The 56,343-nt window shown below is 71.1% G+C and carries 52 protein-coding genes, 1 tRNA gene and 3 rRNA genes (2 of these 56 running past the window's edge); 37 read left to right on the forward strand and 19 right to left on the reverse strand.

The genetic code is table 11. The features are described from left to right. A protein-coding gene (locus tag CP967_RS19125) for a DUF3109 family protein (RefSeq protein WP_150489133.1) crosses the window boundary here: on the reverse strand, positions 1-100 show its start. 731 nt of this gene lie to the left of the window's left edge; the window shows 100 of its 831 coding nt (coding positions 1-100); its start codon is at positions 98-100; its stop codon lies beyond the left edge, outside the window. A 41-nt stretch (positions 101-141) separates the two neighbouring features. Between CP967_RS19125 and CP967_RS19130 the strand changes: the two genes are divergently transcribed. The 5 genes from CP967_RS19130 to ilvD all read left to right on the forward strand — a co-directional run bounded on the left by CP967_RS19130 (position 142) and on the right by ilvD (position 6,217). Continuing rightward, positions 142-1,089, forward strand: coding sequence for a Ppx/GppA family phosphatase (locus CP967_RS19130; RefSeq protein WP_150489134.1), 948 nt, complete (start codon positions 142-144; stop codon positions 1,087-1,089). Between the two features lie 159 nt (positions 1,090-1,248). Continuing rightward, entirely contained in the window at positions 1,249-2,055 is an 807-nt protein-coding gene (locus CP967_RS19135) for a sugar phosphate isomerase/epimerase family protein (RefSeq protein ID WP_150491942.1), read from the forward strand. Next, the gene (locus CP967_RS19140) at positions 2,052-2,666 is read left to right on the forward strand and encodes a TetR/AcrR family transcriptional regulator (protein WP_150489135.1); all 615 of its coding nucleotides are present in this window, start codon (positions 2,052-2,054) and stop codon (positions 2,664-2,666) included. The genes CP967_RS19135 and CP967_RS19140 overlap by 4 nt, the downstream gene beginning before the upstream one ends. A 162-nt stretch (positions 2,667-2,828) precedes the next feature. Next, positions 2,829-4,106 (forward strand): PQQ-binding-like beta-propeller repeat protein, encoded by a 1,278-nt coding sequence (locus CP967_RS19145; RefSeq protein ID WP_150489136.1) that lies wholly within the window; start codon positions 2,829-2,831, stop codon positions 4,104-4,106. A gap of 260 nt (positions 4,107-4,366) precedes the next feature. Further along, on the forward strand, positions 4,367-6,217 hold the full coding sequence (gene ilvD, locus CP967_RS19150; RefSeq protein WP_150489137.1) for a dihydroxy-acid dehydratase: 1,851 nt from the start codon (positions 4,367-4,369) through the stop codon (positions 6,215-6,217). A gap of 33 nt (positions 6,218-6,250) precedes the next feature. Here the strand turns inward: ilvD and CP967_RS19155 are convergent, their stop codons facing one another. After that, the gene (locus CP967_RS19155) at positions 6,251-8,443 is read right to left on the reverse strand and encodes a protein kinase domain-containing protein (protein WP_150489138.1); all 2,193 of its coding nucleotides are present in this window, start codon (positions 8,441-8,443) and stop codon (positions 6,251-6,253) included. Positions 8,444-8,567: 124 nt separating this feature from the next. Here CP967_RS19155 and CP967_RS19160 point away from each other — a divergent pair, with 124 nt between their 5' ends. The 17 genes from CP967_RS19160 to CP967_RS19245 all read left to right on the forward strand — a co-directional run bounded on the left by CP967_RS19160 (position 8,568) and on the right by CP967_RS19245 (position 26,152). Continuing rightward, positions 8,568-8,930, forward strand: a complete 363-nt coding sequence (locus CP967_RS19160; protein WP_150489139.1) for an SH3 domain-containing protein — start codon at positions 8,568-8,570, stop codon at positions 8,928-8,930. Between the two features lie 20 nt (positions 8,931-8,950). Next, positions 8,951-9,484 (forward strand): hypothetical protein, encoded by a 534-nt coding sequence (locus CP967_RS19165; protein WP_150489140.1) that lies wholly within the window; start codon positions 8,951-8,953, stop codon positions 9,482-9,484. Positions 9,485-9,578: 94 nt separating this feature from the next. Beyond that, a complete protein-coding gene (locus CP967_RS19170; RefSeq protein WP_150489141.1) occupies positions 9,579-10,364 on the forward strand; it encodes a class I SAM-dependent methyltransferase in 786 nt (261 codons plus the stop codon). A gap of 109 nt (positions 10,365-10,473) precedes the next feature. Then, entirely contained in the window at positions 10,474-11,274 is an 801-nt protein-coding gene (locus tag CP967_RS19175) for an ABC transporter ATP-binding protein (RefSeq protein WP_150489142.1), read from the forward strand. After that, a complete protein-coding gene (locus CP967_RS19180; protein ID WP_150489143.1) occupies positions 11,271-12,029 on the forward strand; it encodes an ABC transporter permease in 759 nt (252 codons plus the stop codon). Before CP967_RS19175 ends, CP967_RS19180 begins: the two co-directional genes overlap by 4 nt. Positions 12,030-12,088: 59 nt before the next feature. Next, entirely contained in the window at positions 12,089-12,898 is an 810-nt protein-coding gene (proC, locus tag CP967_RS19185) for a pyrroline-5-carboxylate reductase (protein ID WP_150489144.1), read from the forward strand. Between the two features lie 802 nt (positions 12,899-13,700). Next, positions 13,701-15,226 (forward strand): 16S ribosomal RNA (locus tag CP967_RS19195). A gap of 302 nt (positions 15,227-15,528) precedes the next feature. Next, positions 15,529-18,653 (forward strand): 23S ribosomal RNA (locus CP967_RS19200). A 79-nt stretch (positions 18,654-18,732) separates the two neighbouring features. Further along, positions 18,733-18,849, forward strand: a 5S ribosomal RNA gene (gene rrf, locus CP967_RS19205). Together the 16S, 23S and 5S rRNA genes form the textbook arrangement of a ribosomal RNA operon. 228 nt (positions 18,850-19,077) lie before the next feature. Further along, positions 19,078-19,722, forward strand: coding sequence for an HAD family hydrolase (locus CP967_RS19210; RefSeq protein WP_150489145.1), 645 nt, complete (start codon positions 19,078-19,080; stop codon positions 19,720-19,722). A gap of 54 nt (positions 19,723-19,776) precedes the next feature. Continuing rightward, on the forward strand, positions 19,777-21,057 hold the full coding sequence (locus tag CP967_RS19215) for an MFS transporter (RefSeq protein WP_150489146.1): 1,281 nt from the start codon (positions 19,777-19,779) through the stop codon (positions 21,055-21,057). Continuing rightward, positions 21,026-22,198, forward strand: a complete 1,173-nt coding sequence (locus tag CP967_RS19220; protein ID WP_150489147.1) for an acetoin utilization protein AcuC — start codon at positions 21,026-21,028, stop codon at positions 22,196-22,198. The genes CP967_RS19215 and CP967_RS19220 overlap by 32 nt, the downstream gene beginning before the upstream one ends. A gap of 192 nt (positions 22,199-22,390) precedes the next feature. Next, the gene (locus CP967_RS19225) at positions 22,391-23,206 is read left to right on the forward strand and encodes a phosphatase (RefSeq protein WP_150489148.1); all 816 of its coding nucleotides are present in this window, start codon (positions 22,391-22,393) and stop codon (positions 23,204-23,206) included. A gap of 128 nt (positions 23,207-23,334) precedes the next feature. Next, positions 23,335-23,547 carry a helix-turn-helix domain-containing protein gene (locus tag CP967_RS19230; protein WP_014046653.1) on the forward strand — a complete coding sequence of 71 codons (213 nt, stop codon included), beginning with the start codon at positions 23,335-23,337 and terminating at the stop codon, positions 23,545-23,547. Positions 23,548-23,656: 109 nt separating this feature from the next. Further along, positions 23,657-23,755: a 30S ribosomal protein bS22 gene (locus CP967_RS19235; RefSeq protein ID WP_003948845.1), complete on the forward strand. Its 99-nt coding sequence runs from the start codon at positions 23,657-23,659 to the stop codon at positions 23,753-23,755. A gap of 253 nt (positions 23,756-24,008) precedes the next feature. Beyond that, a complete protein-coding gene (locus tag CP967_RS19240; protein WP_150489149.1) occupies positions 24,009-25,091 on the forward strand; it encodes an NAD-dependent epimerase/dehydratase family protein in 1,083 nt (360 codons plus the stop codon). Between the two features lie 14 nt (positions 25,092-25,105). After that, a complete protein-coding gene (locus CP967_RS19245) occupies positions 25,106-26,152 on the forward strand; it encodes a lysophospholipid acyltransferase family protein (RefSeq protein WP_150489150.1) in 1,047 nt (348 codons plus the stop codon). A gap of 171 nt (positions 26,153-26,323) precedes the next feature. Here CP967_RS19245 and CP967_RS19250 read toward each other — a convergent pair whose 3' ends face one another. The 3 genes from CP967_RS19250 to CP967_RS19260 form a co-directional block, all read right to left on the reverse strand. Further along, the gene (locus CP967_RS19250; RefSeq protein ID WP_150489151.1) at positions 26,324-27,526 is read right to left on the reverse strand and encodes a DUF5667 domain-containing protein; all 1,203 of its coding nucleotides are present in this window, start codon (positions 27,524-27,526) and stop codon (positions 26,324-26,326) included. 227 nt (positions 27,527-27,753) lie between these two features. After that, complete coding sequence (locus CP967_RS19255; protein ID WP_150489152.1) at positions 27,754-28,542, reverse strand: ECF subfamily RNA polymerase sigma factor, BldN family; 789 nt, start codon at positions 28,540-28,542, stop codon at positions 27,754-27,756. A 447-nt stretch (positions 28,543-28,989) separates the two neighbouring features. After that, positions 28,990-29,922, reverse strand: coding sequence for an HAD family hydrolase (locus CP967_RS19260; protein WP_150489153.1), 933 nt, complete (start codon positions 29,920-29,922; stop codon positions 28,990-28,992). A 202-nt stretch (positions 29,923-30,124) separates the two neighbouring features. On the opposite strand from CP967_RS19260, the gene CP967_RS19265 reads away from it, so the two are divergent. From CP967_RS19265 to hemB, 7 genes are all read left to right on the forward strand, one after another. After that, positions 30,125-30,400: a glutaredoxin family protein gene (locus CP967_RS19265; protein WP_150489154.1), complete on the forward strand. Its 276-nt coding sequence runs from the start codon at positions 30,125-30,127 to the stop codon at positions 30,398-30,400. A gap of 284 nt (positions 30,401-30,684) precedes the next feature. Beyond that, a complete protein-coding gene (locus CP967_RS19270; RefSeq protein WP_150489155.1) occupies positions 30,685-31,458 on the forward strand; it encodes a redox-sensing transcriptional repressor Rex in 774 nt (257 codons plus the stop codon). Beyond that, complete coding sequence (locus tag CP967_RS19275) at positions 31,455-32,951, forward strand: glutamyl-tRNA reductase (protein ID WP_150489156.1); 1,497 nt, start codon at positions 31,455-31,457, stop codon at positions 32,949-32,951. The genes CP967_RS19270 and CP967_RS19275 overlap by 4 nt, the downstream gene beginning before the upstream one ends. Next, positions 32,948-33,934: a hydroxymethylbilane synthase gene (gene hemC / locus CP967_RS19280; protein WP_150489157.1), complete on the forward strand. Its 987-nt coding sequence runs from the start codon at positions 32,948-32,950 to the stop codon at positions 33,932-33,934. Before CP967_RS19275 ends, hemC begins: the two co-directional genes overlap by 4 nt. Continuing rightward, positions 33,931-35,601: a bifunctional uroporphyrinogen-III C-methyltransferase/uroporphyrinogen-III synthase gene (locus CP967_RS19285; protein ID WP_150489158.1), complete on the forward strand. Its 1,671-nt coding sequence runs from the start codon at positions 33,931-33,933 to the stop codon at positions 35,599-35,601. The genes hemC and CP967_RS19285 overlap by 4 nt, the downstream gene beginning before the upstream one ends. Positions 35,602-35,705: 104 nt before the next feature. Then, positions 35,706-35,779 (forward strand) — tRNA-Ala (locus tag CP967_RS19290). 88 nt (positions 35,780-35,867) lie between these two features. Further along, positions 35,868-36,863: a porphobilinogen synthase gene (gene hemB, locus CP967_RS19295; RefSeq protein ID WP_190175397.1), complete on the forward strand. Its 996-nt coding sequence runs from the start codon at positions 35,868-35,870 to the stop codon at positions 36,861-36,863. A gap of 60 nt (positions 36,864-36,923) precedes the next feature. Here hemB and CP967_RS19300 read toward each other — a convergent pair whose 3' ends face one another. From CP967_RS19300 to CP967_RS19310, 3 genes are read right to left on the reverse strand one after another with little or no spacing between them, the layout of a single operon-like run. After that, positions 36,924-37,583, reverse strand: coding sequence for a response regulator (locus tag CP967_RS19300; RefSeq protein WP_150489159.1), 660 nt, complete (start codon positions 37,581-37,583; stop codon positions 36,924-36,926). Continuing rightward, a complete protein-coding gene (locus CP967_RS19305; protein ID WP_425281764.1) occupies positions 37,580-38,791 on the reverse strand; it encodes a sensor histidine kinase in 1,212 nt (403 codons plus the stop codon). The genes CP967_RS19300 and CP967_RS19305 overlap by 4 nt, the downstream gene beginning before the upstream one ends. A gap of 17 nt (positions 38,792-38,808) precedes the next feature. After that, positions 38,809-39,648: a CPBP family intramembrane glutamic endopeptidase gene (locus CP967_RS19310; protein ID WP_150489160.1), complete on the reverse strand. Its 840-nt coding sequence runs from the start codon at positions 39,646-39,648 to the stop codon at positions 38,809-38,811. A gap of 281 nt (positions 39,649-39,929) precedes the next feature. Here CP967_RS19310 and CP967_RS19315 point away from each other — a divergent pair, with 281 nt between their 5' ends. Beyond that, complete coding sequence (locus tag CP967_RS19315) at positions 39,930-41,246, forward strand: tetratricopeptide repeat protein (RefSeq protein WP_150489161.1); 1,317 nt, start codon at positions 39,930-39,932, stop codon at positions 41,244-41,246. A gap of 359 nt (positions 41,247-41,605) precedes the next feature. Then, positions 41,606-42,709: a winged helix DNA-binding domain-containing protein gene (locus tag CP967_RS19320; protein ID WP_150489162.1), complete on the forward strand. Its 1,104-nt coding sequence runs from the start codon at positions 41,606-41,608 to the stop codon at positions 42,707-42,709. 124 nt (positions 42,710-42,833) lie between these two features. Here the strand turns inward: CP967_RS19320 and CP967_RS19325 are convergent, their stop codons facing one another. Then, complete coding sequence (locus CP967_RS19325; RefSeq protein ID WP_150489163.1) at positions 42,834-43,598, reverse strand: DUF4253 domain-containing protein; 765 nt, start codon at positions 43,596-43,598, stop codon at positions 42,834-42,836. Positions 43,599-43,797: 199 nt separating this feature from the next. Between CP967_RS19325 and CP967_RS19330 the strand changes: the two genes are divergently transcribed. Continuing rightward, positions 43,798-44,664: a DUF1963 domain-containing protein gene (locus tag CP967_RS19330; protein ID WP_150489164.1), complete on the forward strand. Its 867-nt coding sequence runs from the start codon at positions 43,798-43,800 to the stop codon at positions 44,662-44,664. 43 nt (positions 44,665-44,707) lie between these two features. On the opposite strand, the gene CP967_RS19335 is transcribed toward CP967_RS19330, so the two are convergent. Next, on the reverse strand, positions 44,708-45,412 hold the full coding sequence (locus CP967_RS19335) for a B3/B4 domain-containing protein (protein WP_150489165.1): 705 nt from the start codon (positions 45,410-45,412) through the stop codon (positions 44,708-44,710). Between the two features lie 67 nt (positions 45,413-45,479). Continuing rightward, positions 45,480-46,316 carry an EamA family transporter gene (locus CP967_RS19340; protein WP_150489166.1) on the reverse strand — a complete coding sequence of 279 codons (837 nt, stop codon included), beginning with the start codon at positions 46,314-46,316 and terminating at the stop codon, positions 45,480-45,482. 117 nt (positions 46,317-46,433) lie between these two features. Between CP967_RS19340 and CP967_RS19345 the strand changes: the two genes are divergently transcribed. Next, entirely contained in the window at positions 46,434-47,018 is a 585-nt protein-coding gene (locus CP967_RS19345) for a helix-turn-helix domain-containing protein (RefSeq protein WP_150489167.1), read from the forward strand. A 62-nt stretch (positions 47,019-47,080) separates the two neighbouring features. Here the strand turns inward: CP967_RS19345 and CP967_RS19350 are convergent, their stop codons facing one another. Then, complete coding sequence (locus tag CP967_RS19350; protein WP_150489168.1) at positions 47,081-47,437, reverse strand: hypothetical protein; 357 nt, start codon at positions 47,435-47,437, stop codon at positions 47,081-47,083. A 334-nt stretch (positions 47,438-47,771) separates the two neighbouring features. Here CP967_RS19350 and CP967_RS19355 point away from each other — a divergent pair, with 334 nt between their 5' ends. Together CP967_RS19355 and CP967_RS19360 are read left to right on the forward strand one after the other, a co-directional pair. Continuing rightward, positions 47,772-48,524, forward strand: coding sequence for an ALF repeat-containing protein (locus CP967_RS19355; RefSeq protein WP_229888639.1), 753 nt, complete (start codon positions 47,772-47,774; stop codon positions 48,522-48,524). Positions 48,525-48,877: 353 nt separating this feature from the next. Beyond that, entirely contained in the window at positions 48,878-49,348 is a 471-nt protein-coding gene (locus CP967_RS19360) for a hypothetical protein (protein WP_150489169.1), read from the forward strand. A 63-nt stretch (positions 49,349-49,411) separates the two neighbouring features. On the opposite strand, the gene CP967_RS19365 is transcribed toward CP967_RS19360, so the two are convergent. The 3 genes from CP967_RS19365 to CP967_RS19375 form a co-directional block, all read right to left on the reverse strand. Next, a complete protein-coding gene (locus CP967_RS19365; protein WP_150489170.1) occupies positions 49,412-50,686 on the reverse strand; it encodes a choice-of-anchor A family protein in 1,275 nt (424 codons plus the stop codon). 128 nt (positions 50,687-50,814) lie between these two features. Continuing rightward, positions 50,815-51,645, reverse strand: coding sequence for a DUF1963 domain-containing protein (locus CP967_RS19370; protein WP_150489171.1), 831 nt, complete (start codon positions 51,643-51,645; stop codon positions 50,815-50,817). 41 nt (positions 51,646-51,686) lie between these two features. Then, positions 51,687-52,139: a hypothetical protein gene (locus CP967_RS19375; RefSeq protein ID WP_229888638.1), complete on the reverse strand. Its 453-nt coding sequence runs from the start codon at positions 52,137-52,139 to the stop codon at positions 51,687-51,689. A gap of 599 nt (positions 52,140-52,738) precedes the next feature. Between CP967_RS19375 and CP967_RS34720 the strand changes: the two genes are divergently transcribed. Beyond that, the gene (locus tag CP967_RS34720) at positions 52,739-52,861 is read left to right on the forward strand and encodes a PmrA (RefSeq protein ID WP_167535408.1); all 123 of its coding nucleotides are present in this window, start codon (positions 52,739-52,741) and stop codon (positions 52,859-52,861) included. 129 nt (positions 52,862-52,990) lie between these two features. On the opposite strand, the gene CP967_RS19390 is transcribed toward CP967_RS34720, so the two are convergent. The 3 genes from CP967_RS19390 to CP967_RS19400 all read right to left on the reverse strand — a co-directional run bounded on the left by CP967_RS19390 (position 52,991) and on the right by CP967_RS19400 (position 54,951). Next, positions 52,991-53,776 carry a hypothetical protein gene (locus CP967_RS19390; RefSeq protein ID WP_150489172.1) on the reverse strand — a complete coding sequence of 262 codons (786 nt, stop codon included), beginning with the start codon at positions 53,774-53,776 and terminating at the stop codon, positions 52,991-52,993. A 153-nt stretch (positions 53,777-53,929) separates the two neighbouring features. Then, positions 53,930-54,169 (reverse strand): DUF397 domain-containing protein, encoded by a 240-nt coding sequence (locus CP967_RS19395; protein WP_150489173.1) that lies wholly within the window; start codon positions 54,167-54,169, stop codon positions 53,930-53,932. Beyond that, complete coding sequence (locus tag CP967_RS19400) at positions 54,169-54,951, reverse strand: helix-turn-helix domain-containing protein (RefSeq protein WP_229888637.1); 783 nt, start codon at positions 54,949-54,951, stop codon at positions 54,169-54,171. The genes CP967_RS19395 and CP967_RS19400 overlap by 1 nt, the downstream gene beginning before the upstream one ends. Positions 54,952-55,103: 152 nt before the next feature. On the opposite strand from CP967_RS19400, the gene CP967_RS19405 reads away from it, so the two are divergent. Next, positions 55,104-55,502: an ATP-binding protein gene (locus CP967_RS19405; protein WP_150489175.1), complete on the forward strand. Its 399-nt coding sequence runs from the start codon at positions 55,104-55,106 to the stop codon at positions 55,500-55,502. Between the two features lie 123 nt (positions 55,503-55,625). On the opposite strand, the gene CP967_RS19415 is transcribed toward CP967_RS19405, so the two are convergent. Then, positions 55,626-56,343, reverse strand: partial view of a polyprenyl synthetase family protein gene (locus CP967_RS19415; protein ID WP_150491946.1) — the 3' portion only. 332 nt of this gene lie beyond the right edge of the window; 718 of the gene's 1,050 nt are visible here — the last part of the coding sequence; the start codon falls outside the window, past its right edge; it ends in the stop codon at positions 55,626-55,628.

The following is a 56,343-nucleotide window of genomic DNA, read 5'->3' on the forward strand; positions in this document are numbered from 1 at the left end:
CCTTCTCGTCGGGCCCGTCCGCTTCCGGCCGGGGCGCCTCCTGTTTCGTTCTCTGCTTCTTCGTGACTTTGTCCGGCTTCGCCTTTTTCGTCTTTGGCACGGGCCCAGAGTAAGTCCCGTACCGCAGTAGCGTTTCCCGGTATGAGACTCGGAGTCCTCGACGTGGGGTCGAACACGGTTCATCTGCTGGTGGTCGACGCGCACCCCGGCGCCCGCCCGCTGCCCGCGCACTCGCACAAGGCGGAACTGCGGCTGGCCGAACTCCTCGACCCGGAAGGGGCGATCGGTCCGCGGGGCGTCGACCGCCTGGTGACGACGGTCACCGACGCACTGCGGGCGGCCGAGGACCTGGGCTGCGAGGACGTGCTGGCGTTCGCCACCTCCGCGGTGCGCGAGGCGAGCAACGCGGACCGGGTGCTGGCCCGGGTGAAGGAGGAGACCGGTGTCGCCCTCACCGTCCTCAGCGGCGAGGAGGAGGCCCGGCTGACCTTCCTGGCCGCACGGCGCTGGTTCGGCTGGTCGGCGGGGAAACTGCTCGTCCTGGACATAGGCGGCGGCTCGCTGGAGGTGGGGTACGGCCTGGACGAGCAGCCCGACGCGGCGGTGTCGCTGCCGCTGGGCGCGGGACGGCTCACCGCGGCCTGGCTGCGGGGCGACCCGCCGGACCCGTCCGCGATACGGGACCTGCGCCGCCATGTCCGTACGGGCATCGCGCGCACGGTCGGGGAGTTCAACCGGCTCGGCCCGCCCGACCACGTCGTCGGCACCTCCAGGACCTTCAAGCAGCTCGCCCGGATCACCGGCGCCGCCCGCTCGGCCGAGGGGCTGTACGTCCAGCGGGTCCTCACCCGCAAGGCGCTCCAGGAATGGGTGCCGAAGCTGTCGGAGATGACCGTCGAACAGCGCGGGGCGCTGCCCGGTGTCACCGAGGGGCGTGCCGCCCAGCTGCTGGCGGGGGCCCTGGTCGCCGAGGGCGCGATGGACCTGTACGGCGTCGAGGAGCTGGAGGTCTGCCCGTGGGCGCTGCGCGAGGGCGTCATCCTGCGCCGGCTGGACCATCTCCCGGCGCGGCAGGACGCCCTCGCCTGACCGGTTCCGGTACGGGGAGGGCGGGCCCGGCCTCCCGCCCTCCCGGCCGCCCGCGCCCGGTGATGGTCCTTGCCCGGTGATGGTCCTTCTCACTTTCCGCCGGAGGCCCTCGGCGCCGCGCACCACTGCCCTTACCCTGGCCAGGTGGCAGATCCAGTGGTGCGCGTCCCGGATGCGAAGGTCGCCCTGTCGACGGCCTCGGTCTATCCGGAGTCGACGGCGACGGCCTTCGAGATCGCCGCGCGCCTGGGATACGACGGTGTCGAGGTCATGGTCTGGACCGACCCCGTCAGTCAGGACATCGAGGCGCTCCGCCGCCTCTCCGACTACCACCGGGTGCCGATCCTCGCCGTCCACGCGCCGTGCCTGCTGATCACCCAGCGCGTCTGGTCCACCGACCCGTGGGTCAAGCTCCAGCGGGCGCGGGCCGCGGCGGAGAAGCTCGGGGCCTCCACGGTGGTGGTGCACCCGCCGTTCCGCTGGCAGCGCGGTTACGCCCGCGGCTTCGTCGAGGGGATCTGGCGCATGGCCGACGAGACCGACGTCCGCTTCGCCGTCGAGAACATGTACCCGTGGCGCTACCGGGACCGCGAGATGCTCGCGTACGCCCCGAACTGGGACGTCACCCACGACGACTACCGGCACTTCACCGTGGACCTCTCGCACACCTCGACCGCGCGCACCGACGGCCTGGCCATGGTGGACCGGATGGGCGACCGGCTCGCCCATGTCCACCTCGCCGACGGCAAGGGTTCCGGCAAGGACGAGCACCTGGTCCCCGGCCGGGGCGACCAGCCCTGCGCCGCACTGCTGGAACGGCTGGCCGCGGGCGGCTTCGACGGCCATGTCGTCATCGAGGTCAACACCCGGCGTGCCATGTCCTCGGCCGAGCGCGAGGCGGACCTCGCCGAGGCGCTCGCCTTCACCCGGCTGCACCTGGCCTCCTCCCGGACCTCACGCCCGTGACCCAGGACGGTCCGGCGCCCCGCCGGCGGGGGCGCCCCTCCCGCACGGCGGCGGCCGGCCCGGACGCCCGGACGAGGATTCTCCGGGCGGCCCGTGAGGAGTTCGCCGAGCGCGGTTACGACAAGACCTCGGTCCGGGGCATCGCCAGGGCGGCCGGGGTCGACGCGGCACTGGTCCACCACTACTTCGGCACGAAGGAGGAGGTCTTCGCGGCGGCCGTGGAGCTCTCCTTCGAACCGGCCCTGGCGGCGCCCGCGGTCCTCGGCGGCCCGGTGGAGGGCATGGGGGAGCGGCTCGCCCGCTATGTCATCGGCGTGTGGGAGGACCCGGTGTCCCGGGCGCCGCTGCTGGCCGTCCTGCGCTCGGCGCTCACCCACGAGGCGGCGGCGAAGGTGCTGCGCGGGTTCGTGCTCCGCCGGCTGCTGGAGCGGATCGCGGCGGACCTGGACGTGCCCGACCCGGCGCTCCGGGCCGAGCTGGCCGCCTCGCACATGATCGGGATCGCCCTCCTGCGGTACGTGATCCGGGCGGAGCCGCTGGCCTCGGAGGACCCGGAACGGATCATCGCGATGGTGGCGCCCACGCTCCAGCGGTACCTCGCCGACCGCTGAGCGAACACCGGGTTTTGCTTGTGTGACGGGTGTTCCGGTGCCTTCACGGCGATGTTGCGGATCGGTATCAGGCGCTGACCAGGATCGATCCCGGTGCTTTGCTGTGCGGCAGCGGTGATCCGCATGTGTGGATCGCGAACGACAACAGTGGGGGCACGGACCATGACGACTCGGAACGCGCGCATACCGGACCGCCCGGCCCAGGACACCGGGCCGGCCGTCCTGCCCCGGCGGCGGCTGCTGCGGATGGCCGGCGCCGGGCTCGGCCTCGCGCTGGCCGGTGCGCTGACGACGGCGTGCGGTCCGGAGGAGGTGGACGCCTCCGGCGGCATGGACGGCTCCCCGACTCCCGGCGGGAGCGGCGAGGGCGGCGGGGACGCGTTCAGCACACCGCCCGCCGGGACCGCCCCGCACGCGCTGTGGGAGCACGGGGCGGCGGTGGGCACCCTCGGCAACCACGAGGTCCTCGCCGTCGTGGGAGACGTGGTGCTGGTCGCCGGCGACCCGCTGGTGGGCCGGGACGTCGCCACCGGCAAGGAGATCTGGTCGCTGAAGGACGCGGCCACGCCCGGAGCACGGCTGATCATGGGCGGGGGCACCCTCTACCTGGCCAGCGGCCGGTACGACGGCGACGTCGTGGGCCTGGACCCGGCCACCGGCGAGGAGACCTGGCGCAGCCGCCTGGAGGGGCGCTACTCCCAGCCCCGGCCCATCGGCGCCGACGCCGAACGCGTGTACGTGATCGCGGGCATCCTGGAGAAGGACCTCAGCTCCCGGACGAACGTGATCGCCGCCATCGACATCCGTACCGGCAAAGCCGTCTGGAGCGAGCGGCGGGACACCGGGACCGAGGAGTCCGGCCTCACCTCCGCGGTGCTCGGCGGCCACCTCGTCTACACCGACCACCGCAAGAACCTGACCGTCCGCGACACCGCGACCGGGCGGCAGCTGTGGACCAAAAAGATCAGCCGGTCCAACTTCGACCGGATGGCCGTGCACGACGGGGCGGTGACCGTCGCCGACAGCCGGTACCTGCGTTCCTTCTCGCTGGAGGACGGCGGCGAGCGCTGGGTGCTGAAGACCGAGGAGTTCTCCCTCTTCAACGGCCCGACCGTCCTGGACGGGGTCCTCTACGCCTCGGACAGCACCCGTGTGCTGTGGGCCGTCGACCCGGCCACCGGCAAGCAGCGGTGGCGCAGCGCCGGGGAGCCCGGCGTCCCGGTGCCGCTCCAGTTCGCCAAGGTGGGGGACACCCTGTACGGGGCCACGGAGTTCAGTGAGAAGGGCGGCGTCCAGGCCTACGACGCCCGGGACGGGAAGCTCCGCTGGACCTTCAACGACGGCAAGGGCAGCCCGGTGGCGCAGTGGTACGTGGCCCCGGCCGGCGAACGGCTGGCCGCACTGCACGACGACCGCCTGCTGGCCCTGCCCGCAGTGTGACGTACGGGCGGGCGGGGGCGGTGCCGCGGGAGGTCCGCCCCGGCCCGCACCCCGTCGGCGGTCACCGTGGGGGACGCCGTAGGGGACACCGGGCGGTCATCGGCGGAGGGCGGCGGTCACCGTGGGGGACGCCCGGCGGTGCGTGCCCCGCCTGCCCGCCCGCCGAACACCGAATCTCGCATTACGGACACTCTGTCCAGATCTTGGCACCGGAGGCGTACTCTCGTAGGCAGTCTTTTCTGTCGAAGGAGCGAGCCACGATGCCCCAGCTGAGGTCCCGCACTGTCACCCACGGCCGCAACATGGCGGGCGCCCGCGCCCTGATGCGGGCGTCCGGCGTAGCCAGTGAGGACATCGGCAAGCCGATCATCGCGGTGGCCAACTCCTTCACCGAGTTCGTGCCCGGCCACACCCACCTCGCGCCGGTCGGCCGGATCGTCTCCGAGGCGATCCTGGCGGCGGGCGCGGTGCCCCGCGAATTCAACACCATCGCGGTCGACGACGGCATCGCCATGGGCCACGGCGGCATGCTCTACAGCCTGCCCTCCCGCGACCTCATCGCCGACAGCGTCGAGTACATGGTCGAGGCCCACTGCGCCGACGCCCTGATCTGCATCTCCAACTGCGACAAGATCACCCCGGGCATGCTGATGGCCGCGATGCGCCTCAACATCCCGACCGTCTTCGTCTCCGGCGGCCCGATGGAGGCCGGCAAGGCCACCCTCGTCGACGGCACGGTCCGCAAGCTGGACCTGATCAACGCCATCAGCGACGCGGTCGACGAGAGCGTCTCGGACGAGGACATCCTGCGCATCGAGGAGAACGCCTGCCCCACCTGCGGCAGCTGTTCCGGCATGTTCACCGCCAACTCCATGAACTGCCTGACCGAGGCCCTCGGCCTCTCCCTCCCCGGCAACGGCTCCGTCCTCGCCACGCACACCGCCCGCAAGGCGCTGTACGAGGAGGCCGGCCGCACGGTCGTGGAGATCACCCGGCGCTACTACGAGCAGGACGACGAGACCGTCCTGCCGCGCGCCGTCGGCTCCCGCGCGGCCTTCGACAACGCCATGGCGCTCGACATCGCCATGGGCGGCTCCACCAACACGATCCTGCACCTGCTCGCCGCCGCCCAGGAGGCCGAGCTGGACTACGGCCTCGCGGACATCGACGCGGTCTCGCGCCGGGTCCCCTGCCTGGCGAAGGTCGCGCCCAACGTCGCCCCCGGCGGCACGTACTACATGGAGGACGTCCACCGCGCGGGCGGCATCCCCGCCATTCTCGGCGAGCTGCACCGCGGCGGACTGCTCGACGAGGACGTGCACACGGTGCACTCCGCCACCCTCGCCGAGTGGCTGAAGAACTGGGACGTCCGCGGCGGCTCCCCGTCCCCCGAGGCCGTCGAGCTGTGGCACGCCGCCCCGGGCTGCGTCCGCAGCGCCACCGCCTTCTCCCAGTCCGAGCGCTGGGACACCCTCGACACGGACGCCGCCGGCGGATGCATCCGCGACCTGGAGCACGCCTACTCCAAGGACGGCGGACTGGCGGTCCTCAAGGGCAACCTCGCCGTGGACGGCTGCGTCGTGAAGACGGCGGGCGTCGACGAGTCGATCTGGACCTTCGAGGGCCCGGCGGTCGTCTGCGAGTCGCAGGAGGAGGCCGTCGACAAGATCCTCCGCAAGGAGATCAAGGAGGGCGACGTCGTCGTCATCCGCTACGAGGGCCCGCGCGGCGGCCCCGGCATGCAGGAGATGCTCTACCCGACGTCCTTCCTGAAGGGGCGCGGCCTCGGCAAGTCCTGCGCGCTGGTCACCGACGGCCGGTTCTCCGGCGGCACCTCCGGCCTGTCCATCGGGCACGCCTCGCCCGAGGCGGCGTCCGGCGGCACGATCGCGCTGGTCGAGGACGGCGACCGGATCCGGATCGACATCCCGAACCGCTCGATCGAACTGCTCGTCACGGACGAGGACCTCGCCGCCCGCCGCGAGGCCCTGAACGGCGTGTACGCGCCGAAGGACCGTGACCGCAAGGTCTCCGCCGCGCTGCGCGCCTACGCGGCGATGGCCACGAGCGCCGACCGGGGCGCCGTCCGCGACGTCTCCAAGCTGGGCTGACCCGCCCCGCCCCCGCCGGCCCCGCCCCTGGTGTCACCAGGAGGCGGGGTCGTCCGCGTCCACGGCGAAGACCGAGCCGTCCGGCGCGGTGCCGATGACGCTCCGGCCGACGACCACGGGGGCGGGCAGCGACGCGGCACCGGCCGGCTTCCCCTCCCGCAGCCGGGGCCGGGTCTGCCCGAGCAGCGTGCCGTGCTCCGCGTCGACGGCCAGCAGCCGCCCGTCGGCCGCCGAGACGTACAGGCGGCCGCCTTCGCCGGGCACCGGCGCGGAGGTCAGCCCGGAGGCCGTCTCCAGCCGCCACCGCTCGGCCGGCCCCGCGCCGGGCCGGACGCCCACGGCCAGCAGGGTGCCGCCGCGTTCCATCAGCCAGGCGGTGTCCCCGGCCACCACGACCGCCGGTACGACCATCCGGAAGGGCAGCGGCACCCGCGCCACCGTCCGGCGCTCCGGGTCGTAACGGACCAGCTCCGTGGTCTGCGCCCGGTCGTTCACGGAGGTCAGCACCAGTTCCCCGCCGGACACCCCGGCCGGGGCCAGCATCCCGGCCAGGCGCCGCTGCCAGACGGTACGCCCGGTCCTCGCCTCGATCGCGGTGACGAGGGTGGTGGCGCCGTCGGCGGCGTCCTCACGGAGGTAGGCGAGCCGGGAGCCCTCGTCGTACCACGCGTAGCCGGGCATCCGGTGGCCCGGCACGGTGTGCCGCCAGCGCGCCTTCCCGGTCTCCGGGTCGAGGCCCTCCGCCGCGCCGTCCACCCCGGTCAGCAGCAGGGTGTCCCCCGCGGGGAAGGGCGTGTCCACGTAACCGGCGAGGTCCGTCCGCCAGAGTTCGGTGCCCCGGCCGGGGTCGTACGCCGTGAGGGCCTCGCCGGGTACGACGGTCCAGACGGGCCCGTCCGGGACCGCCCCCGGCACAGCGCCCTCCCCCGTGCCGTCCCGGTGCGACCAGAGCACCCGGCCGTCCGCCGGGTCCAGCCGCACCGTGCCCCGGCCGGCCCCGGTACAGGTCAGCAGGGGGCCCGCGGCGGAACAGGAGGGGGTGCCGGCCGTGCTCCCCAGCGCGGTCCGCCAGGGGACGAAGGCGGCCGGCCGCCGCGCCGCCGTCCCGGCCGCGGCCGCTCCCCCCTCCTCGGGCCCGCCCCGGGTGCCGAGGGCCCACACGCCTCCGGCGGCCAGGACCAGGAGGGCGGCCACGGCGGTGAGCGCGCGCCGGGCGGAAAGGACCCGGCGGGCCCGCGGGGTGCTCCCACCGGGCAGCCCGTCCCCGGAACGTATGTGCGTGGCCGCCCCGGAACGTATGCGGGTGGCCGCCCCGTCCGCGGCCGGCGCCCCCTCGGCCGGCCCGTCCGGCCCGGCCGGGGCGGGCCGCCGCTGGGCCGGCACGAAGGCGGACGCCTCGTACGACGGGGGCTGCAGCGCCGCCATGATCTCGTCGGGCGTCGGACGCGCCGCGGGATCCTTCGCCAGGCACCGCCCCACCAGCGGGGCGAGGTCCGGGGGCACCCCGGCCAGATCGGCCTCGTCGTGCACCACCTGGTAGGCGACGAGATACGGACTGTCCGAGTCGAACGGGCCCCGCCCGGTCGCCGCGTGGACCAGCACCGCCCCCAGCGCGAACACATCGGCCGCCGGGCCGACCTCACGCGGACGCTGGAACTGCTCGGGGGCCATGTACGGCGGGGAGCCGATCAGCCTGCCCGTCTCGGTCCGCACCTCGCTGTCGTAGGGGCGGGAGATCCCGAAGTCGATGACCTTGGGCCCGGAGTCGGGCAGCAGGACGTTGCCCGGTTTGAGGTCGCGGTGGACGACCCCGGCCCGGTGGATGTCCCGCAGCGCCTCGGCGAGCCCGGCGGTGAGCCTGCGCAGCCCGGCGGGGCTCATCGGCCCGTTCCGCTTCACCTGGGCGGCGAGCGTCGGCCCGGGGACGTAGAGGGTGGCCATCCAGGGCAGCGCGGCATCCGGATCGGCGTCCACGACCGGCGCGGTGAACGCCCCGCTGACCCGCCTGGCAGCCGCCACCTCCTGCCGGAAGCGCGCCCTGAACTCGGGGTCCGTGGCGTGCTGCGGATGCACGACCTTGACCGCGAGCTGAAGCCCGGAGGGCGAGCGCGCCAGATGGACCACACCCATGCCCCCCGCGCCGAGACATGCCTGAAGCCGGTACCGCCCGGCGTATTCCGGATGCTCCGCTTCCGGGTGCGACCCGGCCCCTCGCAGCGGCGGCATCGCCCACCCCCGTGTGTTCGACCGCAAGCGCGACGCACGGAGCCTAGTCGATGGTGCGTACGGGGCCGGTACGCCTTGTTAGCCTGCGCGTCACGCATTTCGATTCTCAACGGGGGAAATTCGCATGGGCGTTGAAGACAGCACCGTCGGCACGGGTCCGGCCGTCGCCACGGAGGCGGCCGTCGCCACGGACGGCACGGCGGCGGCCGGTGAGGAGATCGCGGTACTCGCCGCGGACGTCATCACCTATCCGATCGCCCCGGGCTACCGCGTGAACGTCCGCCGGGGGCCGGGCACCCAGTACGGCATCATCCGGACGCTGCCGTACGGCATGAGCGTCCCGGTCTTCTGCCAGAAGGCCGGTGAGCGGGTCACCGGGCCGTACGGCACCTCGAACATCTGGGACAACATCGGCCGCAGCGAGTACGTCTCGGACACCTACGTCCGTACGGGCAGTGACGGCTACATCGCCCCGCGCTGCGGCTGACACGCGGGATAATCGGTGCCGTGAGCGAGAACAGCGAGACGACCGAGACCCCCGCCGGCTCCGCCCCCGAGGGCCCCAGGCCCGAGCCACTGCGCTTCTTCGGCACGACCTGGGTCGGCCACGACGGCGGTTACGGGGCGCGGCGGGCGGGGGTCGCGGCCGGTTCGCTGGCCGCGGCGGCCGTCTCCTGTCTCGTGCTGCGCTTCGCCTTCCAGGGCCTGGAGATCGCCGAGGTCGGCAGCTTCGTCGGCATGCTCGTGGTGGTGATGTTCGCGGTGTGCAGCGCCATCGCGTTCCGCCGGACCTGGGACGGCTTCAACCGCCGCCCCGCCGACCCGGCCCGCGAGGACAGCCTGCGCGGGCTGAAGGCGGTCGGCTTCATCGGCTCGCTCCTCGCCTACTTCATCCGCTCGCTCACGGAGGCGCCCGGCGAGAAACTGCGGCGCGCGGAGTACGAGACGGCCCTCGCCCGGTACGAGAAGCGGCGCTCCACCCGCACCGGGAACCCGGCGGCCCGCAGGAGCGCCAAGGGGAAGCGGCCGGGACGCAAGTAGCCCCGGTACGACCCCCGCCGGGGCCGGGTGCGGGGACCGCCCGTACCGGACCCCGGGGGTTCCCTCCCGCCGGCGGCGCGGGCCACGATGGACCATGGTCACCACACCCGAAGCCGTACCCCGCCGCCTCTCCTTCGACCGGTCCGCCGCCCTGTACGCGGCCGCCCGCCCCGGATACCCGCCCGCCCTCTTCGACGCGCTCGCGGAGCTGGCCGGCCGCCCGCTGGAGGGAGCCCGCACCGTCGACGTCGGCGCGGGCACGGGCATCGCGACCCGTCTGCTGCACGAGCGCGGCGCCAGGGTCACGGCCGTCGAACCGGGGCCGGGCATGGTCGCCGAACTGCGCCGCTCACTGCCGTCCGTACCCGTCGTCAGGGGCGACGGCAACCGGCTCCCGCTGGCCGGCGGCTCGGCGGACCTGATCACCTACGCCCAGTCCTGGCACTGGACGGACCCCGTGCTCGCGTTCGCCGAGGCCGCCCGCGTCCTGCGCCCCGGCGGCGCCCTGGCGCTCTGGTGGAACATCGCGGACCACACCGTCGACTGGGTCGTCGAGCAGGACGCGAGGCTGGTCCGCCACTTCGGCGACACGGGCGAGAGCGCGCACGCCATGCCCGCCCTGACCGAGGGGCACCCGGTGCCGGAGGCGCCCGGCGGCGCCTTCGTCCGGCGGTTCCTGCCCTGGACCCGGCCCGTGACGGTCGACGCCCATCTGGCCAACCTCTCCAGCCACTCCGCGTTCCTGATACGGGGCGGGGCCGCCGAACCGCGCAACCGCCGGTTCCTGGAGGAGGAGCGCGGTCATCTCGCCGCCGTCTTCCCGGACGGCACGGTAGAGGAGCGCTACGTGGTCGACCTGGCCGTCGCCGTCCTCGGGTGAGCCGCGCGCTCCCCGCCCGTACGGGAAGCGGCCGGGCCGGCGGGGAGCCGTCCGCCGCAGGTGCCCGGGCACCTTGACGCGACCCCGTGACCGGAGAATTATTCATCACATGATGAATTACCCGGGTGCGGGCCTCACCGGCGCGGAGCACCGGCCCGCCGTCGAGGCCCGCGCCCTCACCGTCGTGCGGGGCGGGCGCACCGTCCTGCACGACCTCGGCTTCTCGGTCCGGGCGGGCCGGATCACCGGCCTGCTCGGACCCTCCGGCTGCGGCAAGACCACGCTGATGCGCGCGATCGCCGGCACCCAGGCCGGGGTGCGGGGCTCCCTCGACGTCCTGGGGCACCCGGCCGGCCACCCGGCCCTGCGCCCGCGCATCGGGTACGTCACCCAGGCCCCTTCCGTCTACACCGACCTGACGGTCCGGCAGAACCTGGAGTACTTCGCCGCGGTGCTCACCCCCGGCAGGGCCCACCGCGACGCCCGGCGGGACGCCGTGGACCGGGCCGTCGGGGACGTCGGTCTCACCGGCCACGCGGACGTACTCGCCGGGAACCTCTCCGGCGGCCAGCTCAGCCGGGTCTCCCTCGCCGTCGCCCTGCTCGGCACCCCGGGCCTCCTGGTGCTGGACGAGCCGACCGTCGGCCTGGACCCCGTGCTCCGGCGCGACCTCTGGGACCTCTTCCACGCGCTGGCCGCGGACCGGGGCACCACGCTCCTGGTCTCCTCGCACGTCATGGACGAGGCCGAGCGCTGCCACCGGCTGCTGCTGATGCGCGAGGGCACGCTCCTCGCCGACGACAGCCCGGACGCCCTCCGCGCGCGCACCGGTTCGGACACCGTCGAGGAGGCATTCCTGCACCTCGTGGACCGGGCCGCGACCGATCCCCGCCAGGAGGAGACCCGATGAGCACCGGCACCTTCCCGCCCGGCCCGGCCCGCACCCTGGCCACCGCGGCCCGCGTCCTGCGCCAGCTGCGCCACGACCCGCGTACGGTCGCCCTGCTGCTGCTCGTCCCGGCACTGATGATCACCCTGCTGCGGTACGTCTTCGACGGCAGCCCCGGGACCTTCGACACCGTCGGGGCCTCGCTGCTCGGCGTCTTCCCGCTGATCACGATGTTCCTGGTGACCTCGATCGCCACCCTCAGGGAGCGCACCTCCGGCACCCTCGAACGCCTGCTGGCCATGCCCCTGGGCAAGGCCGACCTGATCGCGGGATACGCCCTGGCCTTCGGCGCCGTCGCCGTCGTCCAGTCCCTCCTGGCCACCGCGCTCTCCGTATGGGTCCTGGGCCTCGACGTCGTCGGCTCGCCCTGGCTGCTGCTCCTGGTCGCCCTGCTGGACGCCCTGCTCGGCACCGCGCTCGGCCTGTTCGTCTCGGCCTTCGCTGCCTCCGAGTTCCAGGCCGTGCAGTTCATGCCGGCGGTGATCTTCCCGCAGCTGCTGCTGTGCGGCCTGTTCACCCCGCGCGACCGGATGCACCCGGTCCTGGAAGCCGTGTCGAACGTCCTGCCGATGTCGTACGCCGTCGACGGGATGAACCAGGTACTCGGCCACCGGGGAGTCACGGCCGACTTCTGCCGTGACGTCCTGGTCGTCGCCGGCAGCGCGGTGCTCGTCCTCTGCCTCGGGGCGGCAACCCTCCGCCGCCGTACCGCCTGAGCGGGCGGTGCGAGGATGACGGGCGACGACGCGTACCGCCGCCCGGAGGGTGAAACCGTATGACCCAGACAGTCGCAGTCCTCGGTACAGGCAAGATCGGCGAGGCCCTGCTCAGCGGCATGATCCGCGCCGGATGGCGGGCCTCCGGCCTGCTGGTGACCACGCGCCGCACGGAACGCGCCGAGGAACTGCGCACCCGTTACGGCGTCGAGTCCGTCAGCAACCCCGAGGCGGCCAAGAGCGCGGACATCCTGATCCTCGCGGTGAAGCCGCAGGACATGGGCGGGCTCCTCGGCGAACTCGCGCCCCATCTCACCGCGGACCGCCTGGTCATCAGCGCCGCCGCGGGAATCCCGACCTCGTTCATCGAGGAGCGCCTCACCGAGGGGACCCCCGTCGTCCGCGTCATGCCGAACACCCCCGTCCTGGTGGACGAGGGAATGTCCGTCATCTCGGCCGGCAGCCACGCGACGCCGGAACACCTCGCGCTCGCCGAGGCGATCTTCGGGGGCGTCGGCAAGACCCTCCGTGTCCCGGAGTCCCAGCAGGACGCGGCCACCGCGCTGTCCGGTTCGGGCCCGGCGTACTTCTACTTCCTCGTCGAGGCCATGACCGACGCGGGCATCCTGCTCGGTCTGCCCCGGGCCCAGGCGCACGACCTGATCGTGCAGGCCGCCATCGGCGCCGCCGTCATGCTGCGGGACAGCGGGGAGCACCCGGTCAAGCTCCGCGAGGCGGTGACCAGCCCGGCGGGCACCACCATCAGCGCCATCCGGGAGCTGGAGAACCACGGGGTGCGCGCCGCGCTCATCGCGGCCCTGGAGGCCGCCCGTGACCGGAGCCGCGAACTGGCCTCCGGCAACGGCTGAACCGCATACCGCCGGGGTGGGGCCGTCGCCGCGCCGCCGTGCGGCGGCTCCACCGCCCGGGTGCCCGCCACGCCCCGCCGTGGCCCGCGCGACCACCGGCCGGTCCGCCCGTACAGGGGTGGGAGGGCCGGGGTTGACACGGCCGGACGGGGACCGTAGTGTGCTCCGAGTTGTCCGACGTGAGCGCCGACTCCGGTCGGTCCCCGGGCAGCCATTCCGCAGTCACTCATCAAACGAACGACATCTGTCGTGCGTTTTGTATGTGCGTCTGTGCGAAATGAGGAATCAGCGTTCGAAGGACCCCGATTAGCGTCGGGCCCCGGGATTCCGCTAATGTCTCACTCGTCGGAACGGCCGAAGGGCCGGGAAGACAAACCCCGCTGACTGGGAATCAGGCCCGAAAGGATCTGATAGAGTCGGACTCGCCGGAAAGGGAAAGCGCGAAAGCGTGGGACCGGGAAGGCGAGTGCAGGAATCCCGCTTCGGCCGGGAATCGGACACGGAAGAGTCTGATAGAGTCGGAAACGCAAGAACGAAGGGAAGCGCCCGGAGGGCCCGGTGAGACGGGACCGAAGGAAGCGTCCGTTCCTTGAGAACTCAACAGCGTGCCAAAAGTCAACGCCAGATATGTTGATACCCCGGCCTGCTTCGGCAGGTTGGTGGTTCCTTTGAAAAGACCTGCCCGGTCCGGAACTTTTTCGGATGCGGTCAGGCACACACAGCGAGGACGCTGTGAACGACCGGTCATATTCCGACCTGGTCGTTCCGCTCTCGTGGTGTTCATCCCGATCACGGGAAAACATTCACGGAGAGTTTGATCCTGGCTCAGGACGAACGCTGGCGGCGTGCTTAACACATGCAAGTCGAACGATGAAGCCCTTCGGGGTGGATTAGTGGCGAACGGGTGAGTAACACGTGGGCAATCTGCCCTTCACTCTGGGACAAGCCCTGGAAACGGGGTCTAATACCGGATAATACTCTGTCCCGCATGGGACGGGGTTGAAAGCTCCGGCGGTGAAGGATGAGCCCGCGGCCTATCAGCTTGTTGGTGGGGTGATGGCCTACCAAGGCGACGACGGGTAGCCGGCCTGAGAGGGCGACCGGCCACACTGGGACTGAGACACGGCCCAGACTCCTACGGGAGGCAGCAGTGGGGAATATTGCACAATGGGCGAAAGCCTGATGCAGCGACGCCGCGTGAGGGATGACGGCCTTCGGGTTGTAAACCTCTTTCAGCAGGGAAGAAGCGAAAGTGACGGTACCTGCAGAAGAAGCGCCGGCTAACTACGTGCCAGCAGCCGCGGTAATACGTAGGGCGCAAGCGTTGTCCGGAATTATTGGGCGTAAAGAGCTCGTAGGCGGCTTGTCACGTCGGATGTGAAAGCCCGGGGCTTAACCCCGGGTCTGCATTCGATACGGGCTAGCTAGAGTGTGGTAGGGGAGATCGGAATTCCTGGTGTAGCGGTGAAATGCGCAGATATCAGGAGGAACACCGGTGGCGAAGGCGGATCTCTGGGCCATTACTGACGCTGAGGAGCGAAAGCGTGGGGAGCGAACAGGATTAGATACCCTGGTAGTCCACGCCGTAAACGTTGGGAACTAGGTGTTGGCGACATTCCACGTCGTCGGTGCCGCAGCTAACGCATTAAGTTCCCCGCCTGGGGAGTACGGCCGCAAGGCTAAAACTCAAAGGAATTGACGGGGGCCCGCACAAGCAGCGGAGCATGTGGCTTAATTCGACGCAACGCGAAGAACCTTACCAAGGCTTGACATATACCGGAAAGCGCCAGAGATGGTGCCCCCCTTGTGGTCGGTATACAGGTGGTGCATGGCTGTCGTCAGCTCGTGTCGTGAGATGTTGGGTTAAGTCCCGCAACGAGCGCAACCCTTGTTCTGTGTTGCCAGCATGCCCTTCGGGGTGATGGGGACTCACAGGAGACTGCCGGGGTCAACTCGGAGGAAGGTGGGGACGACGTCAAGTCATCATGCCCCTTATGTCTTGGGCTGCACACGTGCTACAATGGCCGGTACAATGAGCTGCGAAGTCGTGAGGCGGAGCGAATCTCAAAAAGCCGGTCTCAGTTCGGATTGGGGTCTGCAACTCGACCCCATGAAGTCGGAGTTGCTAGTAATCGCAGATCAGCATTGCTGCGGTGAATACGTTCCCGGGCCTTGTACACACCGCCCGTCACGTCACGAAAGTCGGTAACACCCGAAGCCGGTGGCCCAACCCCTTGTGGGAGGGAGCTGTCGAAGGTGGGACTGGCGATTGGGACGAAGTCGTAACAAGGTAGCCGTACCGGAAGGTGCGGCTGGATCACCTCCTTTCTAAGGAGCACTTCTTACCGAGTTCGCTCGGTCAGGGGCCAGTACACCGGCGAGTGTCCGGTGCTGGTTGCTCATGGGTGGAACGTTGACTATTCGGCACGGCTGGTCTGGTTTCTGTTAGTACTGCTTCGGCGTGGAACACGGGGAATGGGCTGGTCGGGTTGGGCACGCTGTTGGGTGTCTGAAGGTACGGCCGTGATGGTCGCCTTCGGTTGCCGGCCCCAGTGCACTCACCTGTTATGGGTGGGGTGATGGGTGGCTGGTCGTTGTTTGAGAACTGCACAGTGGACGCGAGCATCTGTGGCCAAGTTTTTAAGGGCGCACGGTGGATGCCTTGGCACCAGGAACCGATGAAGGACGTGGGAGGCCACGATAGTCCCCGGGGAGCTGTCAACCGAGCTTTGATCCGGGGGTTTCCGAATGGGGAAACCCGGCAGTCGTCATGGGCTGTCACCCGCTGCTGAACACATAGGCAGTGTGGAGGGAACGAGGGGAAGTGAAACATCTCAGTACCCTCAGGAAGAGAAAACAACCGTGATTCCGGGAGTAGTGGCGAGCGAAACCGGATGAGGCCAAACCGTATGCGTGTGATACCCGGCAGGGGTTGCGCATGCGGGGTTGTGGGAGTTCTCTTTCACAGTCTGCCGGCTGTGAGACGAGTCAGAAACCGTTGATGTAGGCGAAGGACATGCGAAAGGTCCGGCGTAGAGGGTAAGACCCCCGTAGCTGAAACATTGACGGCTCGTTTGAGAACCACCCAAGTAGCACGGGGCCCGAGAAATCCCGTGTGAATCTGGCGGGACCACCCGCTAAGCCTAAATATTCCCTGGTGACCGATAGCGGATAGTACCGTGAGGGAATGGTGAAAAGTACCGCGGGAGCGGAGTGAAATAGTACCTGAAACCGTGTGCCTACAAGCCGTGGGAGCGTCGCGCATCGAGCTTGCTCGGTGCGTCGTGACTGCGTGCCTTTTGAAGAATGAGCCTGCGAGTTAGCGGTGTGTAGCGAGGTTAACCCGTGTGGGGAAGCCGTAGCGAAAGCGAGTCCGAACAGGGCGTTTGAGTTGCACGCTCTAGACCCGAAGCGGAGTGATCTAGCCATGGGCAGGTTGAAGCGGAGGTAAGACTTCGTGGAGGACCGAACCCACCAGGGTTGAAAACCTGGGGGATGACCTGTGGTTAGGGGTGAAAGGCCAATCAAACTCCGTGATAGCTGGTTCTCCCCGAAATGCATTTAGGTGCAGCGTCGTGTGTTTCTTGCCGGAGGTAGAGCACTGGATAGGCGATGGGCCCTACCGGGTTACTGACCTTAGCCAAACTCCGAATGCCGGTAAGTGAGAGCGCGGCAGTGAGACTGTGGGGGATAAGCTCCATGGTCGAGAGGGAAACAGCCCAGAGCATCGACTAAGGCCCCTAAGCGTACGCTAAGTGGGAAAGGATGTGGAGTCGCAGAGACAACCAGGAGGTTGGCTTAGAAGCAGCCACCCTTGAAAGAGTGCGTAATAGCTCACTGGTCAAGTGATTCCGCGCCGACAATGTAGCGGGGCTCAAGCGTACCGCCGAAGTCGTGTCATTCATACACATAGGGCCAACGCCTGTATGGATGGGTAGGGGAGCGTCGTGTGCCGGGTGAAGCAGCCGCGGAAGCGAGTTGTGGACGGTTCACGAGTGAGAATGCAGGCATGAGTAGCGATACACACGTGAGAAACGTGTGCGCCGATTGACTAAGGGTTCCTGGGTCAAGCTGATCTGCCCAGGGTAAGTCGGGACCTAAGGCGAGGCCGACAGGCGTAGTCGATGGACAACCGGTTGATATTCCGGTACCCGCTTTGAAACGCCCAGTACTGAATCAGGCGATGCTAAGTCCGTGAAGCCGGCCCGATCTCTTCGGAGTTGAGGGTAGTGGTGGAGCCGATGAACCAGACTTGTAGTAGGTAAGCGATGGGGTGACGCAGGAAGGTAGTCCAGCCCGGGCGGTGGTTGTCCCGGGGTAAGGGTGTAGGCCGTGTGGTAGGCAAATCCGTCACACGTTAAGGCTGAGACCTGATGCCGAGCCGATTGTGGTGAAGTGGATGATCCTATGCTGTCGAGAAAAGCCTCTAGCGAGTTTCATGGCGGCCCGTACCCTAAACCGACTCAGGTAGTCAGGTAGAGAATACCGAGGCGTTCGGGTGAACTATGGTTAAGGAACTCGGCAAAATGCCCCCGTAACTTCGGGAGAAGGGGGGCCATCACCGGTGATCCGATTTACTCGGTGAGCTGGGGGTGGCCGCAGAGACCAGCGAGAAGCGACTGTTTACTAAAAACACAGGTCCGTGCGAAGCCGTAAGGCGATGTATACGGACTGACGCCTGCCCGGTGCTGGAACGTTAAGGGGACCGGTTAGTGCACTTTCGGGTGTGCGAAGCTGAGAACTTAAGCGCCAGTAAACGGCGGTGGTAACTATAACCATCCTAAGGTAGCGAAATTCCTTGTCGGGTAAGTTCCGACCTGCACGAATGGCGTAACGACTTCTCGACTGTCTCAACCATAGGCCCGGTGAAATTGCACTACGAGTAAAGATGCTCGTTTCGCGCAGCAGGACGGAAAGACCCCGGGACCTTTACTATAGTTTGATATTGGTGTTCGGTTCGGCTTGTGTAGGATAGGTGGGAGACTTTGAAGCGGCCACGCCAGTGGTTGTGGAGTCGTCGTTGAAATACCACTCTGGTCGTGCTGGATGTCTAACCTGGGTCCGTGATCCGGATCAGGGACAGTGTCTGATGGGTAGTTTAACTGGGGCGGTTGCCTCCTAAAGAGTAACGGAGGCGCCCAAAGGTTCCCTCAGCCTGGTTGGCAATCAGGTGTTGAGTGTAAGTGCACAAGGGAGCTTGACTGTGAGACCGACGGGTCGAGCAGGGACGAAAGTCGGGACTAGTGATCCGGCAGTGGCTTGTGGAAGCGCTGTCGCTCAACGGATAAAAGGTACCCCGGGGATAACAGGCTGATCTTCCCCAAGAGTCCATATCGACGGGATGGTTTGGCACCTCGATGTCGGCTCGTCGCATCCTGGGGCTGGAGTCGGTCCCAAGGGTTGGGCTGTTCGCCCATTAAAGCGGTACGCGAGCTGGGTTTAGAACGTCGTGAGACAGTTCGGTCCCTATCCGCTGTGCGCGTAGGAATATTGAGAAGGGCTGTCCCTAGTACGAGAGGACCGGGACGGACGAACCTCTGGTGTGCCAGTTGTCCTGCCAAGGGCATGGCTGGTTGGCTACGTTCGGAAAGGATAACCGCTGAAAGCATCTAAGCGGGAAGCCTGCTTCGAGATGAGTGTTCCCACCACCTTGAGTGGTTAAGGCTCCCAGTAGACGACTGGGTTGATAGGCCAGATGTGGAAGCCCGGTAACGGGTGGAGCTGACTGGTACTAATAGGCCGAGGGCTTGTCCTCAGTTGCTCGCGTCCACTGTGTTAGTTCTGAAATAACGAACGGCCGTGTTGTTGTCCGGTGTTGGTTAATTTCATAGTGTTTCGGTGGTCATTGCGTTAGGGAAACGCCCGGTTACATTCCGAACCCGGAAGCTAAGCCTTTCAGCGCCGATGGTACTGCAGGGGGGACCCTGTGGGAGAGTAGGACGCCGCCGAACAATTATTCCGGGAAAGCCCCGCACCTTTTGGTGCGGGGCTTTCCTGCGTTCACCACCGGTTTCATCGCGCTGCCGGTTCCATCGGCCGGGGGCCGGCGTACCGGACCGGTTCCCCTCCGGTACGGGCCCGGCAGGCATCCCGGGCAACCCCCGTGTGCCGTGATGTGCGGCCTTTGTCGTCGCGCGCTGTTCCACGAGGGATTACGGGACAGCCCTTACTGTCGGACCATGCGCTACGAACTGGTCATCTTCGACAACGACGGTGTGCTTGTCGACAGTGAGCCGATCTCCAACACCGTCCTCGCCGGCTACCTCACCGAGCTCGGCCACCCCACCACGTACGAGGAGTCCGTCCGCGACTTCATGGGGGCGGCCGTCCACCGGGTGCACGACCTCGTGGAGGAACGGACCGGCCAGAAGCTGCCCGCGGACTTCGACGAGCAGCTGAACACCCGTACCATCGCCGCCTTCCAGCAGGAACTCGTCGTCGTCGACGGTGTCGAGGAGCTGCTGGGCAAGCTGGTCGCCGACGGGGTCGCCTACTGCGTCGCCTCGTCGGGAAGCCACCGGAAGATCGTGGCCGGGCACCGGCGGACCGGGCTCGACCAGTGGTTCGAGGACGAGTGGATCTTCAGCTCGGAGGACGTCGGGCGGGGGAAGCCGGCGCCCGACCTGTTCCTGCACGCCGCCGCGAGCATGGGTGTCAGCCCCGAGCGCTGCGTGGTGATCGAGGACAGTCCGCTCGGTGTCGAGGCGGCCCGTGCCGCGGGGATGGACGTCTACGGCTTCACCTCGATGATGCCCGCGGACCGGCTCACCGGGGTCACCGGGCACTTCTCCGACATGGCAGGGCTTCCCGGACTCCTCGCCTGAACTCCCGCTCCCGCAGTCTGTCCAGCGCTGTCCCCGGGCCATACGCTCGCGGCCATGACGAACGCGCGGCTGCGGTACGGCAGAGCCTCCCTGGCCTTGAGCTTCCTGGTGCAGGGGGTGACCTTCGCCCTGCTCGTGACGCGGATCCCCGCGATCCAGGACCGGTACGGGATATCCGACGGGCTGCTGCCCGTGTTCCTGGCCGCCGTTCCCGTCCTGGCGGGGGTTGCCAGTGTGGCCACCGAGAAGGTGGTCGCCCGGGTGAGGCCGGCCGTCCTGCTCCGGTGGGCGCAGCCCGTGGTGATGCTGGCGCTGCTCGGGGTGGGCGCGGGTGACGAGGTGTGGCAGGCCGCCGTGGCGCTGGGTGTCTTCGGGCTGGCGGTCGGAGCGCTCGACGCGTCCATGAACATGATGGGCGTCAGCCTGCAACGCGCGTACGGGCGCAGCATCATGCTCGGGTTCCACGCCGCCTACAGCCTCGGGGGCATCGCCGGGGCGTCCCTGGCGTGGTCGGGCGCCCACTGGGACCTCCCCCTGCTGGTGTCCTATCTGCCGGCCGTGGTGCTCCTGCTGCCCGCGGCGCTCCTCGGGAGCCGCTGGTACACCACAGGGGGCGAGGACGGCGCGCCGGCGGTGGAAGGGGCCGGGGCGGTCCTGCCGGCGGCCGGAGAGGGAACCGGGAGGGCGGGGGAGTCCGGTACGGCGGGGGAGGCCGGGAAGGGGCCGGGGGGTCCCCCGGTGCCGTTCGGACTGCTGATGCCGCTCTGCCTGGTGATGGCGTTCGCGTACATCGGGGACTCGACGGTCTCCAACTGGAGCGCGAAGTACCTTCAGGACGTGCTGGGCGGTTCGGAACAGCTGGCGACCGTCCCGTACAACGTCTACATGGTCACGACGCTGCTGGGGAGGGCCGTCGGGGACCTCGGGGTGCGGCGGCTGGGCGCGGTGGCCGTGGTGCGCGGAGGGAGTGTGCTGGCGGCCGCGGGGTTCGGGGTGGTGGCGGTGGCGCCCGGGCCCTGGTGGGGGATGCTCGGGTTCACGCTGCTGGGGCTGGGGCTCTGTGTGATCGTGCCGCAGACGTTCGCCGCGGCCGGACGGCTTTTCCCCGGGGCGAGCGATGTGGCCGTGGCCCGGCTGAACGTCTTCAACTACGTGGGTTTCCTCGTCGGGTCGCCGCTCGTCGGCGCGCTGGGTGACGTGTGGAGCTACCGGGGGGCGATGCTGGTCCCGATGGTGCTGGTCCTCGCCACGCTCGTGTACGCCAGGTCGTTCGGCGCGGAGCCCGCCCGATACGGTGGCGGGCATGAGCGGGCGCGCACGGCTGATGTGGGATGACGCGGTAACGGCATACGACTTCGGGGACAGCCATCCCATGGACCCGGTCAGGCTCGCCCTGACGATGTCACTGGTGCGTGCCTACGGGCTCGACCGGGCGGTGGATGTGCGGTCCGCCCGGGCCGCGGGGGAGTCCACCCTGCGGCTGGTGCACCGCGGGGACTACGTGGCCGCGGTGCGCGCGGCGTCCGCCGATCCGGTCTCGGCCGACCAGGCGTACGGGATCGGCACCACCGACGACCCGGCCTTCGCCGGTATGCACGAGGCGTCCGCGCTGATCGCCGGACTGTCCGTCGGCGCGGCCGAGGCGGTGTGGCGGGGAGAGGCCGCGCACGCGGTGAACTTCAGCGGCGGGCTGCACCACGCGATGCCGGGCGCGGCGGCCGGTTTCTGCGTCTACAACGATCCGGCGCTGGCCATCGCCCGGTTGCTGGAGCTGGGTGTGGAGCGGGTCGCGTACGTCGATGTGGACGTGCACCACGGTGACGGCGTCCAGGCGGCGTTCTGGGAGGACCCGCGGGTCCTGACCGTGTCGCTGCACGAGCATCCCCGCACGCTCTTCCCGCAGACCGGGTGGCCGGAGGAGACCGGCGCGGGGGCGGGCGAGGGATCCGCGGTCAACGTGGCGCTCCCGGCCGGTACGGGTGACGCGGGGTGGCTGCGGGCGTTCCACGCGGTGGTGCCGGAACTGCTGGCCGATTTCCGGCCGCAGGTACTGGTCACCCAGCACGGGGCCGATACGCACTTCGAGGACCCCCTGGCCCATCTCGCGGTGTCGCTCGACGCGCAGCGCGCGGTCATGACGGCCTGTCACGAGCTGGCGCACGCCCACGCGGAGGGGGGACGCTGGGTGGCGCTCGGCGGGGGCGGTTACGAGGTGGTGGACGTCGTACCGCGGTCCTGGACCCACCTGGTGGGCATTGCCGCGCACGCCCCGGTGGACCCGGAGTCGGTGATCCCGCCGTCGTGGCGGGACGAGGTGTACGCCCGGACCAGGCAGCCGGGACCGGCCCGGATGACGGACGGCCGGACGCCGGTGTGGCGGTCGTGGGAGGACGGCTACGACCCGGCGGACCGGCTGGACCAGGCGGTGCGGGCGACCCGGCGGGCGGTGTTCCCGCTGCGGGGGCTGCTGGCCTGAGCGGGCGGGATCCGTACGGCGGACTCCGTACGGTGGGTTCGTACGGCGGGGAGCCGGACCGGGAGGGGCCCGCGCGGCGGGTCGCCGTACCGGTCACGCCGGCCGCGCCGGCGGTCACGGGTTCTCACGCCAACGGGGGGCAGCCCGCCGGTTCCGGCCTCCGGCCGGCCCTGGTAGGGCAGCATCGGCAGGGTGTTGAGCACCGGAGCGCTGCGCGCGCATCTGCTGTCGGCCCGGCTGGCCGGGACCGTGGCGACCACGCGGGAGGCCAGCCTGCGGAGTTACCGTCTCTTCGCGGCGCGGGACCCCCGGGTGCTGCTGGGCCTCGACCCCGGCCGGGCCTGGAGCGAGCGTGACCTGCTGAGGCTGATGGCCGAGCGGTGCGGGGTGTCGGACGACCCCGGGCAGGTCGCGGGCCTCGACGTGATCGATCCGGAGCGGACGCTGGCGGGTCTGGACGCGTTCGCGGGGCGGCTGGCGGACGCCGCGCGGCGGCGGTCCCCGGTGCTGTTCGGCACCGGGCACCCGCACCGGCTGCTCGGTTTCTACGCCGGGCTGGCAGACGCGCTGTCGGCGGCCGGGTGCGCGGTACTCACCCACGCGCAGGGGCGATGTGTCGACATAACGACCCGGTTCGGTGTACGCACGCACAGCGTCCACTACGTGCGGGGCGTTGCGATGATGCGCGAACCGGGCGTGCGGGCGCCGGGTGGTGCGACCGGCGCGCATACGCATTCCCCGCTGCCGGTCAGGGTGGTCCTGGAGGCGGCGGTGGAGGCCGGCGGGGTGTTGCCGGAGCTGGTGGTGGGGGACCACGGCTGGGTCTGCGGGGCAGGTCAGCTGGGTATCGAGGCCATCGGCCTGGCGGACACCGACGACCCGGCGCTCTTCGTGGGGGAGGCCGAGGGAGTGGTGTCGGTCGCCGTGCCGCTCGATGACGCGGTGCCCTCGGAGCACTACCGGCCGCTGGCACGTTATGTACTCGATCGGGCCCGTCTGTCACCGTAGGCGCCCTGTCGTCTCACCTCTTCCCCACTCGCATCACCCGCCCCTAATCTGGGCGGTGAGCGCACAACGACGAAGAGTCACCGGAGGGGAAGCCGGTGCGCGTCTCGTGCGGAAGGTACAGGTGGGTCATGGCTGCTGGCAGCGAGAGGCCTCTGAACGAGGTCAAGTTTCTGACCGTGGCGGAAGTCGCCTCGGTCATGAGGGTGTCCAAGATGACCGTGTACCGCTTGGTGCACAGCGGTCATCTGCCGGCGATCAGGGTGGGAAGGTCCTTCCGGGTCCCGGAGCAAGCAGTTCACGAGTATCTCCGTGAGTCCTTCGTGGGGGTGGAGTCGGCCTGACCGTCGCCCTCGGATTACGTCCCTCACGCAGTGGCGGGTAGGCTAGGCCGACGTAGGTCGTGTGGGCCCAGACGCCCCGCACCAGTGAAGAAGACAAGCGAGGGTAGTCGTGGGCTCTGTTATCAAGAAGCGGCGCAAGCGGATGGCCAAGAAGAAGCACCGCAAGCTGCTCAAGCGCACGCGCGTTCAGCGTCGCAACAAGAAGTAAGCGAACGCCGTTCGTGAGTCCGAGGCCCTCCCGCCGTTCCGGTGGGAGGGCCTCGGCGCGTTCCGGGCGAGGCGCGAGGTGCGAGGTGCGAGGTGCGAGGTGTGAGGTGTGGTGCGGGCGCGGTGGCGGGGTGTTTCCCGTCATCGGTTCGGTAAAGGCAGGCATGGGGGCGTCCGTGTGAAAGACCGAGCGACTACGGTGACGGCAGGGGAAGACCCCGCTGTGTGCACGTAGCCGACGGAAGGCGCTGATCTTGGGGAAGATCGTGCTCGTCACGGGAGCGGCCCGGCAGCTGGGCGGCCGTTTCGTCCGACGCGTCCAGCAGGACCCCGGTGTGGACCGGGTGATCGCCGTCGACATGACCGAGCCCGGGCACCCGCTGGGGGACGCCGAGTTCGTCCGGGCCGACATCCGCGGGCCGGCGATCACCCGGGTCCTGGCCGAGCACGCCGTGGACACCGTCGTCCATCTCGACGTGTCGGCGAAGTCGCTGGGCGGGGGCGGGCGCACGAACGCCAAGGAGACGAACGTCATCGGCACCCTGCAGCTCCTCGGTGCCTGCCAGAAGTCGCCGTCCGTCCGGCGTCTCGTCGTCAAGTCCAGTACGAGCGTCTACGGCGCGGCCCCGCGCGACCCGGCCGTCTTCACCGAGACCACCCCGCCCAAGTCACTGCCCGGCGGCGGCTTCGCCAAGGACGCGGTGGAGGTCGAGGGGTACGTACGCGGCTTCGCGCGCCGCAGGCCCGATGTGGCGGTCTGCGTGCTGCGGTTCGCGAACATCCTGGGGCCGGACCCGGACTCGCCGCTCGCCGACTACCTGGCGCTGCCCGTCCTGCCCACGGTCCTCGGCTACGACCCGCGGCTCCAGTTCGTCCACGAGGACGACGTCCTCGACGTCCTGGACATCGCCGCCCGCGAACCGCGGCGCGGGACGCTGAACAGCGGAACCTTCAACATCGCGGGCGACGGGGTGCTGCTGCTGTCACAGTGCGCGCGCCGGCTGGGCAGGCCGACCGTGCCGGTGCTGCTCCCCGCCGTCACCTGGGTCGGTTCGGCCCTGCGCACGGTCGGGATGACCGACTTCTCGGCGGAACAGATCCGGCTGCTCACCCACGGGCGGGTGGTCTCCACGACGCAGATGCGCGAGACGCTGGGGTTCCGCCCGAGGTTCACGACGGCCCGGACGTTCGAGGACTTCGTCCGGAGCCGGCGGCCGGGACTGCTGCCGCCCGAGCGGGTGGGCCGGGCCGTCGACCGGCTGGCACGGCTGCGGCCGGCCGAGGGTGCCGCGCCGGGCACCGGCCTCACGACCCGACCGACCCACGGCGCCAGGTAGAGGAGCGCGAGACGATGGCGGACGCCAAGGTCCTTCCCTTCGACGACGACCGGTCGCGTTCCGGCGGCGGGCGGCGCAGGAACACCACGCCCGGCACCGGGCGCCAGGGCCAGCACGAGCCCGGTGCCGCGCCCGTGAGCGCGCTGCCGGGCGCCCAGGAGCCGGAGGACGGGCAGCAGGGCCCCCAGGAGCCGCCGGAGCCGCCGGAGGGCCCTGGAGGGGGCTCCTGGGACCGGCGGATCGCCGGGGGCCTCGCCTTCCTGCGCCGGCGCCTCACGGGCGACTACGACGTCGACGAGTTCGGCTACGACGAGGAGCTGACCGACCAGGTCCTCATGTCGCTGCTGAGGCCGCTCGCCCGGTCGTACTTCCGCGTCGAGGTGAAGGGCATCGAGAACATCCCGTCCGACGGCGGGGCGCTGGTGGTGGCCAACCACTCGGGGACCCTGCCGCTGGACGGGCTGATGCTCCAGGTCGCCGTCCACGACCACCACCCCGCGAAACGGCACCTGCGGCTGCTCGCCGCCGACCTGGTCTTCATGCTGCCGGTCGTCAACGAACTGGCCCGGAAGGCCGGCCACACCCTGGCCTGCGCCGAGGACGCGGAACGGCTGCTGGAGGGCGGAGAAGTCGTCGGGGTGATGCCCGAGGGCTTCAAAGGGCTCGGCAAACCCTTCGGCGACCGGTACAAGCTCCAGCGCTTCGGCCGGGGCGGCTTCGTGTCGACCGCGCTGCGCGCCGGAGTACCGATCGTGCCGTGCTCGATCGTGGGGGCGGAGGAGATCTACCCGATGATCGGCAACTCCCGGACCCTGGCCCGCATCCTCGGATTCCCCTACTTCCCCCTCACCCCCACCTTCCCGTGGCTGGGCCCGCTCGGAGCCGTACCGCTGCCGACGAAGTGGACCATCCAGTTCGGGGAGCCCATCCCCACGGACGGCTTCCCGCCGGAGGCGGCGGAGGACCCCATGCTGATGTTCAACCTGACCGACCAGGTACGCGAGCAGATCCAGCACACGCTGTACAAACTGCTGGTGCAACGGCGGTCGGTGTTCTTCTGAACCCGGCGTTTCCCGGGACCCGGTGTTCTTCCGGACGGGACGTGCTTCTGGACCGGGCGTCCTCCCGGACCGGGACCGGGCGGGTCCGGCCCGCACGGAGCCCGCGCGGAGGGGGTGCCGCCCGGGTCGCGGCACCCCCTCCGGCACGTGCGAGGCGCACGAACGGTCCGGCTACGGTTCGAGGTCCTCGCTGCCGAGTCCCAGACCGGGCAGCAGCCCCGGGAGCAGTGGCGGCAGGGTGACGTCCGGCACCGGTGGCGCCTGACCGGTGCCGCCGGACGGTGCGGACGGGGTGGCGGCGTCGGTCGGGAGACCGTCCAGCAGACCGCTCGTGCCGCCGCCGATCAGGCCCTCCCCAGGACCTTCCCCGGTACCGGACGGCTGTGGGGAGGTGTCGGCGCCCTCCTCCCCCGGGCCGGGCGCCGCGGGGGAGGAGGGCGCCGGACGCTCCGTGTCCGAAGGGCCGGCGTCGCCCTGGCGGGAGCCGGACCGCTCGGTCTCCTCGCCTTTGCCCGGGGTGCGGGGCAGCAGGGACTGGAGCGGGGCGACCTCTTCGTCCATGGCCTCGAAGACCGAACTGACCTGTTCGCCGATGTCGGCGAGCTGGACCGGCAGCCGGTCGCGGAGGTCGCTCCAGCTGTCGCGGTGCGCGCGGGAGAACGTGTCCAGGGTCTGGATCGGGCCGAGGGAACCGTCGCGCTGGTAGGCGGAGCGCAGCAGGCGGTGGCCCTCGGTGGCGTCGTGCGTCATGCCGTTGAGCGTGCGCCTGACCTCGCCGAGGGACTCGTGGTCCATCTGCCCGGCGCGGGCGCGCTCCATCAGCCGGCGGGCTTCGCTCAGGCGGGTCGACGCCTGGTCGAGGTAGACCTCCCCGCGGTCGGCGTCGCCGTTGGCCATGCCGAGGTGGATGTCCTCCATGCCGCGTTTCAGCGCGTAGAGGGAGTCACCCGGGAGGGCGTCGGAACTGGCAGCGGCCACTCCGCCGAACGCTCCCGCCGCCACACCGACCGTGATGCCGCCCGCGGTGAGCCCTTTCGCCCAGCGGGAGCGTGGGCGCAACTTCCGGAGCGGGGACGCCCGGTGGGCTCCCTTGCTCCGTTGTTCGGGCACCGTAGGGCCCGTGGACGCACCGCCCTGGGCGAACATGGTCTCCATGGCCGCGACGAGCTGGGCTCGCTGCACCGTTTTGACCTCGGGATCCAATTCCGGCTTCGGTAGCTCTCCGAGGCCGTTCGCCAGGGCCAGCAGCGGTCCGTGTTCGGCCGGTGCGGCCGGTTCATCGGGCTGTCCGGCCGCCGCACCCTGGGACGGCTGCTCTTCCAGGGCCTGGGCGAAGGCGTTCGCCCGCCGGTGTGCCGAAACGTTTGCGATCACTGGCGGCACCTCCTCTCGTCATGACGGTCGACTCCCCTGCGGGTCCGGAAGGTTGTACGCCCGGCGGATTTCCACACGATCGGGTGTGTGGTTCCGGCCATGGCGTAGCGACAGGGGGCCTGCATCCGGCACAACGAGGGGCTCGGCAGTTGGGTTACGGACGGCACGCCGATCCGACAGCATGTCACGAACACGTCACTCATGGTGACGCGGGGGTGCGGAAGGGGTCAGCGCGCGTCGTCGGGCAGCAGCCGGGCCAGGGTGCGGACGGCTCGGTACTGCAAGGTCTTGATCGCACCCTCGTTCTTGCCCATGACCCGCGCGGTCTCGGCGACCGAGAGGCCCTGGAGGAACCTCAGGGTCACGCACTCCTGCTGCTGGGGGTTGAGGCGGCGTACGGCCTGGAGCAGGGCTGCGTTGGAGAGGGACTCCAGGACGGAGTCCTCCGGGCTCCGGGCGACCTCGTTGGCGTCGAGCATCTCGCCGGTGGTCACTTCGAGCCGGAAACGGCTGGACTTGAAGTGGTCGGCGACCAGGTTGCGCGCGATCGTGACCAGCCAGGCGCCGAAGTCGCGGCCCTGCCAGGTGAAGGTGGAGATGCGCCTCAGGGCACGCAGGAACGTCTCGCTGGTGAGGTCCTCCGCCGTCGCCTTGCTGCCGACGCGGTAGTAGATGTACCGGTACACGGTGTCGCTGTACTGGTCGTACAGGCGGCCGAAGGCCTCGGCCTCACCGGCCTGGGCGCGCTCGACGAGGTCCATCATGCGCGCGCTGTCGCTGTCCGCCGTGGGGCGGCGGACGGTGGACGCGGACGTGGACGCGGTCGCGGCGCCGCGGTTGCCGCGTCTTCCGACCGCCGCGCTGCGCTCGGCGAGCGCGTAGCAGGGGCCGGCCGGCGCGGGGGCGGCAAAGGCGGGGACGGCCGTCGCGGTGGGGACGAGACCGCGCAGATGGTCGATGACCGTCGCGCGGAGCGTAGCCAGGCCCGAGGCGTCAACCCCGACGTGTGGGTACACGGGACTCCCAGAGGCAGAGCTTCCATCACGTGCAGTTCGAAAACCGTCACCCGTGGTGTCGAGTGACGGGCTCTTCATGCGTCTGAGGAGAATAACGCTTCGTATAGGCAGTGCTACACCCAGTTGCTCAAATCATCGATTACGTCGCTTTCGTGCCCTCTGGGTGACGATTCAAGTGCCATGTGCTGACCATTTATTGATCGAACCGCTTCGTGATGTGTCTGCGGTGACGACGGGTTGTGGTCACGGGAAGTGAACGCGACTGGCCGGAGCGGTAGGCGGCCCAAGCGTCCGGACCGGCTTCGACGGCTTGTCCGCCCCGGGCGTGGCCGGGGTGCGGCGGTGGCTGCGGCCGGTGACCGCCGCGGGGGAACGTGTGAGCGGCCGGCGTCCGGGGCGGGGGCGGGGCCGGGGCGGGGGTGCGCGGGGAAGCGGGGCGGGGGGCCGTCAGCGGCGGCGGCGGTGCAGGGCGACCGCGGCGGCGGTGCCGCCGGCCAGGGCGCCCACGCCCGCGGCGGCCGGGATGCCGACCTTGGCCGCCTTGCGCCCGGTGCGGTAGTCGCGCAGCCGCCAGTCCAGTTGACGGGCGTGCTTGCGGAGTTTGGCGTCCGGGTTGATCGCGTACGGGTGGCCGACGAGCGACAGCATCGGGATGTCGTTGTGGGAGTCGCTGTAGGCGGCGCAGCGTTCGAGGTCCAGGCCTTCCGCCGCCGCCAGGGCGCGTACGGCCTCGGCCTTGGCGGGGCCGTGCAGGGGTTCGCCGACCAGGCGGCCGGTGTAGACGCCGTCGACGGACTCGGCGACCGTGCCGAGCGCCCCGGTCAGCCCCAGGCGGCGGGCGATGATCGTGGCGGTCTCCACCGGGGCGGCGGTGACCAGCCAGACCTTCTGGCCCGCGTCGAGGTGGGCCTGGGCGAGCGCGCGGGTGCCGGGCCAGATGCGGTCGGCCATGTACTCGTCGTAGATCTCCTCCCCGATGGACATCAGCTCGGAGACGCGGTGGCCCTTGACGATGGACAGCGCGCTGTCGCGGGCGTCCTGCATGTGCTCGGGGTCCTCGACACCGGCCAGCCGGAACCATGCCTGCTGCCAGGCGAACCTGGTGAGTTCGCGGCGCTCGAAGAACTTCCTCTTGTACAGGCCGCGCCCGAAGTGGAAGATCGCGGCGCCCTGCATGACGGTGTTGTCGAGGTCGAAGAAGGCGGCGGCGCGGTCGTCCCCGGCCACCGGGAACGCGGTCTCGCCCGCTTCCTCCGGGGCGGTGGTCCGGTCCTCGGCCAGTGCCGACCTGCGCGCCGCCTCGGCTGCGGCCTCGCCTGCCAGCACGCTCCGTGCCGTGGCGGGGCGCCTGCGGGGGGTGAGCCATCCAAGAGCGGCCATGCGGTGAGCATAGCCATTCGGTCCGACGATTCCCGACCTGGCCGGACACCGTGGGGTGAACTCCCGGGGACGGGTGCGCCGAGGGCTCCGGCCCCTCCTCGTGCCCGGGGCCCCGGGCGGTCGCCGCTGTCTTCGCCGCCCCGCCGGACGCGGTGGCGTCCGGGTGCTCCCGGGCGCGGGCGGGGCGGCGCAGAATGGAGGCATGAGTCCCCTGCTGCGCCGTGCGAAGAAGAAGCCCGCGGACCGGGTGGTGACCCTCGTGGGGAAGCCCGGCTGTCATCTCTGTGACGACGCGCGCCTGGTGGTGCGCGAGGTGTGCGAAGAGACCGGTGCGGCCTGGGAGGAGAAGGACATCACCCAGGACGAGGCCCTGTACAAGGAGTACTGGGAGCAGATCCCGGTGGTCCTGGTCGACGGTGAGCAGCACACCTTCTGGAAGGTCGATCCGGTGAGACTGCGCACAGCGCTGTGCGCGTAGTGCGCTTCCCCCGTGGATCCCGGCTACCATCATGGGCGTTTTGAGTGGTCTCGGGGGCATGGACATGAGGAGCGTGTACCGCTTTGCCCCCGCCGGGCCCCCAACGGGCCGATGCCGCCTTCGGTTCCTGGATCGCGCAGGGAATACGCGTGACCCCGGTCACTTTGACCGGACAAAACGGACACCATCTTTGTGCACGCGTTCACAAAGACATAGCCTGCTGTCGACGGGGCGGTCATAGGACATACGGCCGCCTGCAGCCCCGCTCATCCCGCAGGAGCACCGTGGCAACTGGCCGAACTCACCGACCGGCGACCCGTAGCCGAGGAATTCCCGAGGCCACCGTCGCCCGGCTTCCGCTGTATCTACGCGCACTGACGGCGCTCTCCGAGCGTTCGGTGCCCACGGTGTCGTCCGAGGAACTCGCGGCCGCGGCGGGGGTCAACTCCGCCAAGCTCCGCAAGGACTTCAGCTACCTGGGCTCCTACGGCACCCGTGGTGTCGGGTACGACGTCGAGTATCTCGTGTACCAGATCTCGCGTGAGCTCGGGCTCACCCAGGACTGGCCGGTCGCCATCGTCGGTATCGGCAACCTCGGCGCGGCTCTCGCCAACTACGGCGGTTTCGCCTCCCGCGGGTTCCGGGTCGCCGCGCTGATCGACGCGGACCCGGCCATGGCGGGTGCGCCCGTCGCCGGGATCCCCGTCCAGCACACCGACGACCTGGACCGGATCATCAGCGACAACGGTGTGTCCATCGGCGTCATCACCACTCCGCCCGGCGCGGCCCAGCAGGTCTGCGACCGGCTCGTCGCCGCGGGCGTGACCTCCATCCTGAACTTCGCGCCGACGGTCCTGTCCGTGCCCGAGGGCGTCGACGTACGCAAGGTCGACCTCTCGATCGAGCTGCAGATCCTGGCGTTCCACGAGCAGCGCAAGGCCGGTGAGGAGGCCGCCGGGGACGGCGCCCCCGCCGGCGAGGCCGCTCCGCCCGTGCGCGCCACCCCGACGAACCGGAAGGGACCCGACGGCGACCTGCCCGCCGTGATGCCGGCATGAGCCTCCTGGTCGTAGGGCTGAGCCACCGCAGTGCCCCCGTCTCCGTGCTGGAGAGGGCGGCACTGGAGGCCGACGCCCGCACGAAGCTGCTGCAGGACACCTTGGCCGCCCAGCCCGCGACCGAGGCCGCCGTGCTGGCCACCTGCAACCGCATCGAGCTGTACGCCGACGTGGACAAGTTCCACGCGGGCGTCGCCGAGCTGTCCACCCTGCTGGCCCAGCACAGCGGGGTCGGTCTGGACGAGCTCACTCCGTATCTCTACGTGCACTACGAGGACCGCGCCGTCCACCACCTCTTCTCGGTGGCCTGCGGGCTGGACTCGATGGTCGTCGGCGAGGGCCAGATCCTCGGCCAGATCAAGGACGCGCTCGCCCTGGGGCAGGAGCTGCACACCGCGGGCCGCCTGCTGAACGACCTCTTCCAGCAGGCCCTGCGGGTCGGCAAGCGCGCCCACAGCGAGACCGGTATCGACCGGGCCGGGCAGTCGCTCGTCACCTTCGGGCTGGAACAGCTGGCCCAGGGTGCCGAGGTCACCGGCTGGGCGGCGGGCAAGCGGGCCCTGGTGATAGGTGCCGGCTCGATGTCCTCGCTGGCCGCCGCCACCCTGGTGCGCGCCGGTGTCGCCGAGGTCGTCGTCGCCAACCGGACCCGGGCGCGCGCCGACCGGCTCGTGGAGATCCTCGGCCAGAGCGCTGCCGGGGCGGCCCGTGCGGTGGAGATGGCGGCCGTGGCCGACGAACTGACACGTGCAGACATCGTCGTCTCCTGCACCGGTGCCACCGGTCTCGTCCTGACCGCGCACGCGGTCGCCCAGGCGCTGGGCGTGGACTTCGACCACCCGGAGAAGGCCCCGGGCGCCCCCGTGGCCCGCGTGGTGGAGGAGCTGGACCAGCACGCCGCCTGGGTGGAGAACGGTTCCGCCACGGCCGCCGGCGTCCCGGCGCAGGACCGTTCCGTACGGCCCGTACGGGTGGCGAGCGCCGCCCCGGCCCGGCTGTACCTGCTCGACCTGGCGATGCCGCGTGACATCGACGGCGCGGCCCACCGTGTCGACGGGGTGCGGCTGGTCGACATCGAGTCGCTGGCCGAGGCGTCCGCGGACGCCCCGATGGCCGCCGACGTGGACCTGGTGCGCACCATCGTCGCCGACGAGGTCGCCGCCTTCGGTGCCGCGCAGCGCGCCGCCCACATCACCCCGACCGTCGTGGCCCTGCGCACGATGGCCGCCGATGTGGTGGCCGGTGAGATCGCACGGCTGGAGGGACGCCTGCCCGGCCTCGACGAGAAGCAGCGCGCGGAGATCACGCAGACCGTGCGCCGTGTCGTCGACAAACTCCTGCACGCACCCACCGTGCGGGTCAAACAGCTCGCCAGCGAGCCCGGCGGCGCCGGGTACGCCGACGCTCTGCGTGAACTCTTCGACCTCGACCCGCAGACGGTTGCCGCCGTCTCCCGGGCAGACCTGAACGACCCGAATCGAGGGCGGTCATGACCGACAACTCACCCCTGGGCGGGGGGACCACCGAGCCGCTGAGGCTCGGAACCCGCCGCAGCAAGCTCGCCATGGCCCAGTCCGGCATGGTGGCCGATGCGGTCCGTGAGGTGACCGGGCGTGCCGTCGAGCTCGTCGAGATCACCACGTACGGAGACATCTCGCGGGAGCACCTGGCGCAGATCGGCGGGACCGGTGTGTTCGTCGCCGCGCTGCGCGAGGCGCTGCTGCGCGGCGAGGTGGACTTCGCGGTGCACTCGCTGAAGGACCTGCCGACCGCGCAGCCGGAGGGACTGGTGCTGGCCGCCGTCCCGGAGCGTGAGGACCCCCGGGACGCGCTGGTCGCCCGGGACGGGCTGGCCTTCGAGCAGCTGCCGTCCGGCGCCCGCGTCGGTACGGGGTCGCCGCGCCGCATGGCGCAGCTCAACGCGTACGCCCGCTCGCACGGTCTCGACATAGAGACCGTCGCGATACGCGGCAACGTCGACACGCGTATCAATTTCGTCCGGAGCGGAGAGCTCGACGCGGTGGTACTCGCCGCGGCCGGGCTGAGCCGCCTCGGCCGGACCGCCGAGGTGACGGACTTCCTGTCGCCCGACACGGTCCTGCCCGCTCCCGGCCAGGGAGCACTGGCGATCGAGTGTGCTGCGAGCAGCACCGGACTCGCCGCAGCACTCGCCGAGCTCGACGACCCGCACACCCGGGCCGCCGTGACCGCCGAGCGCGCCCTGCTCGCCGCCCTGGAGGCCGGCTGTTCCGCACCCGTGGGTGCGCTCGCCGACTTCCGGGCCGACGGCCAGACTGTCAACGAACTGCGCCTGCGCGGTGTCGTCGGTTCCACCGACGGCGCTTCCCTGGTGCAGCTGTCCATCACCGGTTCCGCCCCCACGTCGCACGACGACGCGGCGGCCCTCGGCCGCGAACTCGCGTCCGAGATGCTCGCCAAGGGTGCGGCCGGTCTTATGGGGGAGCGAGCACTTTGAGCCCCACCGGCCCCGTCGTATCCGACTTCCCTGTCCTGTCCTCAGGGCACGTCACCTTCCTCGGCGCCGGTCCCGGCGACCCGGGACTGCTGACTCTGCGCGCTGTCGAGGCGCTCGCGAGCGCGGACGTCCTTGTAGCCGAGCCCGAGGTGCTCGACGTCGTCCGGGGCCATGCGCGGGCAGGGGTGAGCACGCCTGAGATGACGGTTGTCGACTCTTCGTCAGCAGCCGTCGGTGTACCCGTTCTCAGGGATGCCGCCAATCTTGTCATGGAGGCCGCGAAGGGTGGCAGGCGGGTCGTCCGTGCCGTCAGCGGCGACCCGGGCATGGACGGTGACACGGGTGCGGAGATGCTCGCCTGCGCCGCCGCGGGTGTGCCCTTCGAGGTGGTGCCCGGGGTGGCCAACGCCGTCGGTGTGCCGGCGTACGCCGGTGTGCCGCTGCGTGACGCGCAGGGCACCGATGTGCGTTTCGTGGACGCCCGTACGGCGACGGACCGTTGCTGGTCCGAGGTCGGGGCGAGCGACGCGACGGTCGTGGTGTCGACGTCGCTGGACGCGGTGGCCGCCGCCGCGGGTGAGCTGGTCTCGGCCGGCCGCAAGCCCGACACCCCGATGACGGTGACCGTGGCCGGGACGACGACGCGCCAGCGGACCTGGACGGCGACGCTCGGCACGGTCGGGCAGGTGCTGAAGCAGGCGAAGGTCCTCCCCTCGCCGGAGGGGCACCGGCCGGTCATAGCCGTGGTCGGGGAGCGCAGCTCGGCCGCCCAGCGTGACCAGCTGTCGTGGTTCGAGTCCAAGCCGCTGTTCGGCTGGAAGGTGCTCGTGCCGCGTACGAAGGAGCAGGCGGCCTCGCTCTCCGACCAGCTGCGTTCGTACGGCGCCGTGCCGCACGAGGTGCCGACCATCGCGGTCGAGCCGCCGCGTACGCCCCAGCAGATGGAGCGCGCGGTCAAGGGCCTGGTGACGGGGCGGTACGAGTGGATCGCGTTCACCTCGGTCAACGCGGTGAAGGCGGTCCGGGAGAAGTTCGAGGAGTACGGGCTGGACGCCCGTGCCTTCGCCGGGATCAAGGTCGCGGCCGTCGGTGAGCAGACGGCGGCGGCGCTGGTCGACTTCGGGGTGAAGCCGGACCTGGTGCCGTCGGGTGAGCAGTCGGCCGCGGGCCTGCTGGAGGACTGGCCGCCGTACGACCCGGTCTTCGACCCGATCGACCGGGTGTTCCTGCCGCGTGCGGACATCGCCACGGAGACGCTGGTGGCCGGGCTGATCGAGCTGGGCTGGGAGGTCGACGACGTGACCGCGTACCGCACGGTCCGCGCGTCGCCGCCGCCGGCCGAGACCCGTGAGGCGATCAAGGGCGGCGGGTTCGACGCGGTGCTCTTCACCTCGTCCTCGACGGTGCGCAACCTGGTCGGTATCGCGGGCAAGCCGCACAACGTGACGGTGATCGCGTGTATCGGTCCGGCGACGGCGAAGACGGCGGAGGAGCACGGTCTGCGGGTCGACGTTCTCTCCCCGGAGCCGTCGGTCCACAAGCTGGCGCAGGCGCTGTCGGACTTCGGCGCGCGGCGCCGGGACGCGGCGAAGGAGGCCGGTGACCCGGTGACCCGGCCGAGCGAGCGGCGTCCGGGTGCGAGACGCCGGCGGTCGACGACGACCTGACGGTCCGGAGTGTGCGCGGGGCCCGGCCGCCTCCCTGGTGGGGGCGGCCGGGCCCGTCGCGTTCGTTCTCCGGGCGCGGGGGCGCGTACGCTGCTGGGCGGAACGGGGCCCGTAGCGCAGAGGTCGTCGCGCCCTCACGGCATGTGGGAGGACGCCGGTTCGAATCCGGCCGGTCCCGTTCCGCCTTCCCGGGGTGGTGCCGGGCCCCTCTTTTTCCGGCCCGGGTGTCGGTAAGCCGGTGAGGTGCACGGGTCTAACCTCGAAGGATGACTGTGTACGGAAACTTCCCCGGCTCGCGGCCCCGGCGGCTGCGGACGACCCCCGTCATGCGGCGCATGGTCGCCGAGACCCGGCTCGACCCCGCGAACCTGATCCTGCCCGCGTTCGTGCGTGAGGGCATCGACGCCCCGGTCGAGATCTCGGCCATGCCGGGCGTGCGGCAGCACACCCTGGACACCCTGCGGAAGGCCGCGGCGGACGCGGTCGCGGCGGGTGTCTCCGGGATCATGCTCTTCGGCGTGCCGCTGGACGAGAAGAAGGACGCCCGGGGCACGGCGGGTACCGACCCGGACGGCATCCTCCAGGCCGGTCTGCGTGCGGTGCGCGAGGAGGTGGGCGACGACCTGGTGGTCATGTCCGACCTCTGCCTGGACGAGTACACCGACCACGGCCACTGCGGGGTGCTCACCGGGGACGGCCGTGTCGACAACGACGCGACGCTGGAGCGGTACGCGGAGATGGCCCAGGTCCAGGCCGACGCGGGCGCCCATGTGGTGGGCCCCAGCGGGATGATGGACGGTCAGGTCGGGGTGATCCGGGACGCGCTGGACCAGACCGGGCACGAGGACGTGTCGATCCTCGCGTACACCGCGAAGTACTCCTCCGCCTTCTACGGCCCCTTCCGTGAGGCCGTGGGGTCCTCGCTGAAGGGCGACCGCAAGACGTACCAGCAGGACCCGGCGAACATCCGTGAGTCCCTGCGGGAGCTGGCGCTCGACCTGGAGGAGGGTGCCGACATGGTCATGGTCAAGCCGGCCGGCCCCTACCTGGACATCCTGGCCAAGGTCGCGGACGCGGTGGACGTGCCGGTCGCGGCGTACCAGATCAGCGGTGAGTACGCGATGATCGAGGCCGCCGCCGAGAAGGGCTGGATCGACCGGGACGCGGCGATCATGGAGAGCCTGCTGGGCATCCGGCGGGCGGGCGCGCAGATGATCCTGACGTACTGGGCGACGGAGGCCGCCCGGCGCCTGGGGCGCTGAGGGCCCCGGGCCGCAGGGCGGCCCGGCCGCCGGGGCGTGGGCGGCGGCCGGGGGCCGGGGTCAGGAGACCAGGCCCCGGCGGTAGGCGTAGACGACGGCCTGGACGCGGTCACGGAGCTGCAGCTTGGTGAGGATGCGGGAGACGAAGGTCTTGACGGTCTCCCGGCTGATGACGAGGGCCGTGGCGATCTCGTGGTTGGAGAGGCCCTCCGCGATGAGGCGCAGGACCTCCAGTTCGCGGGGGGTGAGCGGGACGTCGGGTCCGGTGTCCTCGGCCGGGCGGATCCGGGCGGCGTACCGGCCCACCAGCTGCCGTGTCACCTCGGGGGCCAGGAGCGCGGCGCCCGCCGCCACGGTCCGGATGCCGTGCAGCAGCTGGGAGGGCGGCGCGTCCTTGAGGAGGAAGCCGCTGGCGCCCGCGCGGAGCGCCTCGTAGACGTACGCGTCCAGGTTGAACGTCGTCACCACGAGGACCTTGACGGGGTGCGGTACCCCGGCGCCGGCGAGCAGGCGGGTGGCCTCGATGCCGTCGAGGACCGGCATGCGGATGTCCATCACCACGATGTCCGGGCGCACCTTCCGCGCGAGGTCGACGGCGGCCTGCCCGTCCCCGCACTCGCCCGCCACCTCCAGGTCGGGCTGGGCGTCGATGATCGTCGCCAGTCCGGTACGGATCAGTATCTGGTCGTCGCAGATCAGGACACGGACCGGCGCGGTCATGAGGGGCTCCCGGTGGGTATGCGGACCCGGACGACGAAACCGCCGTCCGTCTGCCGGGCGGCGCTGAACTCCCCGCCCAGGACGTCGACCCGTTCGCGGAGGCCGTCCAGGCCGCGTCCGCTTCCGCCGGGGTGGGCGGCGGGGCGGGCGGCGGGATGCGCGGCTTCCGGGCCGGTGCCGTGCGGGCCGTCCGGGCCGGCGCCGTCCGTGCTGACCTCCACGGCGATCTCCTTTCCGCCGTGGTGCACCCGGACCGAAGTGCGGTGCCCCTGAGCGTACTTGAGGGCGTTCGTCAGGGATTCCTGGACCACCCGGTAGGCCACGAGGTCGGCGCTGCCGGTCTCCTCCGCCGGGGTCCCCTCCTCCGTGAACTCCACCGGCTGTCCGGCCCGCCGGGTCTGTTCGACGAGTGTGAGGAGTCTGCCGACGGGGGGTGTCCTGGCGCCGGGGTCGTTGCCGGGGTCGGAGCCGTGGCCGGGGTCGAGCAGGTCGAGCAGGTGCCGCAGGTCGGTGATGGCCCGCCGGCCGGTGTCCGTGACGGCCGTCAGGCTCTGGTCGAGGCGGTCGGGCACGGCGGTCAGATAGCGTGCGGCCTCGGCCTGGACGACCATGGCCGTCACGTGGTGGGTCACGACGTCGTGGAGTTCACGGGCGATACGGGCGCGTTCGGCGGCCCGGGTGTCCTCGGCGACGCGGCGGCGGTGTTCGGCCTCGGCCGCCCGGGTGGAGCGGTGCCATGTCCCGATGCCCCAGGCGAGGGCCAGCGCCAGGTAGAACGTCACGAACTCGCTCGGCGGGTCGCCGGGGCCGATCCGGTGGAGGGCGACCGCCAGGGGGACGTAGGCGGCGGACAGGAGGAGCGCCGTGGTCCGCCGCCGGTGGTCCAGGCGGGACCCCACGGCGATCAGCGCGATGGGCAGCGCGGTCCCCGCGACCGAGTGGTAGCCGCGGAGCTGGTCGGCGGCGAAGCCGAGGGACACCAGGGCGAGGCAGCTGACCGGCCACCGCCGGCGCGCGGCCAGCGGAAGGCACTGGAGGGCGACCGCCGCGACGGCCAGGGCGTCGTAGGGGCGGGTCGGCAGACCACCGAGCTCCGTGCCGTTGTCACGGAATCCCGGGAGGAACGACGCGGTGAACAGCATCGCCGCGAGGGGGAGGTACCAGAGGGTGCCGGCTGACCGGCGCCACGGTTCCGGGATCAGCCTCAGGAGTCCTGCCGGAACGGTCACCGGGGAAGTGTAGTGGGGGCGGCGGCGACCCGGCCGGCACGCCCGCGCAGGGGCACCAGACGGCCGCGCCGACGGGCCAGCCACAGGAACACGACGGTCGCCAGTACGCCGAACAGCACGGCGTAGACGCTCCCTTCGGGCCCGAATTCGCCCCCGGTGATCAGTTCCGGGCCCGAGACGGTCGCGTCCAGGAGGCCCTGCGCGGTGTCGTTGCCGGAGACCTCGGTGCTGAAGACACCGGCCGCCGCGAAGTTCCAGCCGAAGTGCAGACCGATGGGCAGCCAGAGGGTCCGGGTCGCGACGTACGCGGCGGCGAGCATGCCCCCGGCCTCGACGGCGATGGCGGTGGCCCCCCACAGGGAGGCGTTGGGGTTCAGCAGGTGGGCGGCGCCGAACAGCACCGCGGTCAGCGCCATCGCGATCCAGGTGCCGAAGCGCTCCTCGGTGATGCGGAACAGGACGCCCCGGAAGAGCAGTTCCTCCATCACGGCGGCGGCCGCCATGAAGCCGAACAGCCCCACCGCGCCGGCCGGTGAACCCAGGCCGTCGACCTCGTAGCGCGCGTTGACGAAGATGTTCGTGATGACGGCGCCGAACAGTACGAAGCCGATCAGCAGCCCCCGCCCGAACGCGGGCACGGCACCCGCACGGGCCACTTCGGTGGGCGGGCGGTGCTCGGTCCTGCGCACCACCCACCCGTAGACGAACACGGCGGCCACGGACACCAGGAGTCCCGCGGCGAGTTGGAGCCACGGGTGGCCGTCCAGGACGGCGACGGCCTGGTTGCCTGCCATGGACATCAGGACGACGGCCAACAGTTGCCAGACAAACCTCATGAGCGCTCCTTCGCCGGTTCCGCGACCGTGGTGCCGCGGCTCCACGAACGCTACGGAGCGGGGGCTCACGGGTCGTCACCTCACGGTGGACACCTGGGTGTAGCTCGCACGGGGGACAGGGTGCCGGGGGGAGGGCGGGCGGCGGGACGGGGCGGGGCATGAGACCCCGGGTGCGGGCCGGGCGGGGGCCGGGCGGGGCATGATCCCCCGGGCGGGGGCCGGGCGGGCCGGATCGGTCAATCCGGTTGAGGTCGCGCAGGGTTGCGGAGAAGATCCTGCGCATGTTCTCGCGCAGGAATCGCCCCCCCACCTCACCCGAACTGACCGCGGCCTGGGAGGCCCTCGACCAGGGGGACGTCCCCGGCGCCCTGCGGGAGCTCCGGCAGGCCGCCTCGGCGCCGCTGGGCGAGGTCGCGCTCGTCGTCGAACGCGCCGCCCGGGAGGCGGGCTTCGACGACCTCCGGCAGGCGGCCGGGGCGCTCGCCGCACACCCCGGCCGGGTGCGTCCGCTCTACGACTACGGCTACGCGTGCGTGGAGCGCGGTGTGTCCTACCTGGCGATACCCGCCCTGCGGGAGGCTCTGCGCCTGGAGCCCGGCTCCCTCGGCATGCTGCGGGAACTGGTCTCCGCGTACGAGGACGAGGGCCGGCACCGCGAGGCCGCCGACGCCCTGCTCGCGCACGAGGACGGCCTCGCCGACTGGCCCGACCGCTATCTGCTGGTCTTCAACTCGGTCCTGGCCGGTGACCTGGAGGCGGCCCGCCGCCATCACGCCCGTCTGCCCGACCCGGACGACGACACCTGGCGGGGCGCGCGAGAGCGGCAGAACCGCGTCATGGCGCGTGCCGAGGACGCCGGCAGGGCGGGCGCCCTGGACCGCGCGGACCTGCGGGGCTGGCAGTACGTCATGGGCGGCACGGTGCTGGGCACGATGTCCCCGTACGGTTTCGACGCGGGGATGGGCGGCCGGTACGCCTGGACCCAGGACACCCACGACAGCTGTCTGCGCGGGCTGGTGCGGCTGAAGGCGGTGCTGGAGGCGGCCGGGGCGAAGCCGCGCTCGGTGTCGCTGCTGCCCGACCGGGGCAGCCGGATCCTGGGCCTGGCCGCCGCCGAGGTGCTGGGCCTGGCGGCGAAGCCCTTCGAGGCCGGGCGGAAGGACACCGTCGTGATCGCCTACGACCTCGACGACACGGGCGGCACCGAGCACGGCCCTGAGGTGCTCGAACAGCTCTACCACCGGGTGCCGGGCCAGATCCTGCACGAGCACGCGAGCTGCTGGACCGACCCGCCCGCCGTCGCCGCCGACAGCGTCACGCTGCTGCACCAGTCGGCCGTGGCCCCCTGGGGCGCGGGGCTGCGGGCGGGCGCGGACGGCGGTGTGGAGCGGACGGAGCCCGACGCGAGGCCGGAGGCGGAGATCGCCGCCGGCATCGTGGGCGCCGACCCGGCGGCGGACGAGGGGGACGGGCAGACCCCCGCCGACCCGGTGGACGTGCTCACGGACTTCGTCACCGCGGTACGCGGGAGCTGGCTGAGGGGCGACCGGGCACGGGTGCGGTCCACGGGGCCGGTGGGCAGTTCGCGATTCCTCTGACGGGTCACGGGGCACGGGGGCACGGGTCATGGGTCATGGGGGCACGGGTCACGGGACGTGAGGCGCGGGGTGCGGGGCACCGGACACCGTGCGCCGGGGGTGGCGGCCGTCTGTTCCCGGGGCACAGCGGACACCTTCTGACCGCTATCCCTGCGAGGGTGGGCCGCGCCGCAGGACGGGCCCGCCGTCCGGGCCCGCCGGGACTGCGAGCGCGAGGAGTCGTACATGTCCGTCACGACCGTGACCCGTCCGAACCGCCGCGGCGCCGTACGCGCCGTGCCCGGTTCCCGTACCGTCCCCGGGCAGGCCGCCGGTGCCCGGGGCGCGTACGCCGCAAAGGCCGTGCGGAGGTGCGGGGGATGAGCGTCCTGGACGCGCGGGCGCTCAACCGGGCCGCACTCGCCCGGCAGCTGCTCCTGGAACGGTCGGACCTGCCGCCCCTGGACGCCGTCGCGCACCTGTGCGGCCTCCAGGCGCAGGAGCCGCAGGAGCCCTTCACCGGGCTCTGGTCCCGGTTGCGGGACTTCGCCCCGGCCGCGCTGGACGGCCTGCTCACCGGGCGGCGTGTGGTGCGTACCCATCTGATGCGCCGTACCGTCCACCTCGTCACGGCCGGTGACGCTCTCACCTGGCGGGCCCGCCATGACGCGATGCTGCGGCAGAAGGTCCTGGGGGTCTACCGCCGCGAGCTCGACGGGGTGGACCTCGACGCGCTCGCGGCGGCGGTCCGGGACCTGATGGCCGACGGTGAACCCCGCACGATGACCGAGATCGCCCGGGCGCTCGCCGGGCGGTGGCCCGTGCCAGGCCGCCGGGCGCTCGGGGAGATGGCGGTCGCCGCCCTCGTCCCGATGGTCCAGCTGCCGCCGCGCGGGCTGTGGCGGGTGAGAGCCGGGGTGCGCAACGTCCCGCTCGCGCGGTGGCTGGGCCGCGAGCCCGACGCGCCCGCCCCGCGGGGGAGCGACCCGGCCGGCGAGGAACTGGTCCTGCGCTACCTGGCCGCCTACGGCCCCGCCGCCTCGGCCGACCTCCGCGCCTGGTGCGGGCTCGCCGGGCTGCCCGCCGCGGTGGCGGCGGTACGGGAACGGCTGGTCCGCTTCCGTGACGAACGAGGCCGGGAACTGCTGGACCTGCCCGACGCGCCGCGCCCGGACCCCGGTACGCCGGCGCCGGTACGGTTCCTGCCCGCGTTCGACAACGTGGTCCTGGGCTACCAGGACCGCGGCCGGATCATCGACGACGCCCACCGGGGCCTGTCGGTGGAGGGTGCGCGGATGGTGCTGGTCGACGGCCGTGTCGCCGCGACCTGGACCACGGGTACGGGGCCCGGGGGCGCGGGGACGGTGACGGTCTCCCCGCTGCGCGGGTTCGGCCGGGCCGAGCGGGCCGCCGTGCTGGAGGAGGGCGCGCGGCTGTCGCTGTTCCTGTCCGACGGCGACAGCGACCGCGTACGGATCTCCTGAGGCGCGGGCCGGATCGATCCGCCGGACGGGGCCGTACGCGTGGTACGGGCCGGCCCCGTCCGGCGGACCGCCGGCCCCCCCGGAGCCCCCTCGGTGCCGGGAGCCCTTCAGGCCCGGGAGCCCTTCAGTCCCACCAGAACGACCACACGTCCTGGCCCAGCAGCTCCATGTCCGCGTACATGCGCAGGCCCTCCGGAAGCTCGGCGTCGATGGCGTCCGGGCAGAAGGCGAGGTGTTCGGCGGCGAGGGCGTACGCCTCGGCGCCGGTGCCCGGGGGCCGTCCCACGGACACCTTCATGGTGTCGAAGCCGAGCGAGACGACCCTGATGCCGAACCGGTCCTCCCAGGACCGCAGCACCGCGCAGAGGCGGGCCACGTCGTTGTCGTGGTTGAGCGGCCCCGACCAGCCGATCGCCGCCGGGATGTCCGCGCTGCGCAGGGCGGGTATGAGGGCCAGGCGGCCGGAGTCCGAGATGATGTCGGCCGTCTCCGCGGCCAGCCGGTCAGGGGAGAGGCCTCCCGGGGCCGCCGCAGGGGCGGGAGCCGTTCCCGGCCACCGGTTCAGTTCCTCCAGCCCCTCCTCCGCGAAGCGGAAGTCCTGCCAGTACTCCTCAAGGACCTGTTCCGCGTCGTGGTCGCCGGGGTCGGACGTGCGGCCGGGCTGCAGCTCCCAGTCCTGGGGCCCGTCGTCGCCCCGGCCGGTCTCCATCAGGACCGGGAGGAGGCCGAGCGGCCGGCCGGCCTCGTACAGCCGGGCCCAGTCCCCGGGCCTCGCCGGTCTGTCGGCGTACCAGAGCAGGGGTTCGTGCCACGGTCCGTCGCCCGTGGCGTCCAGGAGAGTGCCTCCCGGGAGGTGCAGCCGGGCCAGGGGATGCGGGTGGGTCGTCATGCCGGGGACTCTAGGGGGAGCCACCGACATCGCCGCTGATCAGTATTTCCTTGTGAGGGAAGGTAGTTGTGAGGTCGTGGAGGTGAAGGTGCTGTCGGCGCCCGGCCGGTGACCCGGCACCCGCATCCGCCAGGTGCAGCCCACACCAGCCAACGCCCCGGCGGAGCAGTCGACTTGGAGAGGGCTTATCTTCTCGGGCATGGATCATCAGGGAGAGTTTCGTCGGGCGGCGCTTGAGCTGGGCATCCCGGATGACGAGATCAGCAGGTTCAGTCAGCACCTCCGCCTGGAGATCGGACTGTCCGGACGCGACGGCGGTTCTCCGGTCGGGCACATCGGTGGGTCGCCCCGGCTGCCGGTGGGCATGGAGTGGCCGTCCGCCGGGGACGTTCCGTTGCCGTTGCTCCTTTCCGTCGATTGCGGGGCGCTGCCGAGGGTCGACGGCTTCGGCCTGCCGGCGGACGGGACGCTGCTCTTCTTCGTCCACCAGGAGATGGACTTCGAGGAACGGCGGGCCGAACCGGGGCAGTACGCGCGAGTCGTGTACGTACCGGCCGGCACCGAAACCGTGGTGGTGGAGCCCCCCGACCCCACGTGTGCCGGCGAGCGGATCGACGTCTGCGCCGATCTCGGAGCCGTTCTGCCCCTCTGGCTGGAGGAGGGGGACGAGGACGACTGGCACGAGTTCTGGGAGGACCTCGAATGGGACGACATGTCACCCTTCCAGCAGCAGCTGGCCCGGTACATGGAGCGTGAACTGCCGCACCTGGACGAACTCCGGTCTCTGGCCTACGGCCTCTGGTCGTCCGGCGCCTACCTCGTCATAGGCGGGTACGCCGACGACGAGGAGATGGTCAGCGGCATCATGGCGAAGACCCTCGCGAAGGGGCAGTGGCTGTCCTACCTGGAGGAGGACGCGTTCCGGCTGGCGGGCGAATGGATACCGCTCGCCAGCCAAGGGCGGATCTACGAGGAGTACTACACGAAATTCATGATCCGCCACGACGACCTGGCCGCCGCCCGGTGGGACAAGGCACTGACCGTGACCGTTTTCGACGCCCCGTGACCAGGTCCGACGCACCTCTGCCCCAGGGGCCCGGCCGGATTCGTCAGGCCGTCTCGGGGTGGGCCGGGGAGAGGTGGCGCACGGTGACCTGTGCGGTGTGCGGGGCCAGAAGCTCGCCGAGCTCCTCCGCGGCGGCCCGGAGCAGCTCGCCGTCCCGGGTGGCGTGCAGGGTTTCGAGGGCGAAGACGACGTGCGTGGAGTCCTCGGTGACGCGTGTGCGGTGGGCGTCGCGGTGGTTCCAGTGGCGGGTCAGCACTCCGGTGGTGTCCGCGTAGATGATCTCGCCGGGCTTGGGGTGCTCCACGGTGTCGGGCTCACCGAGCGGGGTGAACGCCTCGTCGCCGTCCGCGTGGCGGATGGTGACGTCTCCGGTGACCCGGTCCAGGTCGAAGGCGCCGGCGGGCAGGCCGTGGCGGACGGAGACGGCGTTGTAGGAGTCCACGGCCGGGTTGATGCGCGGCAGTGTCCCCTTCTTGGCGAGGCGGCGGCCGAGCGCGTCGACGCTGGGGCGGACACGGCGCGGGTTGGTGCCGAAGGAGCGGTAGGCGGTGTGCCATGCCTCGATGCGGGGGTCGTTCTCGTCGGCGGGCTGCCAGTCGCCCGCCGCGAGCCGCTGCTCCAGCTCCTGGAGCGCCGCGGCCGTGCGGGGCCAGGGCTCGTGGCCGCGCAGGCCGGTGGCGGTGACCAGGGCGATGAGGGTGTCGGGGAAGGCGTCGGCGACGGCGGGGGCGAGGCGGAAGGCGGTCATGGCGGGGGTTCCGTTTCCTGCGTTCGGTGTGGACGGCGGTCACGCCGGGGTGGGGTGGTACGGGTGATCAGGACAGGGCGAGCAGGCTGACGGCGACGGCGGCGGCCCCCAGGCCGGCGAGCTGCCCGCGGTGGACGCGCTCGGCGAGCACGCAGCGGGCGAGCAGGACCGTGCCGGCCGGGTAGAGCGCGGTGATCACGGCGACGACGGCGAGATCCCCGCTGCGGGCCGCGAGCAGGAACAGCAGGTTCGCCACGGAGTCCAGGACGCCCGCCGTCGCCGACAGGGCGTACGCGGGCCGCTCGGGCCCCAGTCTGCGGTACATCAGGCCGGCCGCGGCCAGGGTGACGGCCGAGGAGACCGCCCGGCCGATGATCAGCGGGGCCACCCCGCTGTCGGCCGGGGCCTGGTGGAGACAGATCAGCTGGAGGGCGATGGCGGCACCCGCGCCGACGGCCAGCAGCAGGGCGTGCCGGGAGGGGCGTGCCGAGCCCGCGCCGTGTCCGGCGCTGACCAGGACCACGGCGGCCAGGGCGAGCGGCAGCCCCACCGTCCCGGCCGCGCCCAGGTGCTCGCCCGCGAGCAGGCCCGTACCGACGGGCAGGGCGGCGGACACCAGTGCGGTCACGGGTGAGAGAACGTTCATCGGGCCGATGGCCAGGGTGCGGTAGAGCAGGGCGAACGCGGCGGCGGACGCGACACCCGAGGCGGCGCCCCAGCCCAGGGCGCCCGCGTCGAACGACGCGCCGAGCACCGGCCACAGCAGGAGTTCGACGGTGAGACTGGCGGGTGCAGCGATCATCACGGTCCGCAGTACGTGTGCCCTGCGGGCGCCGAGGCCGCCGAGGAAATCGGCGCATCCGTAGGCGAGCGAGCTGCCCAGGGCCAGCATCAGTGCGAGCACGGCGAGTCTCCAGCTAGAAATTGGAACGACCAAAGCGTACAGCGGAACGACCGACCGGTGTCAACCGAACGACCGCACGGTACATTCGAGCGAACCAACTGGGAGGATGGTGATCCGGTGGCCGAGACGGTGGCGGCTCTGCGGACGGTCGCGCACAACGTCCGGGCGGCCCGCGTCCGCGCGGGCCTGTCCCTGGACGAGCTCAGCAGGCGCGCACAGGTCAGCAAGGGGGCCTTGGTGGGCCTGGAGAAGGCCCAGGGAAACCCCAACCTGGCCACCCTGGTCAGGCTGGCCGACACCCTGGGCATCTCCGTGTCCGCGCTGATGCAGGGACCCGCCGAGGGCCGGGTCCGTGTCGTGGCCGATGACGCGGTGGCGCCTCTGTGGACCGGGGAGCGGGGCGGCGAGGCCCGGCTCATGCTGACGACCTCGGGCCCGGCGCCGGTCGAGATCTGGCGCTGGAAGCTGGAACCGGGCGAGGAGTACCCGAGCCACCCCCATCAGGCGGGAGTGGTGGAGACCGTCAGCGTCACGTCCGGCCGGATGGTCCTCGTCGTGGACGGGGCCGAACACGCCGTCGAGGCCGGGCAGACGGCGACGTTCGACGGTGACACCCGCCATGTGTACCGGGGCGCGGGGACGGGGACCTGCACGTTGATCATGACCGTCCACCTGCCTCCCGGCCCCGCCCCGACGGGCTGAGCGGAGCGGCGCGGTACGGGGCGGATAGCGCGGGGCGGCCGGTGCGGGGCCGGTGCGCGGGGTCAGGGCCAGTCGACCATGCCGGTGAAGGCCACCACCGCCACGCCGACGAGGACGGGCGGGCCCACCGAGAGGGCCGCGCGCCGGGCGGCCCGGTCCTGGCGCCAGGGCAGCGACCAGCAGACCAGCAGGAGCACCAGCGACAGCACGAGCCCGGCCCGGAGAACGGTCCACGCGCCGCCGAACGAGTCGGTGAAGCGGTCGGCCCGCGCACCGTCGCAGGAGTCGCAGGCCATCGGCGACAGGCCGCCGTAGAACAGGGCGAGGGCCGCCGCGGGCAGCGTCAGGAGGGTCGAGAGGAGGGGAGCGACCCAGGCGCGCGGATCATGGGCGGTGGCGGTGGCGGTGTCTTCCTGCATGGGTACGAGTCAACTCCACCATGCGGGAAGGGACATGAGCGCGGGTACTCAGGCCATGTCCTATGTCGTGAGTCGGGCGGGTCGTCTGTAACGGCGGAGGGCGGCGGCGAGACCGGGAAGAGCCCCGTATCCCGGGATGGCCAAGCTCTGGCACCGCCAAACCCGGTCACCTCATGGGTCGGCAGGCATGATGCCGGACACATGGCGGCCCACCTGCCGATTGGTGCGCATGCGGCAAGCAACGAGCCCGGAAAGCTGCCCGAAACCGGCAATGCGTTCGAGTGATGTGCCCGATGATAATCACGGTGTCCGTCCCACCACAGGAGGCACATTCGTGAGACAGCACCGCACGTTCCTGCTCGTCGCGGCCACGGCCCTGGCCCCGGCTCTCCTCCTCTCCACCCCGGCCTTCGCCGGCCCGTCGGCCGCCCCCGCCACCGTGACGACCGCGGCGGTCTCGTCCGAGACACCGGTGGACGAGATGACGGAGGACGAGTTGCGCGCCGCGATCACCGCGATCCTGGGGGCCGAGGCGAGCGGCAGGAGCGTCATCGAGGCAGCCACCACGGCCCTCAACGGCACCATCGAAGACATGCGCACGTTTCTGACAACCGGCTACCCGGCCGCGCAGGCCGTGGACGACCGCGTCCGTCTCTTCCGGATGCTGGCCACGGCGAGGCAGAACGAGGACAAGCGGGTCAGCGCGGAGATCTCCGATCTCCTGGACCGCAACGACCCCGAGGAGATCCGCGAGTGGCTCGAGACCGGCTATCCGCTCGCCCAGGCCGAGGACGACCGCGTCCGTCTCTTCCGGATGCTGACCCCCGCGAGGCAGAACGGAGACAAGCGGGTCAGCGCGGAGATCTCCGATCTCCTGGACCGCAACGACCCCGAGGAGATCCGCGAGTGGCTCGAGACCGGCTACCCGCTCGCCCAGGCCGAGGACGACCGCGTCGCGCTCTTCACCATCCTCGGCAAGGCCCAGAAGGACGGTGACACGAAGCTGGTCCAGGAGATCAGTGGTCTGCTCGACCGCATGGACGCGGAAGAGATACGCGCCTGGCTGACGGTCTACCGGGCCGCCTGACCTCAGCGTCGGCTCCGCTCGGGGCGGCGCCCACAGCGGAGCCGGCCGGCTGCGCGGGCTGGACAGTGACGTACGAGCCCGCTGCGTGGGCTCGAGAAGTCATCTCATTCAGTGAGTCGGCGGTAGCGGATGTCCCACAACTCGTCCGGTACCAGACGCTCGACGATTCCCGCCATGACGCACAGAACACCGAGACGACCGAATGAGATGGCTTATCAGCCGCGGTGAGCGCAGGCGGTCTCCCGGACCGGGCCGCCCCGGAGGCGCGGGGCGGAGGCCGGATACCCGCAGAACCTTGCGTCCCACCGGTGCGTCCGCGACCATGACGGTCATGAAGACCCGCCGAAAGGCCCGTGCCGCGTAGAAGGCCCGGCGCGCTTCGCGCCGAGAACCCGGTGGCGCCCGTCTGGGGGCCCTGGACCGGCCGGATCCCCGGTCTGTCCGAGAGGGCCTGTGCCGAGATCCAGCGCGCGGAGCGGGCGTACGACGACCCCGCGGACCTTCTGTGGGAAGGGGCGGTGGCGGCCGCGCTCGCGCACTACCGGGCGTTCCTGCGGCAGCCGGGCCGCTATCTGGACCTCTGCTTCGAGGCTTCTCCCCACCCCGAGTCCGCACTCGTCGATGTGGCGAAGGCCCGGGACGTCCTGGAGGCGGCGCTGCGGTCGCTGCCCCGGCACGCACATGGCGAACTCGGACGCCTGGTGGCCCGTCTGGACGCGGAGTTCGGTCGCCGTACCCTGCCCGACCCGCACGCCCGGCGGCGGTTCTGGCGTGGTGACGAGTGGTGGCACCAGCGGCTCTACGACGGGGAGTACCGGTGGTGAGGCCATGGGTGAGGGGGCGGTGCGAACACCTCGCACCGCCCCCTCACGGGATTTGCTGGGCCGTCAGGCCTGCTTGCGGCGGCGGGCTATCACGACCAAGGCGGCGCCGGCCGCGAGGACCACGGCACCGCCGACGACGAGCGGGACGGTACCGCTGCTACCGGTCGAGGCGAGGTCGCCCTCCGGGCCCGGGGCCGCGCTGTCCGACGGGGCCGGGGTGCCCGGTGCGGCGGACTCGGACGGGCTCTGGGACGGCGTACCGCCCTCGGCGGGCGGGGTGGCGGAGGCGGACGGCGTCTTTGTGGCCGGGGGAGTCGTCTCGGTGTCCTCGGACGGGGTCGTGCCGGGGGACGGGTTCTCACCGGGCTCCGGCAGGCAGCCGGTGAAGGGGAAGTGGTGCGTCTCGGCACCGCCCGACCCGTGCAGCGAGGCGACCCACACGGAGCCGTTGACGGGCGCGGCCGTACCCAGTTCCAGGTGCGCCTGGGGTGCGAGGACGCTGCCCGGCCAAGCGGCCTGGCTGTTCTTGGTGATCTTTTCCGCGTCGGGGAAGTTCCACAGCAGCTTGGCCCGGATCTTGCCCTCGGACGCGCTCTGGAGCTTGTCGTCCAGGACGAAGTCCTGTCCGCCGGAGAGGAAGAAGCCGGTGGTCCCGGCGGACGCCATGTCGTAGTCCTGGCCGCTGACGTTGACGACCGTGGTCGCGCCGGCCGGGACCTTGATGAAGACCTCCTTGGCCTTCTCCAGCTGCTCTGCCGGCACCGAGAAGACGTTGCGGGTGGTGTCGGTGCCCTTCAGGTTCAGCCGGAAGCCGTCAAGTTCGGCGGTGGCGCCGGCGGTCACCGGTTCGGCGGCGAGGGCCGAGGAGTACGAGCGCAGCTTGGCGAACTCGCCCTCGAAGTCGATCAGGTCGGCCTTCTTGGTGAAGGTGCCGTTGTGCATCTCCACGGCGCGGTTCTTGACCTCACCGCCGACGACCGCGTTGCCCTTCATCACGACGGTGGCCGAACCGTCGTTGAGCAGGTCGCCCCGGACGACGAGCGATGCCTTGCCGGGCAGGGCGTCCACCTCGGCGGCGGTCAGCTCGTTGGCGACACTGAAGCCGCCACGGAAGTCGGCGTTGCCGCCGACGGCCACGGCGCCTTCGGCGTCGGGTGAGTGGACGTCGTCCCCGAGGACGAACTCGCCGTACTTGCCGGCGATTCCGAAGGCGTCGGTGGTGCACGCGGTCCCGTCAGAGGGCGCGGCGGGCGCGGCCTGGGCGGCGGGGACGACGGTCAGCCCGAGGACGAGGGCACCGCCGAGCGCGGCGGCTGCGGCGGTCGAGGTTATGCGCATGGGGCGTGGTTCTCCTGTGGAGCAGTTATGAAGGTTCTGTGGCGGCTGGGGCCATGATTCTCATATGGCCGAATATTGGTCAAGACCAATGAGGTGGCCCATTGGTTGCCCACGCGTCTTCCGGTTGCTCAGTGGATGTCGAAACACGCCAGGACGGCCGCCCGGTCGAAGCGCCGCTCCGCCAGGTCCTTCCTCGCGGCCGTCCAGTAGACGAAACCGCCGATCAGGCCGTTCCACTGGGCGAGGAGCGCCCAGTCCTCGGGGCGGGGCCGTGCCCACGGGCTCGCGCGCCTGCCCTCCGGATCCCCGGACGCCCGCAACGCGGACGCGGTGACGGGATCGTCCTCGCCGAAGGGGTCCGTGGAGTAACCGCCGATCTGGAGCCGGGTCCCGCCGAGGCGCCCCCAGTCCTCGTACCGCACGTCCGACCACGCCGCGCGCAGTTCCCCGGCGTGGGGGTGCCCGGCCGGGTCGATGAGCACCTCGTTGTCCGGCAGGGAGACGTCGTACCCCAGCCGCAGCTCTTCCCCCGTGGCCAGGTCCACGCCCTCCCAGCCGTGGTCCGGTTCGTGGCGGTGGTCCGCAGGGTGCCGTTCCTCGACGGGTATGCCGGCCGGGACGTACACCGCCGTGCCGGACGCGTCCAGGTCGTACGCGTGGAAACGGGCGAACAGCAGGAGCCGGCCCGAGGACGGCAGCGGGAGGCCCGTCGCGTCCCCGGGCAGCGCGGCGAGGTCCAGGTCCGCGATCAGCCGCTGTCGCTCCGGGATCCCGGGGGCGTCACCGGGAAGCAGCGCGGGCCCGCCGAACCGGCCCACGACCGGGCCGTCCGCGCCGGACGACAGAACCGCGCACGGGCGGGCGGCGGCCAGCCACCTCTCGACCTCGGCGGCCGGGACACCGCGTGCGAGCGCCTTCTCACGGACCCGGTTCAGTTTGTCTGCTGTCTCGGTTCTCATGGAAGGAATCTAACGAGGGATCAATTGCCGCCCGGCTACGGTCATTCGGCCGGTCCGCCCCCGGCCCGGGGCCCTGGGGTGTCACCGGCCCGGGGCCCTGGGGTGTCACCGCCCTGGAACGCCGCGAGCTCCGCGATCAGGTCCGCGTCACGCATTCCGGGCAGGGCGTACCCCTCGGCCTCGTCCCAGGGGACGTCGAGGTCGTCCATGTGCACACGCCACTCCGCGTCCGGGACGGCACGGCGCAACTCCGTCACGGAGTCCAGCACATGAGCGACCACCGGCAACAGGCGACCCGGGTCGAACGGCATCTTGGTGGACCCGGCGACGACCGCGCCGGACCCGTCCGCCGGGTCTTCGTACAGATACAGGCTTTCCTCGTCGTCGTACGGGAACGACGCCAGGTGCGCGGCGGCCACGCGCGCGACGGAGGCCGACTCGGCCTCGGTCAGCGGAGCCGTGCGGTGCGCGCTGTAGTAGAGGGAGACGCTCATGGGCCGAAGCGTACGGAGGGGGTGTGACAACGCCGGGGCGGGCGCGGGGCGCCCTCCCGGGGCGCGACCGGGATACGCGTCAAAGGGGCAACGGGATGATCCCGAAGCCCTGGGGGCCCGTCGCCCGTCACCCTTCGGTTCAGTGTCGTGAGAGGGCCGGCGCGCCCGCGCAGATCATCGCCCGGACTCAGCTGCCGGCAGCGGCGGTTTGTTGCGGCAAGGAGACGCGGGGACAGCAACTGCAACACCCAGCGGGCGTCGTCGCTGGGGACGGTGTGCAGGGTGCCGATCGAGTGGATTCACTGGCAGTCCGGGACCGCCCAGCTCCTGCCCCGCCTCATCGCCCGCCGTACCCGCGGCCCGCTGCTCCTCACCGACCGCAAGGCCCCGGCCGGAACACCGACGCTCGGCGTGTGTCCGGAGACCGGCCGGGTCCGGCTCTCCTGCCGCCGCGCGGAGGAGATCTTCGAGGGGAACACCCGGCTGCCGGCCAATCCCCTCGCCTCACCCGACGACATCGAGGACCTGGACGGCTGGACGCTTCACCGGATCCGGCACAGCGCCCTGACACCGACGCAGAGGACGGCTCCTCCAGTCCGATGCTGCCGGCCCGTTCCCGCCACGCCTCCGTCCGCTCCCTGGAGCGGTACGCCCGCCCCGGCATCGACTCGGCCGCCCGGCACGTCGCCGAACGCGGCCCCGCTGCACGCCGCCGCACCTGAGCCGAGCGAATCAGAGCTTCAAGATCATCTCATTGCCCTTGTACCGCGTGTCCCGGTCACACCCTCTCCCCGGCAGGACCGCCCCTTCGGCTCCACCGCCGACGACCCGGGTGGAACCGCGCGGGCCTGTCAGGGGTCGACGGCCTCGCCGATCTTCGCCGTGAGTGCCGCGATCATCGGCTCGTCAGGGCCGGGCTCGGGTGTGAACTTCTTCAACTGGTCGACGGGGGTAGGGCCGAGGTTGTCGGAGTTGTCCACCGAGACCAGAACGCCTCCCTTGCGTACGACGGTGACAAGGGAGTAGGACCATCCCGAATTTCCCGACGTGGACTTCATGCGGCCCAGCAGGCGGTAACGCACGGCCTCGTCGCCGAGGGCCGGAACCGGCAGCGTCTCGGTCGTGATGGAGGAGGAACCGTAGGGATTGCGTACCTCGTAACCGCCACAGGTCTCCACGGCCCGGCGCAGTTCCGTCATACGTGCGCGGGCGGTGGACACCGGATAACTGGTGAGTACGGTCCTCCGGGGCCACAGAGCGCTCTGACCCCGGTACATGACCGACCAGGCGGCGGACTCGCCGCGCCCGGGGGCGTGCTCGCTGCGTATATTCCTCAGGATCAGGCAGGCAGCAGGTTCGGCCACCTCCCCACCCGCGTTGTCCGTGTCCGCACCGTCCCGCATGTAGCTGCCGGTCACGGTGAAACCCATGGCCTCGGCCTCGGCTCCGGTGAGCAGTGCGGCCTTGAGCGCGGTGGCGGTGAGGGGCGAGGAGCGGTCATCCGCCCTTGCCGCACCCGGGTTCTCCCCAGCCGTCTCAGAGGCGTCCCCGGTGCCGGAACAGGCCGTGGCCAGGATGGACAACGACAGGAGGACGAAGGCCGAAAGCCGTCCTATCCGTGCCTGATGATTCGTCAATTCACATCTCCCCCGCCGGTTCACTCAAGTCGCACAGGTGCGAGAAGGAACGATACGGGGGAGAGGGAAGGGGCAGCGCGGCGGAAGGGTGCAGTCCGCCGTCTCGGCGTCACCGCCGCGCAAGGCGCGGCGGCCTGTGGACGGGGTGCCCGGTCAGGCGCCGGTGTGGGCGGCGAAGGCCGACCAGGTGGCGGGGGTGACGGTGAGGGTGGGGCCGCCGGGGTTCTTGGAGTCGCGGATGTGCACGGCGGCGGGGTGCGCGGCGATTTCGAGGCACGCGCCGCCTTGCTCGCTGCTGTAGCTCGACTTACGCCAGGCATAGGCGATTTCGAGGCACGCGCCGCCTTCCTCGCTGCTGTAGCTCGACTTGAACCACTCAAGTGCGGTGCTCATCACTCTCCTAGGAGCTGGTCCAGCAAGGCCCGAGTTTCCTCGATATTGAGGGCCTGGGTCCGCAGCATCGCATACTTGCGCTCCAGGATGCTCACGTCGCCCGACGCGGAGATCAACTGGCTGCCCCGCTGTGTTTCTGTGTAGGCAAGACGCTGGTGCTCGGGTGTTTCCAGGAGGATGAACGGTCCTGAAAGCCCCGCATGAGTGCTCCTGCCAAGAGGCATGATCTGGATGGTGACCCCAGGGATCTCGGTGCACTCACGCACGTGACGCAGCATTTCCATGTATACCGTGTCACCCCCCAGACGGTCTCTCAGAACTGCCTCCGAGATGATGAAGCTCGCAGTTGGTGGTTCGGTCTGATGAAGAATGTCCATCCGATTCATGCGTGCGGCGACGCGCTCCTCGATCTCCCCTTCACTGAGCGCAGGAACGTCTGTGCGGAACACCGCCCGCGCGTAGTTCTCCGTCTGGAGCAGCCCCGGCAGAACCTGGTTCTCGAACCAGGACAGCGCCAGCGCCTCCCGCTCCAGGTCCATGTACCGCTCCGCCCACGCCGGGATGAGGTCCACCTCCGGCATGTTCTCGACCGCCGTCTCCAGCGCCTTCTTGGTGTCCAGCAGCTCGTCCAGGCGGCGGGCCAGGTCCGGCAGGAGCGGGCGGCGGCCCTGTTCGATGGAGGCGATGGTCTCCGGCTGGACCTTGGCCTGGGAGGCCAGCTGGGCCTGGGTGAGGCATGCGCAGACGCGGAACCGGCCGACCAGCTTGCCGACCATCTTCATCGCCGACGCGTTCTTGCGCTGCCTTGTCCTGGGGTGCATAAGGTCTGGACTCCCCGTGTTCGTACGTACTCCACGCCTGTGCGGCCCGTACCGATGATCCGTACGGCTTCACCTACTGCCGCACTCTATGCACAGAGCGTGACCCTGGTCTCATGAACGAGATGACGCAACCCCTGCTGTTCCGTGAGCGCTTCTGCCGTCGGGAGCGCCGGTCGGTTCCGCTGGTACGGGAGTTCGTGCGGGAGGCCGTGGCCGAGTGGGGGTTCGGGGCGCGGATGGACGAGGTGTTGCTGTGTGTGAGCGAGCTGGCGACCAACGCGCTGCTGCACGGGGTGCCGCCGGGGCGCGGGTACGCCGTACACCTGCGGGGTGACGGGGACGTGCTGTCCGTCCAGGTGCACGACAGCGGCGACGGCGTACCTGCGGTGCGGGTGCCCGAAGGGGAGCATGGCCGGGGGCTGTTGCTGGTGGAGGCGCTGGCCGACCGGTGGGGTGTGGGGGAGCGGTCGCCCGGCAAGATCGTGTGGTGCGAGTTCACCCGGATGGGGTGAACAGGCGGACGGGCGGGGCCGCCGGGGCGGGCCCCCGGGAGCCGGGGCCGGCGCCCCCGGCGCCCCCGGCGGCTCCAGCGCCCCCGGCGGTTCCAGCGCCCCCGGCGTCCCCGGCGGTCCCGGTCACACGGTGCGGTGGGCCAGGTAGGTGAGCAGTTCCTGGAACTCCCGTACGGCATGGGGTGCGAGGGGCAGGCCGTGCAGGCAGGAGCGGGCGGCGTCCAGGTGGCGCCGGGCCTCGGCCAGGGTGGCGGTGCGGCCGCCCGCCGTCTCGACGAGGCCGGCTGCGCGGGAGGCGGTGGGGCCGTCCGGCGGGCACGGCGCGTCGAGCAGGGCCAGCAGTTCCCGGGCGGCCGGGCCGGTGGAGGCGAGGGCGGCGAGGACGGGGTAGGTCTTCTTCCGCTGCCGCAGGTCGCCGTGGACCGGCTTTCCGGTGTGCGCGGGGTCGCCCCAGATGCCCAGCAGGTCGTCGACGGCCTGGAACGCCACGCCCAGATGGCGGCCGGCCCGGTCCAGCGAGGCGACCGTGGAGCCGGCCGCCCCGCCGAGCAGGGCGCCCAGGGCGAGGGCGCAGCCGAGGAGGGAGCCCGTCTTGTGCTCGGCCATGGAGCGGTAGGCGCCGGGCCCGACCGAGTCCGTTCCCGTCCAGGGCCGGTCCGCGAAGAGCAGGTCGTCGGACTGTCCTCGGACCAGGTCGGCCAGCGTCCCGGACAGTCTGAGCACGGCTGCGCCGGCCTGTCCGCCGGGGGCTTCGGCGAGCGTCTGTACGGCGGAGGCCAGCAGGGCGTCACCGGCGAGCACGGCGGGCCCGGTGCCGTACTCCTTCCACACCGTGGGGCGC

Source organism: Streptomyces nitrosporeus, assembly GCF_008704555.1.
Lineage (GTDB): Bacteria > Actinomycetota > Actinomycetes > Streptomycetales > Streptomycetaceae > Streptomyces > Streptomyces nitrosporeus.

Bases quoted from the DNA above. Each gene is read 5' to 3' on its own strand.
- CP967_RS19365 (WP_150489170.1), bottom strand. From the start codon at position 50,686: ATGCGCATAACCTCGACCGCCGCAGCCGCCGCGCTCGGCGGTGCCCTC.
- CP967_RS19130 (WP_150489134.1), top strand. From the start codon at position 142: ATGAGACTCGGAGTCCTCGACGTGGGGTCGAACACGGTTCATCTGCTG.
- CP967_RS19275 (WP_150489156.1), top strand. From the start codon at position 31,455: ATGAGCCTCCTGGTCGTAGGGCTGAGCCACCGCAGTGCCCCCGTCTCC.
- hemC (WP_150489157.1), top strand. From the start codon at position 32,948: ATGACCGACAACTCACCCCTGGGCGGGGGGACCACCGAGCCGCTGAGG.
- CP967_RS19180 (WP_150489143.1), top strand. From the start codon at position 11,271: ATGAGCACCGGCACCTTCCCGCCCGGCCCGGCCCGCACCCTGGCCACC.
- ilvD (WP_150489137.1), top strand. From the start codon at position 4,367: ATGCCCCAGCTGAGGTCCCGCACTGTCACCCACGGCCGCAACATGGCG.
- CP967_RS19175 (WP_150489142.1), top strand. From the start codon at position 10,474: ATGATGAATTACCCGGGTGCGGGCCTCACCGGCGCGGAGCACCGGCCC.
- CP967_RS19320 (WP_150489162.1), top strand. From the start codon at position 41,606: ATGAGCGTCCTGGACGCGCGGGCGCTCAACCGGGCCGCACTCGCCCGG.
- CP967_RS19400 (WP_229888637.1), bottom strand. From the start codon at position 54,951: ATGAAGATGGTCGGCAAGCTGGTCGGCCGGTTCCGCGTCTGCGCATGC.
- CP967_RS19405 (WP_150489175.1), top strand. From the start codon at position 55,104: ATGAACGAGATGACGCAACCCCTGCTGTTCCGTGAGCGCTTCTGCCGT.
- hemB (WP_190175397.1), top strand. From the start codon at position 35,868: ATGACTGTGTACGGAAACTTCCCCGGCTCGCGGCCCCGGCGGCTGCGG.
- CP967_RS19325 (WP_150489163.1), bottom strand. From the start codon at position 43,598: ATGACGACCCACCCGCATCCCCTGGCCCGGCTGCACCTCCCGGGAGGC.
- CP967_RS19145 (WP_150489136.1), top strand. From the start codon at position 2,829: ATGACGACTCGGAACGCGCGCATACCGGACCGCCCGGCCCAGGACACC.
- CP967_RS19330 (WP_150489164.1), top strand. From the start codon at position 43,798: ATGGATCATCAGGGAGAGTTTCGTCGGGCGGCGCTTGAGCTGGGCATC.
- CP967_RS19375 (WP_229888638.1), bottom strand. From the start codon at position 52,139: ATGAGCGTCTCCCTCTACTACAGCGCGCACCGCACGGCTCCGCTGACC.
- CP967_RS19310 (WP_150489160.1), bottom strand. From the start codon at position 39,648: ATGAGGTTTGTCTGGCAACTGTTGGCCGTCGTCCTGATGTCCATGGCA.
- CP967_RS19300 (WP_150489159.1), bottom strand. From the start codon at position 37,583: ATGACCGCGCCGGTCCGTGTCCTGATCTGCGACGACCAGATACTGATC.
- CP967_RS19350 (WP_150489168.1), bottom strand. From the start codon at position 47,437: ATGCAGGAAGACACCGCCACCGCCACCGCCCATGATCCGCGCGCCTGG.
- CP967_RS19210 (WP_150489145.1), top strand. From the start codon at position 19,078: ATGCGCTACGAACTGGTCATCTTCGACAACGACGGTGTGCTTGTCGAC.
- CP967_RS19260 (WP_150489153.1), bottom strand. From the start codon at position 29,922: ATGGCCGCTCTTGGATGGCTCACCCCCCGCAGGCGCCCCGCCACGGCA.
- CP967_RS19230 (WP_014046653.1), top strand. From the start codon at position 23,335: ATGGCTGCTGGCAGCGAGAGGCCTCTGAACGAGGTCAAGTTTCTGACC.
- CP967_RS19370 (WP_150489171.1), bottom strand. From the start codon at position 51,645: ATGAGAACCGAGACAGCAGACAAACTGAACCGGGTCCGTGAGAAGGCG.
- CP967_RS19315 (WP_150489161.1), top strand. From the start codon at position 39,930: ATGTTCTCGCGCAGGAATCGCCCCCCCACCTCACCCGAACTGACCGCG.
- CP967_RS19335 (WP_150489165.1), bottom strand. From the start codon at position 45,412: ATGACCGCCTTCCGCCTCGCCCCCGCCGTCGCCGACGCCTTCCCCGAC.
- CP967_RS19395 (WP_150489173.1), bottom strand. From the start codon at position 54,169: ATGAGCACCGCACTTGAGTGGTTCAAGTCGAGCTACAGCAGCGAGGAA.
- proC (WP_150489144.1), top strand. From the start codon at position 12,089: ATGACCCAGACAGTCGCAGTCCTCGGTACAGGCAAGATCGGCGAGGCC.
- CP967_RS19245 (WP_150489150.1), top strand. From the start codon at position 25,106: ATGGCGGACGCCAAGGTCCTTCCCTTCGACGACGACCGGTCGCGTTCC.
- CP967_RS19220 (WP_150489147.1), top strand. From the start codon at position 21,026: ATGAGCGGGCGCGCACGGCTGATGTGGGATGACGCGGTAACGGCATAC.
- CP967_RS19265 (WP_150489154.1), top strand. From the start codon at position 30,125: ATGAGTCCCCTGCTGCGCCGTGCGAAGAAGAAGCCCGCGGACCGGGTG.
- CP967_RS34720 (WP_167535408.1), top strand. From the start codon at position 52,739: ATGCTGCCGGCCCGTTCCCGCCACGCCTCCGTCCGCTCCCTGGAGCGG.
- CP967_RS19170 (WP_150489141.1), top strand. From the start codon at position 9,579: ATGGTCACCACACCCGAAGCCGTACCCCGCCGCCTCTCCTTCGACCGG.
- CP967_RS19155 (WP_150489138.1), bottom strand. From the start codon at position 8,443: ATGCCGCCGCTGCGAGGGGCCGGGTCGCACCCGGAAGCGGAGCATCCG.
- CP967_RS19160 (WP_150489139.1), top strand. From the start codon at position 8,568: ATGGGCGTTGAAGACAGCACCGTCGGCACGGGTCCGGCCGTCGCCACG.
- CP967_RS19215 (WP_150489146.1), top strand. From the start codon at position 19,777: ATGACGAACGCGCGGCTGCGGTACGGCAGAGCCTCCCTGGCCTTGAGC.